The organism is Rhizobium sp. Leaf384 (genome assembly GCF_001424065.1).
GTDB lineage: Bacteria > Pseudomonadota > Alphaproteobacteria > Rhizobiales > Rhizobiaceae > Ferranicluibacter.
Window position 1 is genome coordinate 1 of record NZ_LMQE01000006.1, and the last position, 57671, is coordinate 57671.

General features: G+C 61.8%; 49 protein-coding genes (1 of these 49 running past the window's edge). 18 read left to right on the forward strand and 31 right to left on the reverse strand.

Annotated elements, in window-relative coordinates:
* Window positions 1-353 precede the first annotated feature (353 nt).
* Entirely contained in the window at window positions 354-2321 is a 1968-nt protein-coding gene (locus ASG25_RS13620; protein ID WP_062474652.1) for a M23 family metallopeptidase, read from the forward strand.
* Window positions 2322-2469: 148 nt separating this feature from the next.
* Here ASG25_RS13620 and ASG25_RS13625 read toward each other — a convergent pair whose 3' ends face one another.
* Both ASG25_RS13625 and ASG25_RS13630 read right to left on the reverse strand, forming a co-directional pair.
* Window positions 2470-3558: a methylenetetrahydrofolate reductase gene (locus ASG25_RS13625; protein WP_062474655.1), complete on the reverse strand. Its 1089-nt coding sequence runs from the start codon at window positions 3556-3558 to the stop codon at window positions 2470-2472.
* Window positions 3555-4172 carry a methylenetetrahydrofolate reductase C-terminal domain-containing protein gene (locus ASG25_RS13630; RefSeq protein ID WP_156379711.1) on the reverse strand — a complete coding sequence of 206 codons (618 nt, stop codon included), beginning with the start codon at window positions 4170-4172 and terminating at the stop codon, window positions 3555-3557. The genes ASG25_RS13625 and ASG25_RS13630 overlap by 4 nt, the downstream gene beginning before the upstream one ends.
* Before the next feature lie 57 nt (window positions 4173-4229).
* Here ASG25_RS13630 and ASG25_RS23250 point away from each other — a divergent pair, with 57 nt between their 5' ends.
* On the forward strand, window positions 4230-4439 hold the full coding sequence (locus ASG25_RS23250; protein WP_062474656.1) for a hypothetical protein: 210 nt from the start codon (window positions 4230-4232) through the stop codon (window positions 4437-4439).
* On the opposite strand, the gene ASG25_RS13640 is transcribed toward ASG25_RS23250, so the two are convergent.
* The 8 genes from ASG25_RS13640 to ASG25_RS13675 form a co-directional block, all read right to left on the reverse strand.
* Complete coding sequence (locus tag ASG25_RS13640) at window positions 4385-5164, reverse strand: formyl transferase (protein WP_062474659.1); 780 nt, start codon at window positions 5162-5164, stop codon at window positions 4385-4387. The genes ASG25_RS23250 and ASG25_RS13640 overlap by 55 nt on opposite strands.
* Window positions 5165-5316: 152 nt before the next feature.
* Window positions 5317-7923: an ATP-dependent chaperone ClpB gene (gene clpB / locus ASG25_RS13645; RefSeq protein WP_062474661.1), complete on the reverse strand. Its 2607-nt coding sequence runs from the start codon at window positions 7921-7923 to the stop codon at window positions 5317-5319.
* A 184-nt stretch (window positions 7924-8107) separates the two neighbouring features.
* The gene (locus ASG25_RS23480; RefSeq protein ID WP_244479410.1) at window positions 8108-9622 is read right to left on the reverse strand and encodes an NUDIX hydrolase; all 1515 of its coding nucleotides are present in this window, start codon (window positions 9620-9622) and stop codon (window positions 8108-8110) included.
* A 700-nt stretch (window positions 9623-10322) separates the two neighbouring features.
* Window positions 10323-11225, reverse strand: a complete 903-nt coding sequence (locus ASG25_RS13655) for a DUF4167 domain-containing protein (protein WP_062474663.1) — start codon at window positions 11223-11225, stop codon at window positions 10323-10325.
* Window positions 11226-11633: 408 nt separating this feature from the next.
* Window positions 11634-12509: a peptide chain release factor N(5)-glutamine methyltransferase gene (gene prmC, locus ASG25_RS13660; RefSeq protein ID WP_062474666.1), complete on the reverse strand. Its 876-nt coding sequence runs from the start codon at window positions 12507-12509 to the stop codon at window positions 11634-11636.
* Between the two features lie 3 nt (window positions 12510-12512).
* Window positions 12513-13595, reverse strand: a complete 1083-nt coding sequence (gene prfA / locus ASG25_RS13665) for a peptide chain release factor 1 (RefSeq protein ID WP_062474669.1) — start codon at window positions 13593-13595, stop codon at window positions 12513-12515.
* A 101-nt stretch (window positions 13596-13696) separates the two neighbouring features.
* Entirely contained in the window at window positions 13697-15961 is a 2265-nt protein-coding gene (ptsP, locus tag ASG25_RS13670; RefSeq protein ID WP_062474672.1) for a phosphoenolpyruvate--protein phosphotransferase, read from the reverse strand.
* A 69-nt stretch (window positions 15962-16030) separates the two neighbouring features.
* Window positions 16031-17284, reverse strand: a complete 1254-nt coding sequence (locus ASG25_RS13675) for an aspartate kinase (RefSeq protein WP_062474675.1) — start codon at window positions 17282-17284, stop codon at window positions 16031-16033.
* A 231-nt stretch (window positions 17285-17515) separates the two neighbouring features.
* Here ASG25_RS13675 and ubiG point away from each other — a divergent pair, with 231 nt between their 5' ends.
* On the forward strand, window positions 17516-18265 hold the full coding sequence (ubiG, locus tag ASG25_RS13680; RefSeq protein WP_062474676.1) for a bifunctional 2-polyprenyl-6-hydroxyphenol methylase/3-demethylubiquinol 3-O-methyltransferase UbiG: 750 nt from the start codon (window positions 17516-17518) through the stop codon (window positions 18263-18265).
* 50 nt (window positions 18266-18315) lie between these two features.
* Here ubiG and ASG25_RS13685 read toward each other — a convergent pair whose 3' ends face one another.
* The 4 genes from ASG25_RS13685 to ASG25_RS13700 form a co-directional block, all read right to left on the reverse strand.
* A complete protein-coding gene (locus ASG25_RS13685) occupies window positions 18316-18744 on the reverse strand; it encodes a DUF1178 family protein (protein WP_062474679.1) in 429 nt (142 codons plus the stop codon).
* On the reverse strand, window positions 18741-19601 hold the full coding sequence (locus tag ASG25_RS13690) for a carbon-nitrogen hydrolase family protein (RefSeq protein ID WP_062474682.1): 861 nt from the start codon (window positions 19599-19601) through the stop codon (window positions 18741-18743). The genes ASG25_RS13685 and ASG25_RS13690 overlap by 4 nt, the downstream gene beginning before the upstream one ends.
* A 13-nt stretch (window positions 19602-19614) precedes the next feature.
* Window positions 19615-19872, reverse strand: a complete 258-nt coding sequence (grxC, locus tag ASG25_RS13695) for a glutaredoxin 3 (RefSeq protein WP_062475712.1) — start codon at window positions 19870-19872, stop codon at window positions 19615-19617.
* A 110-nt stretch (window positions 19873-19982) separates the two neighbouring features.
* Window positions 19983-20849: a ComF family protein gene (locus tag ASG25_RS13700; RefSeq protein WP_082475608.1), complete on the reverse strand. Its 867-nt coding sequence runs from the start codon at window positions 20847-20849 to the stop codon at window positions 19983-19985.
* A gap of 101 nt (window positions 20850-20950) precedes the next feature.
* Here ASG25_RS13700 and ASG25_RS13705 point away from each other — a divergent pair, with 101 nt between their 5' ends.
* Entirely contained in the window at window positions 20951-21823 is an 873-nt protein-coding gene (locus ASG25_RS13705) for a methyltransferase domain-containing protein (protein ID WP_062474685.1), read from the forward strand.
* 103 nt (window positions 21824-21926) lie between these two features.
* Here the strand turns inward: ASG25_RS13705 and ASG25_RS22315 are convergent, their stop codons facing one another.
* The 6 genes from ASG25_RS22315 to ASG25_RS13730 form a co-directional block, all read right to left on the reverse strand.
* A complete protein-coding gene (locus ASG25_RS22315) occupies window positions 21927-22097 on the reverse strand; it encodes a Flp family type IVb pilin (protein WP_200942804.1) in 171 nt (56 codons plus the stop codon).
* Window positions 22098-22122: 25 nt separating this feature from the next.
* Window positions 22123-22443, reverse strand: a complete 321-nt coding sequence (locus tag ASG25_RS13710; RefSeq protein ID WP_062474688.1) for a hypothetical protein — start codon at window positions 22441-22443, stop codon at window positions 22123-22125.
* Between the two features lie 258 nt (window positions 22444-22701).
* Window positions 22702-23118 (reverse strand): 8-oxo-dGTP diphosphatase MutT, encoded by a 417-nt coding sequence (mutT, locus tag ASG25_RS13715; RefSeq protein WP_062474691.1) that lies wholly within the window; start codon window positions 23116-23118, stop codon window positions 22702-22704.
* A gap of 2 nt (window positions 23119-23120) precedes the next feature.
* Entirely contained in the window at window positions 23121-23897 is a 777-nt protein-coding gene (locus tag ASG25_RS13720; RefSeq protein WP_062474694.1) for a GNAT family N-acetyltransferase, read from the reverse strand.
* Window positions 23898-23937: 40 nt separating this feature from the next.
* The gene (gene argJ / locus ASG25_RS13725; RefSeq protein ID WP_062474698.1) at window positions 23938-25179 is read right to left on the reverse strand and encodes a bifunctional glutamate N-acetyltransferase/amino-acid acetyltransferase ArgJ; all 1242 of its coding nucleotides are present in this window, start codon (window positions 25177-25179) and stop codon (window positions 23938-23940) included.
* 204 nt (window positions 25180-25383) lie between these two features.
* Window positions 25384-26277, reverse strand: coding sequence for a peptidylprolyl isomerase (locus tag ASG25_RS13730; RefSeq protein ID WP_062474702.1), 894 nt, complete (start codon window positions 26275-26277; stop codon window positions 25384-25386).
* A gap of 270 nt (window positions 26278-26547) precedes the next feature.
* Here ASG25_RS13730 and secA point away from each other — a divergent pair, with 270 nt between their 5' ends.
* The 4 genes from secA to ASG25_RS13750 all read left to right on the forward strand — a co-directional run bounded on the left by secA (window position 26548) and on the right by ASG25_RS13750 (window position 32941).
* On the forward strand, window positions 26548-29268 hold the full coding sequence (gene secA / locus ASG25_RS13735; protein ID WP_062474705.1) for a preprotein translocase subunit SecA: 2721 nt from the start codon (window positions 26548-26550) through the stop codon (window positions 29266-29268).
* 185 nt (window positions 29269-29453) lie between these two features.
* The gene (locus ASG25_RS13740; RefSeq protein ID WP_062474709.1) at window positions 29454-30098 is read left to right on the forward strand and encodes a LysE family translocator; all 645 of its coding nucleotides are present in this window, start codon (window positions 29454-29456) and stop codon (window positions 30096-30098) included.
* Window positions 30099-30197: 99 nt separating this feature from the next.
* The gene (locus ASG25_RS13745; protein WP_062474712.1) at window positions 30198-31664 is read left to right on the forward strand and encodes a lipopolysaccharide biosynthesis protein; all 1467 of its coding nucleotides are present in this window, start codon (window positions 30198-30200) and stop codon (window positions 31662-31664) included.
* On the forward strand, window positions 31661-32941 hold the full coding sequence (locus ASG25_RS13750) for a GNAT family N-acetyltransferase (protein WP_062474715.1): 1281 nt from the start codon (window positions 31661-31663) through the stop codon (window positions 32939-32941). Before ASG25_RS13745 ends, ASG25_RS13750 begins: the two co-directional genes overlap by 4 nt.
* A gap of 105 nt (window positions 32942-33046) precedes the next feature.
* Here the strand turns inward: ASG25_RS13750 and ASG25_RS13755 are convergent, their stop codons facing one another.
* The 4 genes from ASG25_RS13755 to ASG25_RS13770 all read right to left on the reverse strand — a co-directional run bounded on the left by ASG25_RS13755 (window position 33047) and on the right by ASG25_RS13770 (window position 38156).
* The gene (locus tag ASG25_RS13755) at window positions 33047-34699 is read right to left on the reverse strand and encodes an AMP-binding protein (RefSeq protein WP_062474718.1); all 1653 of its coding nucleotides are present in this window, start codon (window positions 34697-34699) and stop codon (window positions 33047-33049) included.
* Window positions 34700-34847: 148 nt separating this feature from the next.
* Window positions 34848-35087 (reverse strand): hypothetical protein, encoded by a 240-nt coding sequence (locus tag ASG25_RS13760; protein WP_062474721.1) that lies wholly within the window; start codon window positions 35085-35087, stop codon window positions 34848-34850.
* 623 nt (window positions 35088-35710) lie between these two features.
* Window positions 35711-35899 carry a hypothetical protein gene (locus tag ASG25_RS13765; RefSeq protein ID WP_156379713.1) on the reverse strand — a complete coding sequence of 63 codons (189 nt, stop codon included), beginning with the start codon at window positions 35897-35899 and terminating at the stop codon, window positions 35711-35713.
* A 121-nt stretch (window positions 35900-36020) separates the two neighbouring features.
* Window positions 36021-38156: a peptidase G2 autoproteolytic cleavage domain-containing protein gene (locus ASG25_RS13770; protein ID WP_162242195.1), complete on the reverse strand. Its 2136-nt coding sequence runs from the start codon at window positions 38154-38156 to the stop codon at window positions 36021-36023.
* A 1712-nt stretch (window positions 38157-39868) separates the two neighbouring features.
* On the opposite strand from ASG25_RS13770, the gene ASG25_RS13775 reads away from it, so the two are divergent.
* The 3 genes from ASG25_RS13775 (at window position 39869) to ASG25_RS13785 (ending at window position 45800) form a co-directional block, all read left to right on the forward strand.
* On the forward strand, window positions 39869-43291 hold the full coding sequence (locus tag ASG25_RS13775; protein WP_062474726.1) for an HAD family hydrolase: 3423 nt from the start codon (window positions 39869-39871) through the stop codon (window positions 43289-43291).
* Window positions 43292-43724: 433 nt separating this feature from the next.
* Window positions 43725-44495, forward strand: coding sequence for an ABC transporter permease (locus ASG25_RS13780; protein WP_244479411.1), 771 nt, complete (start codon window positions 43725-43727; stop codon window positions 44493-44495).
* 516 nt (window positions 44496-45011) lie between these two features.
* Window positions 45012-45800 (forward strand): hypothetical protein, encoded by a 789-nt coding sequence (locus ASG25_RS13785; RefSeq protein ID WP_156379714.1) that lies wholly within the window; start codon window positions 45012-45014, stop codon window positions 45798-45800.
* On the opposite strand, the gene ASG25_RS13790 is transcribed toward ASG25_RS13785, so the two are convergent.
* Window positions 45793-46434, reverse strand: a complete 642-nt coding sequence (locus tag ASG25_RS13790) for a GDSL-type esterase/lipase family protein (protein WP_062474735.1) — start codon at window positions 46432-46434, stop codon at window positions 45793-45795. The genes ASG25_RS13785 and ASG25_RS13790 overlap by 8 nt on opposite strands.
* 438 nt (window positions 46435-46872) lie before the next feature.
* Between ASG25_RS13790 and kdsA the strand changes: the two genes are divergently transcribed.
* Together kdsA and ASG25_RS13800 are read left to right on the forward strand one after the other, a co-directional pair.
* Window positions 46873-47718, forward strand: a complete 846-nt coding sequence (gene kdsA, locus ASG25_RS13795; protein ID WP_062474738.1) for a 3-deoxy-8-phosphooctulonate synthase — start codon at window positions 46873-46875, stop codon at window positions 47716-47718.
* Window positions 47719-47771: 53 nt separating this feature from the next.
* Window positions 47772-48767: a KpsF/GutQ family sugar-phosphate isomerase gene (locus ASG25_RS13800; RefSeq protein ID WP_062474740.1), complete on the forward strand. Its 996-nt coding sequence runs from the start codon at window positions 47772-47774 to the stop codon at window positions 48765-48767.
* A gap of 313 nt (window positions 48768-49080) precedes the next feature.
* Here the strand turns inward: ASG25_RS13800 and ASG25_RS13805 are convergent, their stop codons facing one another.
* Window positions 49081-51114, reverse strand: coding sequence for a tail fiber domain-containing protein (locus ASG25_RS13805; protein WP_156381760.1), 2034 nt, complete (start codon window positions 51112-51114; stop codon window positions 49081-49083).
* Between the two features lie 474 nt (window positions 51115-51588).
* Complete coding sequence (locus ASG25_RS13810) at window positions 51589-51951, reverse strand: hypothetical protein (protein WP_062474746.1); 363 nt, start codon at window positions 51949-51951, stop codon at window positions 51589-51591.
* Window positions 51952-52121: 170 nt separating this feature from the next.
* On the opposite strand from ASG25_RS13810, the gene ASG25_RS13815 reads away from it, so the two are divergent.
* From ASG25_RS13815 to ASG25_RS13825, 3 genes are all read left to right on the forward strand, one after another.
* Window positions 52122-52589 (forward strand): hypothetical protein, encoded by a 468-nt coding sequence (locus tag ASG25_RS13815; RefSeq protein WP_062474749.1) that lies wholly within the window; start codon window positions 52122-52124, stop codon window positions 52587-52589.
* Window positions 52590-52692: 103 nt separating this feature from the next.
* Window positions 52693-52950 carry a hypothetical protein gene (locus tag ASG25_RS13820; protein ID WP_062474752.1) on the forward strand — a complete coding sequence of 86 codons (258 nt, stop codon included), beginning with the start codon at window positions 52693-52695 and terminating at the stop codon, window positions 52948-52950.
* A 27-nt stretch (window positions 52951-52977) separates the two neighbouring features.
* Window positions 52978-53166, forward strand: a complete 189-nt coding sequence (locus ASG25_RS13825; RefSeq protein WP_062474755.1) for a hypothetical protein — start codon at window positions 52978-52980, stop codon at window positions 53164-53166.
* 4 nt (window positions 53167-53170) lie between these two features.
* Here the strand turns inward: ASG25_RS13825 and ASG25_RS13830 are convergent, their stop codons facing one another.
* The 4 genes from ASG25_RS13830 to ASG25_RS13845 form a co-directional block, all read right to left on the reverse strand.
* Entirely contained in the window at window positions 53171-53422 is a 252-nt protein-coding gene (locus ASG25_RS13830) for a DUF982 domain-containing protein (RefSeq protein WP_162242196.1), read from the reverse strand.
* A 69-nt stretch (window positions 53423-53491) separates the two neighbouring features.
* Window positions 53492-53719: a hypothetical protein gene (locus ASG25_RS13835; protein WP_062474761.1), complete on the reverse strand. Its 228-nt coding sequence runs from the start codon at window positions 53717-53719 to the stop codon at window positions 53492-53494.
* Between the two features lie 823 nt (window positions 53720-54542).
* The gene (locus ASG25_RS13840; protein WP_062474764.1) at window positions 54543-55184 is read right to left on the reverse strand and encodes an OmpA family protein; all 642 of its coding nucleotides are present in this window, start codon (window positions 55182-55184) and stop codon (window positions 54543-54545) included.
* A complete protein-coding gene (locus ASG25_RS13845; protein ID WP_156379716.1) occupies window positions 55181-55552 on the reverse strand; it encodes a hypothetical protein in 372 nt (123 codons plus the stop codon). Before ASG25_RS13845 ends, ASG25_RS13840 begins: the two co-directional genes overlap by 4 nt.
* 905 nt (window positions 55553-56457) lie before the next feature.
* On the opposite strand from ASG25_RS13845, the gene ASG25_RS13850 reads away from it, so the two are divergent.
* Window positions 56458-56643: a helix-turn-helix domain-containing protein gene (locus ASG25_RS13850; protein ID WP_062474772.1), complete on the forward strand. Its 186-nt coding sequence runs from the start codon at window positions 56458-56460 to the stop codon at window positions 56641-56643.
* A gap of 256 nt (window positions 56644-56899) precedes the next feature.
* Window positions 56900-57671: the 5' portion of a DUF5906 domain-containing protein gene (locus tag ASG25_RS22810; RefSeq protein ID WP_156466903.1), read on the forward strand. It continues 1265 nt past the right edge of the window; the window shows 772 of its 2037 coding nt (coding positions 1-772); it begins with the start codon at window positions 56900-56902; its stop codon lies beyond the right edge, outside the window.

The following is a 57671-nucleotide window of genomic DNA, read 5'->3' on the forward strand; positions in this document are numbered from 1 at the left end:
GTCAAGAAACTTCAGAGCGAGTTCGTCGGTCGCCAGCAGCGCCGCCGCCCTCGTTGGTAGGCGGGTTATAGGGCTACCCCCGCCCGTTCGTCAACAGGGTTTCTGAAAAAAATGACAGTTTTCTGACAAGTCCCGGTGCGGCAAGGGCTGGAGCCCCCTCCCCTCCCCAGGCACCCTGAGGAAAGATGCCGTCATTTAGGGGTCGCCCTCAGTTTTACACATTCACGGTGTCTGAAAGCATGACATGCGCCGTGTCCGATTTGACTCGAGGACGCGAAAGATGCACATCTTCGGACAATATACGCAGCCTATAATAAGAACCGGCGCGTTCAACAGGGACCCGATCAGCTGGCATGATCACGGACAAATCCATGATGCGGTCGCTGGGCAACGAGCCGCCCATACTGGCCGACGGCCGCAGGGCACCCGACCGCCGAGAAATCTCGCTCCGCTGGCTCTCCGGCACCTTCCTGACCGGGATCACCTCCAGCCTGCTGATGGGCGTCGCGCTTTTTGCTGCGCTCGACGGACGCCAGCAGCTCGCCATCCCGGCGGAAGCCTTTGCATCCGCCGATCCGGGTCTGCGCGCCGGGCAACCGGCGACGGTGGCCAAGCGCGGCGGCCGGATCCTTTCCCCCGTGATCGTTGCCAAGCCCTCCGACCGCACGATCCTCGAGGTCTCCACGATGATCCATGACGGCGAGAAGGAAGTGGTGCGCCGCCAGCCTTTCGCGCATGTGAAGATGACGCTTGCCGCCAACCATCAGGCCTCGGAGTCCTATCCGTCGTTCGATCCGCTTGCGGTCTTTTCCAATGACGACGCGGCCTCCGCCCCTCCCCCGGTGCGCACCGGCACCATCTACGGCTCGGACGTCGAGTCCGAGGTCGCGCTGAAGACCGTCGACTTTCCCCTGAAGGGATCGACATTGAAGTTCGGGCCTTCGATGACGCTCGACGAGGTGGAAGAGAATGTCCGCTCCAACGGTGCGGCGCTCACCGAAGGCAATACCCAGCTCGCCTCCCTCTTCTACGTGGATCCGCGACGCTTCGCGTCGGATGCTTCTGACCTCGACCTGATCCAGGGTCTCTCCGCCCGTGTGGTCGAGGAGAACATGACGGTCACCCCCTTCGAGACGATCAACGACAAGAGTGCCGAATTTGCCGACGACGTCATTCCGGTCCGTCGCGAAGCCGACATGGCGAGCGTGCTGAGCGGCGCAGGCTATTCCAAGGCACAGGCGACCGATATCGCCGCCGTTCTGAAGACCGCGCTGAATTCCGACGTCTTTCATGAGGGCGACGTCGTTCGGATCGGGATCATCCAGAAGGGCGAGAACGAGGAAGCGCGCGTCATGCGCGCGAGCGTCTACGCCAAGGGCGGCGCACATGTGCTGACCATGGCGCTCGACGATCACGGCAGCTTCGTGCGCGGCGAGGAACCGCCGCAGCTGTCGGCCGTCTACACCGCCTTTGACGACAACGGCACGCCCACCATCTCGGCCGGACGTGACCTGCCCCGCGTCTATGACGGCGTCTACCGGGCCGCGCTCTCCTACGGCATGAATCAGACCATGGTCTCGCAGCTGGTGAAGCTTCTGGCCAGCAATGTCGATTTCCAGGCGCAGCTGAAACCAACCGACAGCCTGGAAGCCTTCTTCTCGGTTGCGGACGAGAGCGGGCGGGCAACGGACACGTCCGAGCTGCTCTATGTCAACGCGAAATTCGGCGATGCGCAGACGCGCTTCTATCGCTTCCAGGATCCCGACGACAATTCCGTCGACTACTACAACGAGATGGGCAAGAGCATCCGCCAGTTCCTGCTGCGCAATCCGGTTCCCAACGGCACCTTCCGGTCGGGCTTCGGCATGCGGCGCCATCCGATCCTCGGCTTTTCGCGCATGCACACCGGCGTGGACTGGGCCGCACCTCGGGGAACGCCGATCATCGCGGCGGGCAACGGCGTCGTGGAGAAGGCCGGTTGGGACAGCGGCGGTTACGGCAACCAGACGCTGATCCGCCATGCAAACGGCTATGTCTCGTCCTACAACCACCAGAGCGCCATCGCCAAGAACGTCAAGCCGGGCGCCCGCGTCTCGCAGGGGCAGGTCATCGGCTGGATCGGGACGACCGGCCTGTCGACAGGCCCGCACCTGCACTATGAGCTGATCGTCAACGGAAACCGCGTCGATCCGCTCCGCATCCGCCTTCCCGGCGGCAAGTCGCTGGACGGTCCTGCGCTCACCCAGTTCGAGGTCGAGCGCCACCGCATCGACGAACTGCTGGCCAAGGACAATGGCAGCGAGGTCGCCGCCACCCAGTGACGGCGATCCACGCGCCGCGATCGGGTAGACCGGAGCGCCGCGCTGAGCGACGCGGCAACCGGAGACCGGCCGTGAGGCCAGACGTGCCGCAGGCACGACTTGCGGCAGGCAACACTTGCAGTAGGCAACACTTGCCGCAGGGCGATCCTCAATGCGGCCGCTTCGCAGCCGTTTCGGCAAGGCTTTCCTGATCCTGCATCTCTCCGGCCCTTGCTGCATCCAGCCGTTCGGCAACACCCGCATCGGCCGGATCCTGCTCCCGCCGCCAGGGCCTGCGGCCCTTGAGAACACCGGATTCGTGGACGATCTCGGCCACATACTCTTCCTGGCGGTAGGCCATCACATGGATGCCGGAGACGCCCTTGATCTCCTTCACCTCGTTGATGATGTCGATGCAGATCTGCTTGCCTTCCTTCTTCTGGTCGGACGCGCCTTCCAGCCGGGCGATGATGGCATCGGGAATATGCACGCCGGGCACGTTCGACCGGATCCAGCGTGCGGTCCGGGCCGAGGCCATCGGACCGACGCCGACGAGGATATGGCAGTGCTCGTGCAGGCCGAGATCGCGCACCTTGTCCATGTAGGCGCGGAACATCGGCACGTCGAAGCAATACTGGCTCTGCACGAACTGGGCGCCGGCCTCGATCTTCTTGGCGAGCCGGTAGGGACGGAAATCATAAGGCGGCGCGAAGGGATTGATGGCGGCGCCGAGAAAGACGCGGGGCGGCGCTGTGAGCTTGCGGCCGGAGAGGAACTTTGCGTGATCCCGCATGATCCGCACCGTTTCCAGCAGCGACATGCAGTCGAGATCGAAGACAGGCTTTGCACCCGGCTGGTCGCCGGCCTGAACGCCGTCGCCCGTCAGGCACAGGATGTTTGCGACGCCCATGGCCGCCGCTCCCAGCACGTCGCCCTGGATTGCGATCCGGTTGCGGTCGCGGCAGGAAATCTGCATGATCGGAGCGTAGCCCATGCGGGTCAGAAGCGCGCAGATGCCGACCGAGGACATGTGGCAATTGGCGCCCGACGCGTCGACGGCGTTGATCCCGTCGACCCAGCCCTCGAACACCGCGGCCCGGGCATAGACCTCTTCCGGATCCGCGCTGTCAGGCGGGTTCAACTCGGCCGTGACCGCGAATTCGCCGCGCCGAAGCACCTGCTCCAGGCGCCCGCGCGAGGAATGTCCGGGCAGGAGATCGCCGGGGGAAGCGGGCGGGTTTCCCGTTCGTCCGCTCATGCCGGCCGTCCCGCGGATCCGGCCGTGGTGTCACGGGCCTCGGCGGCCGCCGCCGTCACACGCAGCCAGGAGGATGTCTCGCGCAACGACTGGTTCACTGGCGGCTGCACGGCAAGGATGGCATCGCCCTTGTCCATCTGCCGCGAACCTTCCCAGGCCTTCACCCAGACGCAGGGCATATCCGGCTCCACTTCGCAATTGCCGTTGGCGCGCACGCCGCCGCAGGGTCCGTTGCGCAGTTGCTTCGGACAGTTCATCGGGCAGGACATGCCGGTGGAGGACAGGATGCACTGTCCGCACATGCGACAATCGAACAGCAGCCCCTTCACCCCGCGCTCGACCACGGTAACCGGCGCTTCGGCCCTGGCATAGCCGATCGCCCGCCAGAGCGGATGCAGCGCCAGAAAAAGCGCGGCGAAGCGGTGATAGACCCACTCCAGAAGGCGGGCGTGGCGCACGGACCAAAGGCGAATCGCAAAACTGCGCTGCCCTCGCCGGTTCGGGGAAACGCCGGCCGGCGTGTAGGCGCCGGTGGTGGCCTTGCGGGCGGCCTGCGCATTGCCCTTGATGGGATGGGGAGCCGGCGCCAGATCGGAGGGCGTGGGTTTCGTCATGGCACGTCTCTCTGTTCCACGTCTCTCGGTTCAGCATCTCTCGGTTCAGCGCTGTCGATGTCCGCGCGGGGCGTCATCGGCCGCGCCGCAGCCTTTGCCGAACGCTTCATCGTCAACGGTCTCGCATCGCCGGAATGTGCGCGGTTTTTCCGGATTGGGCGCATCCTTGCACGACACACCCCCGAGGCGAAAGCGACGTTCGGCGCACCGGACTACCAGATGCCGCGCGTCACGCCGTTCCAGACCCAGGTCCACACCGGCGGGTGATACCATTGGCGGGACGGAGCAGATACGGCAACCGGCCGAAGCGCTCCGGTCAGGGCATCTTCGACGGCCTGGAGGACGATGCCGGTCGACGCCGCCGTCTGCAGCAGGGGATAGGTGTGCATCGTATCGGCCTTTGCGGGCGTCATACGGGTCTGGTAGAGGATGCCGCCGGTATCCACCCCCGCATCGACAAGATGCACGGTCGCGCCGAAGTTTGCCTCGTCCCGGTTCACCCGGGCCCAATACCCGCCCATCAGGCCCCGGTACTGCGGATTGATGCCGGCATGAAAATTGATGACCGGACAGGTGATCGCGGCCAGGGTGGCCGCCGAAAGCATGCGGCACGAGACGAGAAGCACGGCGTCGGGCGAAACCTGCGTCAATGCCGCCAAGGCTTCCGCCGTGTTGACGGAGGGGATGGAAACTCTCTGCACATCGGCATTTGGCGCGTCGGAAACACCATAGGTCTCCAGGATCTGTCGGGCGCGACGCTCGGTCCAGCGCTTGCCCACCTTCGATGCCACCATCGTCATGAGTTGCCCCAGAGCGACCGGCCATCCCAGTTTTCGCGCGCGTCTTCTGACAAAGACGGATTTCGACTCCGCTGGCTCCTGGAGAACGACGACCTCTGAAAACCGGCCGGCAAGGGCATTGATCAGGATTTGCGGATTGCGCCCGCCCGCCGTGACCACGACCACCCGGCCATCTCGCTTCGCCTCCGACATGGGACCGTCCTTCTCCTGCAGACGCTCTTTGTCGCCGATCCCGCTTACCGGGGGATTAAGGACAGGAAAGCGAAGGCACGCCGGCATGGAAAAGGCCTCCCCGGTGTCCCGGGAAGGCCTGTGTCCGTTGATCCGACCAAAGACGTTCCGGATCAGGCAGCGGCGCGGTCGTCGCTGGCGCCGCGCAGCTTGAAGTTCAGCCGGTCGGAGCCTTCTAGGACCTTGACGACGGATCCGTCCGGAATATCGCCGGCGAGAATCCGCTCGGCCAGTGGATCCTGGACGTAGCGCTGGATCGTTCGCTTCAACGGGCGCGCGCCATAGACGGGATCGTAACCGCGCTCGGCCAGCCAGTGCCGGGCGTCGCCGTCCAGCTCCAGCGTGATCTTGCGATCGGCCAGCAAGGTTTTCAGGCGCTCCAGCTGGATGTCGACGATCGCACCCATCTCGCCGCGCTTCAGGCGGTGGAAGAGGATGATCTCATCGACGCGGTTGAGGAACTCCGGCCGGAAGGCCGAGCGAACCACGCCCATCACCTGCTCGCGCACGCTGTCGGTATCCTCGCCTTCGGCAAGCCCGGTCAGATATTCCGCTCCGAGATTCGATGTCATGATGATCATCGTGTTGCGGAAATCCACGGTTCGGCCCTGCCCGTCGGTCAGGCGCCCGTCGTCCAGCACCTGCAGAAGCACGTTGAACACGTCGGGATGCGCCTTTTCGATCTCGTCGAACAGCACGACCTGATAGGGCTTCCGGCGCACCGATTCCGTCAGCGAACCGCCTTCCTCGTAGCCGACATAGCCCGGAGGTGCACCGATCAGCCGGGCAACGGAGTGCTTCTCCATATATTCCGACATGTCCATGCGCACGAGCGCCGTGTCATCATCGAACAGAAAACGCGCCAGCGCCTTAGTCAGCTCCGTCTTGCCCACCCCGGTCGGGCCGAGGAAGATGAACGAGCCGATCGGCCGGTTCGGATCCTGCAGTCCGGCACGCGAGCGACGCACGGCACGCGACACCGCCTGGACGGCATCGCCCTGCCCCACGACCCATTGCGCAAGCTCGTCCTCCATCCGCAGCAGCTTTTCGCGCTCGCCTTCCAGCATCTTGTCAACCGGAATGCCGGTCCAGCGGGACACGATGTGCGCGATATTGTCCGGCGTCACCACCTCCTGAACCATGGAGGCGGCGGAACCGTCCTGCGCTTCGGAGTCCTGAAGCTCCTTTTCGAGCTTCGGGATGACGCCATAGGCAAGCTCGCCGGCCCGTTGGAACTCGCCCTTGCGCTGGGCAATGGCCAGTTCATTGCGGGCTTCGTCCAGCTGCCGCTTCAGATCGGCGGCAAGACCCAGCTTCGACTTCTCCGACTGCCAGCGCGCCGTCAGCGCATCGGCCTGCTCTTCGAGACCCGTCAGGTCCAGCTCGAGCTTCTCCAGCCGGTCCTTGGAGGCGCGGTCGGTTTCCTTCTTCAGGGCCTCCCGCTCGATCTTCAGCTGCATGATGCGACGGTCGAGCTCGTCCAGTTCCTCCGGCTTGCTATCGACCTGCATCCGCAGTCGCGACGCGGCCTCGTCCATCAGGTCGATGGCCTTGTCGGGCAGGAACCTGTCGGTGATGTAGCGATTGGACAGCGTCGCGGCCGCGACAAGGGCCGCATCCGAAATCCGGACCTTGTGGTGCTGCTCGTACTTTTCCTTCAGCCCGCGCAGGATCGAGATCGTATCCTCGACATCCGGCTCGTTGACCATGACCGGCTGGAACCGGCGGGCCAGCGCCGCATCCTTCTCCACATGCTTGCGGTACTCGTCGAGCGTGGTCGCACCGACGCAGTGCAGCTCTCCGCGGGCAAGGGCCGGCTTCAGAAGGTTGGAAGCGTCCATGGCACCATCGGCCTTCCCGGCACCGACCAGCGTGTGCATCTCGTCGATGAACAGGATGATTTCGCCCGCATCCGCCTGGACTTCCGAGAGAATGGCCTTCAGCCGCTCTTCGAACTCGCCGCGAAACTTGGCACCGGCGATCAGCGCGCCCATGTCGAGCGCCATCAGCCGCTTGTCCTTGAGGCTTTCCGGCACGTCGCCATTGACGATGCGCAAGGCGAGACCTTCGGCGATCGCGGTCTTGCCGACCCCGGGTTCGCCGATCAGCACCGGGTTGTTCTTCGTCCGACGCGACAGCACCTGGATCGTGCGACGAATTTCGTCGTCGCGCCCGATGACGGGATCGAGCTTGCCGTCCCGCGCATCCGCCGTCAGGTCGCGCGCATATTTCTTCAGAGCGTCGAAACCCGCTTCGGCATTGGCGCTGTCCGCGGTGCGGCCCTTGCGGATATCGTTGATCGCCTGGTTCAGCCGCGCAGCCGTAACGCCGGCCTTGGACAGCGTCTGCGCGGTAGACGCGGAGGCTTCCACGGCCAGCGCCAGCAACAGGCGTTCGACGGTGACGAAACTGTCGCCGGCCTTTTTCGACGCCTCTTCGGCGGTCGTGAAGACCTTTGCCAGCGGCTGCGAAAGCGAGACGCCGCCATTGCCGCCCGAGACCTTGGGCAGCTTGCCAAGCGCCGCATCATTGGCGAGCTTCGCGTCCTTCGCACGGCCGCCGGCACGCTCGATCAACGAGGCCGCCATGCCCTGGTCGTCATCGAGCAGCACTTTCAGAACATGCTCGGGCGTGAACTGGGGATGCCCGGCCGAAAGCGCATAGGTCTGCGCCGACTGCAGGAAACCACGCACGCGTTCGGAATATTTTTCGATATCCATCGTCTACCTCCTTGGGACCGGAACGCCCATGCGGCACGCCCCGGCGGTTGGGATCAGGCTCCCGAAATCGGCAAGCCCGGTATCGCGACGAAGAGGCCGCGGGTTGCAGCGTCGTGTCGCTTCGAAGAAAGATATGGGAGGCATTTTTGCCGAATTAAAGAGCAGATTTCGCGTTGCCTCTGCTTTATCGCGCGATTGTTTCCTGCGGCGCGAAAGCGTCCAGAAGTGCGGGGTCAACGATCCAGCCTTCCAGGGAATCGGCCTCGATCGGGATGCCGTAGCCCCTGTCTTTCTGCCCATAGGCCCAGCCTGCCCGAACCGCGCACAACAGCGCGTCCAACGCATCCGCCGTCGGATCATCGGCAAGCGAACGCGGTGCTTCGATGCGAAGGCCCGTGCGGGACAGATCGCCTGCGGGGTCGCAGAGGCGGTCGAAGAGATCGAGACGAGCCGCGAGAAGTTCCGGCGTCTGCAGGCTGCGCGCGTCGTTCTTATAGGATCGTCGCCCGATCAACCGCCGCGCCATCACGCCGGGATAGGCCTCGACCACGACACGGGCCGGGTCGCCCGCCCGCAGCAGCGGTAGATGCACATCGGACGCAAGCAGCCGGCGGGCGCCCTCGTAGAACATGAGACCGACCGGCACGCCATGCAGCTTTTGCGGGCTGATGCCGCCGGTCGTGCGATCGATGAACCGCTGATGTTCCTTGTCACCCGCGGCACGCGGCAGACGATACGCCGTCAACGTCTCGTAGAAGGCTGCTCGCGAGAGCCCCGAGATATGACCGACATAGGCCTCCCAGCTGAGAGGCCAGCCGATCGTCTCGATGAATTTTCGCGATTGCCCGAAAGGAAAGTCGAGACCGGCAATCCAGGGCCCCGACGCGGACAGGAACGCGGTGAAGCCTTCGAAATTCGCCCAGCGATGCAGCGCCACGAACCGCAGCGTCTCGTCGTCCAGAACGCATTCCGCACAGGTTATCGGCTTCCGCCCGGACGGCGCAGAGGTGAAATCGATGCCGAAGACGCGCATTCCCTCACCAGCTGCCACGATCTGGCGCTCGCTGCCCGTGGCAGGCCGGGCGAGCGGCGGCGTGGGCAGGGTCTCGGCACGGGACGCGGACCGTGTCTCCGGTAACAGCGACGCGGGCAGCACCGTCATCGCCTGGAGGATGGCTGCAACATGCATCGACTGGCCGATCAGACCGGAAGCCAGACCGGCGAGCACGGTCTCGATCGGCAGAAGTTCGACCGACATGCCGTCTTCGTCCGGGTCAAGCTGCTGGTCGCCGACGCGCACGACGTTGTGGGCGAGGAAAGCATGCACCCGGTTCGTCTGCGTGGAAGGATTGGCATAGAGCGAACTCAGCGGTTCCATCCGCTCACAACCATATCCGGTTTCCTCCAGAAGTTCCCGCCGCGCCGCCGCTTCCGGATCGGCATCCTCTGGCTTCATGCTGCCGGCCGGGGCTTCCAGCAGGGCCTTCCCCACAGCATGCCGATACTGGCGGACCAGGACCAGCTGCCGATCCGCGGTGATCGCCACGACCGCCACCCAATCGGGATAGGTCAGGACATAATATGGATCGACGCGAAGCCCGGTCGAGGTTTCGCAGGCCTCCGCACGGAGGTCGATCTGCCGGTCGCGGATCAAAGATCGCGAATGCAGGATTTTCCAGCTCTCGTCATTCCCAGCCATCGTCACCCCCAAGACACCACACGCCGACACGGGCGCGGAAGCGCCCCTACCCCATTCACGCCGGCGCGGCGGCTTTTCGAGCCGATTGCATCCTATTTGTAAGAATTGACAAACGCCCTGAAATCCCGAACGCCGGAGAGAGCCAGATCTCCAGCACGCCGACACCGCGGAACCCTGTCCATGCCACACACGCGCCCGCCAGCCTTCCCGGCAACCCTGCTCTCGACCCTTGCCGGAACGTTGGCGCTTCTGATCCTCATCGGGGGACCAGCATCGGCCGCTGGAAACACGCCCTGCAGTGGACGGAAAGGCGGGATCGAGCGCTGTCTTGGCGAACGTTTCCTCTGCCGAGACGGTTCGATCAGCGCCAGCAGGAAATCGTGCTCCGCGACCGTCGGCCTTCTCGACATCCTGCCGAAGCCCCCTGCGGCCGCCGGTGCGACAGGTTGTGACTGCCGGGACGGCAACGTTTGCACGGGCCCACGCGGCGGAAGGTTCTGCCTCTCCGACACCGGCACGAAAAGCTACCTCAGAAAATAGAAGACGACAGACGGCAAGCTCCCGGGTTGCGTCTCGAAAGCCTCTAGACACGGAAGCGGGACGACCGCGCGACGCCCGCTCGGCCGTATGCCCGAACAGCGACCATGAAAAAGGGCGACGTTGCCGCCGCCCTGTTTGACTACGATGATCGTGCGACCACTTATTCGGAGTCGGCCAGAACCGGTGCTTCCGGCTGCTCGCCGGCGACACCCTCTTCCGCAGACCCTTCGGTGCGACGCGGACGACGGGGGCGCGGGGCGGCGCGGCGGCGCGGGGCACGGCCTGCGGATGCTTCCTCTTCGATGACCACCTCAGCGGGCGTGCCTTCGATCTCCGGCTGCGGGCCGGTTCCATCAATGACGGTTTCCGGCGCAGCGGCAACGGGGTGCTGGGCAGCGACCGGACGTTCGCCACGGGGCTGACGCTCCGGACGGGGTGCGCGCTCGGTGCGTTCCGCCCGCTCAGGGCGCTCGGCCTGCTCGGGACGTTCGGCCTGCTCTGCGCGTTCGCTGCGCTCCTGGCGTTCCGGCTGGACAGGACGGTCGTTGCGATCCGACCGCTGTTCCGGACGGTCCGCGCGCTCGGTGCGCTGCTGCTGCGGCTGCTGCTGACGGGGCTGTTCACGCCGGGGCGTCGGCTGCTGGATCATGGCGGGCTGATCGTCGTAGCCCTGGTCCTGATCGTCATCCATCATGCCGTCACGGTCGTTTCCGTCCATGTCGTTGCCATCATAGGACGAACGATCGTCGCGCTGGAAGCGCTCCTGCATCTGCGCCTGTGCGGCGGCAATGATGCGATTGTAGTGCTCGGCATGCTGCAGGTAGTTTTCGGCGATGACACGGTCGCCGGAGCTCTGGGCATCCCGTGCAAGCGTCGTGTACTTCTCGGCGATGTGCTGCGCGGTGCCGCGAATCTTCACGTCTGGGCCGGAACTGTCATAGGTCCGGGTGAGCGGGTTCTGCCCCTTCCGGTTATGATTGTTGTTGCCGCCGCCGCCATTGTTATTGTTGTTATTGTTGTTGTTACGCCCACGGCCGCGCTTGTTCTGCTGTCCTGGCCTCATCCTATCGTCACCCGAAATCTCTTGATCATGATGGTTCATATGGCGTCCGGCCTCATGGCTCCGGCCATCGTGGTAAACACCTTCCGTCAACTCCCGACATCAGGGGAATGAGAGCAAGAAGGCACGCCGCGACCCAGCAGCCTGAAAAGGCATCTTGCTGGTTGGCGTCAAATTAACAGGTACCCGCACCAGGCACTGTCGACCCAAGCTCTTGTGTCAGAAGAGCATTCCCTGCGGAGAGGTCTGACCGGAACGAATCCTGAAATCCTTGACCGTCTGCTCAGTGCGTGGCGGCAACCTAGCCGTCTTCCCTGCCAATTCCAAGCCTTTTCTTTGCATATGCGAAAAGAACAGCGCGTTGTAGAGAGAGTAAACGCTGGCTTTCCCACAGGTTTGCAGGCCGATGCGTCATCGATGGCCAACATCGGCACGGCGGAAGACGAGCACGCGGTCGTTACCGCCAAGGTCGCGCAGGAAATGCGTTCGCGCGAAACCTTCCGCCTCGAAGATGCGGGTGACACTGTCCTTCTGATCGAAGCCGATTTCCAGCCCCACCACGCCCTCATCTTCCAGAACCGTGGCCACTTGACCGGCAATGATCCGGTAGGCGTCCAGCCCGTCGGCCCCGCCATCGAGCGCCAGCAGCGGATCGAACAGCCGGACCTCGGGATCCAGCCCGCCAATGACGTCGGACCGGATATAGGGAGGATTGGAGACCACGATGTCATAGCGCCCGTCGACGCCCGCGAACCAGTCGCTCTCGACGGTCCGGAAGCGGTCGGACAGACCGTGCGCCTCGGCATTGGCGGCCGCCGTCGAAAGCGCGTCGGCCGAGAGATCGACGCCGACACCGGTCGCCTGCTCGACGTCGTTCAGGAGCGCCAGGCAGATGGCCCCCGTTCCCGTACCGAGATCGAGAATGCGGCATGTCCCGAGCCGCGCCACCGATGCGCGCACATGGGGCAGCATCGCCTCGACCAGCGTTTCCGTATCCGGCCGCGGCTCCAGCGTTTGCGGCGAGAGCGCCAGGGTCAAGCCGTAGAAATCCCGCGCACCCAGGATACGGTGCAGCGGTTCGCGTGCGAGCCTGCGCGCGATGGCCGAACGAACGGCAACGACCTTGTCCGCCGCCACGACATCCCCGCCGCGGCTCACCAGCTCCGTCGGCGTTAGGCCCAGCAGGCCGCGGATGAGAAGACGGGCTTCCTGGGCCGGATCGTCGAAATCCGCCTGCCGCAGCGCCGTCCGGATCTCGGCGGCAAGACTGTCGATCGTCGCGGTCACCGGTCAGCCTTGCTGATCGCCGAGACGGGCGAGCTGATCGGCCTGGTAGTCAGCGAGCAACGCATCCACGACTTCGTCGATCTCGCCCATCATCATCCGGTCGATCTTGTAGAGCGTGAGGTTGATGCGGTGGTCCGTCACCCGACCTTGCGGAAAATTATAGGTGCGGATGCGCTCGGACCGGTCGCCCGAGCCGACCTGGCTCTTGCGGGAGGCCGAGCGCTCGCTGTCCGCCTTCTGCCGTTCCATGTCGTAAAGACGCGACCGCAGGACCTGCATCGCCTTCGCCCGGTTCTGGTGCTGCGATTTCTCCGAACTCGTGACCACGATGCCGGAGGGCATGTGGGTGATGCGCACCGCGCTGTCGGTCGTGTTGACGTGCTGGCCGCCGGCGCCCGACGAGCGCATCGTATCGATGCGGATGTCCTCGGCGCGGATGTCGATGTCGATGTCCTCGGCCTCGGGCAGCACGGCAACGGTGGCCGCCGAGGTATGGATTCGCCCTTGCGTTTCGGTGTCCGGCACCCGCTGCACGCGATGCACGCCCGACTCGAACTTCAGCTTCGAGAAGACGCCGCGCCCCGTGACGGTGGCGATGATTTCCTTGAACCCCCCGGCATCGCCGTCGCTGGCGCTCAGCACTTCGACCTTCCAGCCCTTGTCGCTCGCGTAGCGCTCGTACATCCGGAAGAGATCGCCGGCAAAGAGCGCTGCCTCCGAGCCACCGGTGCCCGCGCGAATCTCGAGGATCGCGCTCTTCTCGTCGGCGGCATCCTTCGGCAACAGCAGGATCTGCATTTCGCCTTCCAGCGCCTCCAGCCGGGCCTCGATCTCGGGCTTTTCCATGTCCGCGAGATCGCGCATGTCGCGGTCGGTCGTCTTGTCGGACAAAAGCGTTTCGATGTCGGCAAGCTCCGCACGCGCCTTTTCATACTGGCGGATCTTGGCGACGACAGGCTGAAGCTCGGAATATTCGGACGCAAGCTTGACATAGACGTCCGCTGCCGGACCGGCCGACATGCGTGCCTCGATCTCGCCGAACCGCCGCTCCAGCTCTCGCATCTTCTCGACAGGTAATGTGGCCAATGCTTACTCCAGGCCGCTCTGCGGCAAATTTCAAATGTCAGAAAGAAGGACCCTCTCCGGCCGGGCAGAGAGGGTCTTCCGCGTCCCGGGTCCGAGCCCTACTAGACCGGAATATCGTTTTCCGCCGCGAAGGCTTTCAGAAGCTCCCGCGGGGTGCGCGTTTCCTTGGTGTCGTCCAGAAGCGCGTTCAGTTCGGGCGAAAGACGCGCCAGATCAGTCGCCATCAACATCGCCTTGACGGGTCCGACGGCCGTGGGGGACATGGACAGTGAACGGAAGCCGATGGCCAGCAAAGCCAGGGCCGAAAGCGGCTTCGACGCCATCTCGCCGCACAGCGTGACGGACGTGGCGTTGCGCTCGCCCGCACGCACGATATCGCGCAGCATGCGCAGGAACGGGCGGCTCAGCACGTCGAAGCGATCGGAGACGCGCGAATTGCCGCGATCCACGGCCATCGTGAACTGGAACAGGTCGTTGGACCCGACGGAGACGAAGTCGACCTCGCTCATCAGTTCGTCCAGCTGGTAGAGCAGCGCCGGCACTTCCAGCATGGCACCGAACTGCAGCTTGCGGGGCAGTTGCTCGCCGACCTTCGACTGGCGCTGGATTTCCTTCTGCAGCAGCTCGCGCACCGCCTTCAGCTCGAAAACCTCCGTCACCATCGGCAACATGATGCGCAATTCCTGTCCGGCCGAAGCCCGCAGCATCGCGCGCAGCTGCGTGCGCAGCAGGCCGGGACGGTCGAGCGACAGGCGGATCGCCCGCCAGCCCAGCGCCGGGTTTTCCTCTTCCGCAGCCCGGAAATACGGAACCACCTTGTCGCCGCCGATATCGAGCGTGCGGAACGTCACCGGCTTGCCGGCGGCCTGTTTGAGGACGTTGCGATAGAACGCCTCCTGCTCTTCCATGCGCGGCATGGTCGAGGCGATCATGAACTGAAGCTCGGTGCGGAAAAGACCGATGCCCTCGGCGCCCGATTCGTCGAGCTGCGGCAGATCGACCATCAGTCCGGCATTCATCTGCAGCCGGATCCGACTGCCATCCTTCGTCACCGGCTCGACGCCGCGAAGCGCACGGAACTGCTCCTGCCGGCGCGCGCGCAGGCGCACCTTCTCCTCATAGGCGCGCTGGAGATCGGCCATGGGGCGCAGATGCACCTTGGCATCGTCGCCGTCGATGATCATCGCATCGCCGTTTTCCGCGAGCGCCACGGCACCGGCCGCCTGGCCGACGACCGGGATGCCCATGGCCCGCGCGACGATGACGACATGGCTTGTCACCGCGCCGTCTTCGAGCACCAGTCCGCGAATGTTTTCACGCGGATAATCGAGGAGCTCGGCAGCCCCCATGGCCCGCGCGACGACCACGGCGTCGACCGGAAAATCCTTGTCCGACACGCGCGCGCCGTAGCCCGTCAGCTGCCGCAGCAGCCGGTTCGCCAGATCGTCGAAATCGTGCATGCGTTCGCGCAGATAAGGGTCCGTCAGGCGCATCATCCGCGCCTTCGTCTCGCTCTGCACGCGCTCGACCGCGGCTTCCGCCGTCAGCCCGTTGCGGATGGCCTCTTCGAGCTTGCGCACCCAGCCGCGGTCATGGGCAAACATCCGATAGGCTTCGAGCACCGCACGATGCTCGCCCTCCATCGAGACGTCGCGCCGCGACAGCATGTCGTCGATCGAGATCCGCAGCGACCCCAAGGCTTCCCCGAGTCGCGAAAGCTCCTTGTCGGTATCGTCGTTCAGGAGATTGGTGACGACGATCCGTGGTTCGTGGAGAACGACATAGCCGAGGCCGACGCCCTCGTTGAACCCGGAGCCCTCGATCGTCACGGGACGCGACAGGTCCAGCTCGAGGCCCGGGCGTGTGATCTTCTTCAGCTCGCCGGTGGCGACCATTTCGGCCAGAACCATGGCCGTTGTCTCGAGCGCTTCGACCTCGTCGTCGCGATAGGTGCGGCTCGCTTTGTTCTGAACAACGAGAACGCCGAGCGACCGCCCGGTGCGCAGGATCGGTACGCCGAGGAACGAATGATAGACCTCTTCGCCCGTTTCCGGCAGGTAGGTGAAGGCGGGATGCGACTGGGCGTCGGACAGGTTGAGCGGACGCGCGCTGGCCGCGATCGTGCCGACGAGGCCCTGCCCCATCTGCAGTTGCGCCAGGTGCACGGCGTCCTTGTTCAGACCCTCGGTGGCGTAGAGTTCGAGAACGCCGTCGGAGCGCAGTACATAGACGGAGCAGACTTCTGCAACCATGTTCTGCGCGATCTGGCGCACGATCCGGTCAAGCCGCTCCTGCGGCTCGAGCGGCTCCGCCATCAGTTCGCGCAGCCGCTTGAGAAGAACGCGTGGACCGGACAGGTCTCTCATCGCGCAACGTCTCCCCGATCAAAGAGTGGAGGTGCAGACACCTCGGGCGGCAGCCTTCGGCCGCTTCGCTTAATTCTTATCCAGCCCGTAGACGGAATGCAAAGTCCGAACAGCCAATTCGGCATACGCACCGTCGATCAGGATGGAAATTTTGATTTCCGAGGTGGTGATCGCCTTGATGTTGATGCCTTTTTCAGCAAGCGCGCGGAAAGCCGACGCCGCAACGCCGGCATGGCTGCGCATCCCGATGCCGATCACCGACACCTTGGCGAGACCCGATTCGTTCTGGACCGCATCGAAACCGATCCTGGTCTTCTCCGCGTCGAGAACGCGCAGCGCCTTGTCGACATCGCCGGACGGCACGGTGAAGGTCATGTCAGTCTTCGATCCGTCCTCGGAGATGTTCTGGACGATCATATCGACATTGATGTGTGCTTCGGCCAGCGGCCCGAAGATCGCGGCGGAAACACCCGGGCGATCGTTCAGACGCCGCAGCGAAATTTGCGCCTCATCCTTGGCATAGGCGATGCCGGTTACGACTTCCTGTTCCACGATCTCTTCCTCATCACAAATCAGCGTTCCCGGCGGGTTCAAAAGATCGCCCATGCCGGGCGCGTCGGGGTCCTCGAAACTGGAGCGCACGAAGGTGCGGACCTTGTGCACCATGGCAAGTTCGACCGAGCGCACCTGCAGGACCTTGGCGCCGAGCGATGCCATTTCCAGCATTTCCTCGAACGCGATCTTCTTCAGGCGGCGCGCCTTCGGCACGATGCGCGGGTCGGTGGTGTAGACGCCGTCCACGTCGGTATAGATGTCGCACCGATCGGCCTTGACGGCAGCGGCGATGGCAACCGCGCTCGTGTCGGAGCCGCCGCGACCGAGCGTGGCAATCCGGTTGTCGGGGCCGAGCCCCTGGAAGCCGGCGATGACGGCCACCTGGCCTTCGCCGAAGCGGCGGATAAGGTCGGACCCGTCAATATCCAGGATGCGGGCCGCGCCATGGGCGTTGTCCGTCCGGATGGGGATCTGCCAGCCCTGCCAGGACCGGGCGTTGATGCCGATATGCTGCAAAGCGATGGCGAGCAGCCCGGAGGTCACCTGTTCCCCGGAGGCGACGACGGCGTCATATTCGCGGGCATCGTGCATGGGAGAGGCGTCGCGCGTCCAGCCGACCAGTTCGTTGGTCTTGCCCGACATGGCGGATACAACGACAGCGACCTCATGGCCGGCATCGACCTCGCGCTTCACATGGCGGGCGACGACCCGGATGCGATCCATGTCTGCGACGGAGGTCCCGCCGAATTTCATCACGATGCGTGCCATCTGCCTCTACCGGTACCAGAGATTGCGCGCGCCGCGCGCCTGCTGAAGTTGGCGGCTTCCTTAGCGAAGTTGCCGGAAACGCGCAATGGCCGGGAGAACCGGCGGGATCCCACGGCCCGCGGGTGGGCCTGGCGCCTTGCCGCAGGGAGCGCGGTCGTGTCGCAGCCCTTGACAAGTGCGGAGTGCCGGACGACTTCACGGGAGACCCCTGAAATTCCCGGAGACGACATCATGACAGACGCGGCCCGCACGACCATCGACCAGTCCGAAGTCGATCGATTCTCGGCACTGGCGGCAGAGTGGTGGAACCCGCACGGCAAGTTCAAGCCTTTGCACAAGTTCAATCCTGTCCGCCTTTCCTACATTCGCGATCGGGCGGCCGAAACCTTCGGTCGCGACCTGAAGGTGCCGCGGCCGCTGGAAGGCCTGCGGCTTCTGGATATCGGCTGCGGCGGCGGGCTACTCTCCGAGCCGATGGCGCGGATGGGGGCGGATGTCGTCGGTGCCGATGCCTCGGAGAAGAACATCCGCATCGCCCAGACACACGCTGCCGGGAGCGGCGTTTCCGTGGATTACCGAGCGGTGACCGCCGAGGCACTGGCAGAGGCCGGGGAAACGTTCGATATCGTCCTCAATATGGAGGTCGTCGAGCATGTGTCGGATGTCGATTTCTTCCTGACCACCTGCGCTTCTATGGTTCGCCCGGGGGGCATGATGGTGATTGCCACGATCAACCGCACGATGAAGGCCGCCGCCCTGGCCATCTTCGCCGCCGAGAACGTGCTGCGATGGCTGCCGCGCGGCACGCATCAATACGAGAAGCTGGTCCGGCCGGAAGAGATCGAAAAGCCGCTTTCAGCCTCCGGGATGACGATCACGGAGCGCACCGGCGTCTTCTTCAGCCCCTTCACCAACCAGTGGAACCTCTCGCGCGACATGGATGTCAATTACATGCTGATCGCCAAGCGCCCCCGCGACTGATCAGGCGGCCGTGGCCCGCCAACGCGATGACGCCGTCCTTCGTCGCGCCGTCAGTTGACATCGTCGGGCAGGATCGGGAGCGGCGCAACGTCGATGCCCTCCTCGATCAGCGCTCGCGCCTCGTCGAGCGTTGCGCGGCCGATCAGGCCGCGGGCGTCCGCTTCACCATAATGGATGCGGCGCGCTTCCTCGGGAAACTTCTCGCCGACGTCCTCGGCATTGGCACGGATGGTCGAGACCATCTCGCGGATCTTGGACACAGCGGCCTGCTGTGCCTGGTCCATCATCAAGCCGCGCTGCGTGTCCTTGCGCCGCCCGGTCGAGAGCGCCGGCGCCATCAGAGCGCGATGGACCGCGGCGGTCCCGCAGACGGGACAAGCGACCAGCCCGCTCTCGGACTGGGCATCGAAGTCGCCACTCGATCCGAACCAGCCTTCGAAGCCATGGCCCGCATCGCAGGTCAGCGCATAGCGGATCACGCGGCCACGCCTCCGCTCGTCGGGGCGCCCTCTGCGGCTGCGAGCGAGAAGTCGCGCGCATTCTTGAGATTGGGGATCTTTCCACGGGCGCCGGCCACGGCGGCCATGTCGAGATCGGCCGTGATGACGGCCGCACCGCCCGGCCCCGCTTCGGCAAGGATTCGGCCCCAGGGATCGACGATCATCGTGTGTCCGAAGGTTTCACGCCCGTCCTCGTGCACCCCGCCCTGTGCCGCGGCAATCAGGAAGAACCCGTTCTCGATCGCCCGCGCCCGCAGCAGGATCACCCAGTGCGCCTCTCCGGTCTGGCGGGTGAAGGCGGCGGGAAGCGTCATGATCTCGGCCCCCGCGACCGCCTGCCGGCGAAACAGCTCAGGGAACCGGACGTCGTAGCAGATCGCAAAGCCCAGCCGGCCGAACGGAAGATCGGCAAGTCGCGCGGTTTCGCCCGGCGTATAGGCCGAACTTTCGCGCCAGCTTTCGCCATTGTCGAGGTCCACGTCGAACATGTGGATCTTGTCGTAGTGACAGATCTTTGCGCCATCCGGCCCGAACAGAAATCCGCGATTGGCGATCTTGCCGTCGGACAGACCGATCGCGGTCGAACCGATATGCAGGTGAATGCCGAGCTCGGCAGACAGGCGGCGCGCCGTCTGCACGATCACGTCGTCGTCCTCCCCGCGCAATGCGGCCCGCAGGGCCGTGCGGTCGCGCTGCAGGGCACCGGTCATTTCCGGCGTCTGGACATAGAGGGCGCCCTGTGCCGCTGCGTCGCGCACAAGTTCCGCCATTTCGGCAGCGTTCCTTTCGGGCGCGGTGCCGGAGCACATCTGGACGGCGGCGACACGAACGGACATGCGGTGGGGATCCTCAGGCTGCCAGCATCGGGTCGAGCTTGCCGGCCCGGTCGAGCGCGTGCAGATCGTCGCAACCGCCGACATGCCGGCCGTTGATGAAGATCTGCGGGAACGTGGAGCCGCCATTCGACTTGGCGATCATCTCCTGGCGGAGATCGGGAGAATAGGTCGCATCATGCTCCTCGAACGAGACGCCCTTGCTGGACAGAAGCTTCTTGGCGGCCGAGCAATAGCCACAGGCCTGACGGGTATAGATTACGACGGAAGCCATGAGCGACACCTGATTTCGGAATGTTTCCGCACCAGCACGACGCTGATGCCCTGCCTTGTTCGACATGTCCGGACGGAACCGGCATGGTCCCGCCGCCTGTCTTCGTCCGGTCATATAAGCACGGTCACGGCTCTTGCAAAGGTCAAAACCGTTACCTCGCTCGCCCCCGCGCGCTTCAGGGCCCGCGTTGCCGCCTCGACGGTCGCCCCCGTGGTGTAGACGTCGTCGACAAGCACGATCCGTCGGCCGAAGACGAGCGGCTGGCCCGCTTCCGTCACCCGAAAGGCGCCTTTCACATTATCCCGACGCTGCGTGGCACCCAGGCCCACCTGCTTGGCCGTCCGTCGCTGCCGCACCAGGGCCTCCGACAGCATCGGCCGGCCGGAGAGACGGGCAAGCGCCCGCGCCAGTTCCGCCGACTGGTTGTAGCGGCGCGACCAGAGCCTGTATCTGTGAAGCGGCACCGGCACGATCGCCTCTGCCGCCTCGACGGCCCCCTCCCCGGCCCGCAGCATCCATGCCGCCATCATCGGCGCGAGATCCGTCCGATCTGTGTATTTCAGCGCATGCACGAGGTCGCGGGCAATTCCGTCGTGAATGGCGACGGACCGCAGGCGTGTGAACGGTGGCGGATGGGCGATGGCGTCGGCGGAGAGGATGCCATGGCCGAGGTCATGGGAAAACGGAACGCCGAGCACCTCGCAGAACGGTCTCTCGATCAGCCGCAGGCTGGCCCAGCAGGACGGGCAGACGGCGGCATGCGCCTGGACGAAGCGACCGCAGCCGCGACAGACCGGCGGATAAAGAAAATCGGCCACATGCCGCCCGACGGCGAGAGACCGTGCGACAAGGGTCGAGCGAAAGCGCTCAAAGCGGCCACGCGGCCGTTCCCCGGCGTCCCCGCCGCCGCCCGAGGGGTCCGCGCGCGCTGCTGGAGCACCGGCCGCAGTCGGCAAGGGCTGCCAGTCACCGTCCATCTCCGGATGCGTCCTTCCACGCGCTCGACCGTTAGAAGATGCCGCCCGCTCTTGCACAGTCGCGCACCGGCGATGATATAGGCCGAGGTAAGGAGATTATCGTGGATATCGTTTTTGACCAGCCTCTTGTCGAAGCTCGGCGCCTGCGCGCGCTCAAGGCAGGCGACGAGAAGGCGCAATTCCTGCTCGACATCGTTGGCGAGGATCTTGCCGAACGGCTGGCGGTCGTGGAGCGCCGCTTCGAGACGGCCGTTGAACTGCACGGCTACACCGGCCGGACCGCCCGCGCCTTGATGGCCACCGGCAAGATCGGCAAGCTGACCCGGGTCGAGACGGACGCCGCGTTCGGCGGACCGGACGAGGTGATCGTCGCGCCGCTCGAGACGGTGCCGGTCCCACCCTCCAGCGCCAATCTCGTGGTCTCGCCCCTCTCCCTGCATCTGACGAACGATACGCCCGGCGTGTTTATACAGATTCGGCGGGCGCTGGCGCCGGACGGGCTTTTCCTGGCGGCCATTCCCGGCAACGGAACGCTGCAGGAGCTGCGGGAGGTTCTGCTGGCGGCCGAAAGCGAGATCACGGGCGGCGCCAGCCCGCGCGTCGTGCCCTTTGCCGACGTGCGCGACATCGGTGGCCTGTTGCAGCGCGCAGGCTTTGCCCTACCCGTGACGGATACGGAGACCTACACGGTCCGCTATGCCTCGCTGTTTGCACTGATGAAGGACCTGAGGGCGATGGGCATGACCAACACGCTCGTCGCCCGCAGCCGCAGGCCACTGTCCCGCGCCGTGTTCCTGCGGGCGGCAGAGCTGTATGCCGAACGGTTCGCCGATCCGGACGGGCGGATCCGTGCAACCTTTTCGGTTATCTATCTCTCGGGCTGGGCACCGCATGAAAGCCAGCAGAAGCCGCTGGCGCCGGGCTCGGCGAAGATGCGGCTGGCGGATGCCCTGAAGGTGGACGAGAAGCCCTAAGGGGCAACGACAGCGGATGGCGGCCGGACCGGCAGCGCCTGCGACATCGGGCGCAACGCCTCTCAAAAGGCTCCGGCCGGGAAGCCTTGGTCGACGGATCGCGTCACGGTGTCGTGAGGGCGTCCTTGACGGTGTTGAAGACGGTCGTTAGCTGCTCGCTCATGGCGCCGAAGCCGCCGATAATAGCAACCGCGATGATGCTGGCGATGAGACCGTATTCGATCGCGGTCGCGCCGCGGCGGTCGGAGAGAAATCGCTGAAACATGCACGTCACGGACATTCCTCCAAACCGGTCTGAATCAGCATCCGCTCTTGACGCCATCGCCATTGACGATGCAGACGGCGCCCGGCATCTCCTGCAGGACGCTGCGGCGGACCGTATAGCGCTTCGTGCCCTTGTCATCGGGGATAGAGCCCGTCGAAATGGTGTCGTAGTCGATGGGCGCGTTTGCGAGAACCTTGGTCGTGTTCTTGCTGGCCATCATCGGCGTCAGAATCAACGTCAACGCAATGACGGCCGTTCCGAACAGCAAAGCGAGGTTGAGCACGCCGGTACGCCGGTACTCGCCCTTCGTCAGGTCCTTGTCCTGAACCGTTCTCCAGAAATCATCGTCCACCATGGCCTGCCTCTTGCCTTTCCGACGCGGCGGAATGCTCCGTTTTCCATCCTCGATCGCCGCGCGCCGGTCCCGTCCTCCCGAAGGGCGGCGCGACTCGGCATCACGTGCTGGCCATTGTGCCCGTGGGAGATAAACGTTCCATTAACGCACAGGCAGGAGGATACCGGAAATGCCTTTGCTTCAGCGGATTTAGGAAGAAGTTGGAAAGGTTTTCGGGATACGGCGACGGGAGGGTAGACGACAGGGCAGACGGCCCGGCTAGAGAAGATCCATCAGATAGGGGATCAGAGGCTCGTCTGCCGGTGGCATGGGATACTCGCGAAGCGCCTTCGCCCGCACCCATTTCAGCGCCTGTCCTTCCCGTCCCTGCGGCACGCCCTCGTATCGGCGGCAGACATAGAGCGGCATCAGCAGGTGAAAGTCCGCGTAGGCGTGGCTGGCGAAGGTGAGCGGTGCGAGACAGGCCACCTTGGTGCGGATGCCGAGTTCCTCGTTGAGCTCGCGGATCAGCGTCTCCTCCGGCGTCTCTCCGGCCTCGACCTTGCCGCCCGGAAACTCCCAGAGGCCCGCCATGGATTTGCCCTCCGGCCGCTGTGCCAAAAGGATGCGGCCATCGCCATCGATGAGGGCGCAGGCCGCCACAAGCAGCAGCCGACGGGGTGGGTTTGCATCCATGGTCATTCCTCGGGCGGCGTTCGATAGACATATCGATAGGCCTCGGCAAAGCCGAGCCCGCGATAGAGCGCCAGGGCCGGTCCGTTGCCGGCCTCGACCGCAAGCCAGGCCTGGCGTGCCCCCTTCAACCGCGCCCAGCGGAGGCTCGCGCCGACGATGTCGCGGCCGATGCCTTCGCCCCGCCGGTCCGGCCGGACGGCGACCAGCAGCAGGCCGGCAAGATCGTAATCCTGCACGGCCAGCGTGACGGCCGTCGGACCTTGCCCGATCTCCTCGAACAGGAACAATCCGCACTCCGCCCGGATCGCCTCGATCACCGATGTCAGAGATGCCTTGCTTTCCGGGGGATCGCCGGCAATGGCGATACGCGCCTCCACGAAGCGGGCGACATCCCGCAGAGGCACATGGCCGAGCTCGTCGCTGGCCGGATGCGGTGGAATATCCGCCGTCATGACGATCGTCTCGGACAGGCGCGTCCACCCTTCGGCATCGAGATGGGTGGCAAGGGCGCACGGCGTCAGCGGTGTCTGGCGCACCGTCGGCACCAGACCCGCGTCGCGAAACTGGCGCGCCGCTCGTTCGAGCCGGCCGGCCATGTCGCGCCCGTCATGCGGATCGAGCGGATTGATCGAGTTCAGCCGCCGGGAGCCGTGTCCGGGCGTCGTGCGCACCAGCCAGCTGCCGTCATAATGCACCGTCGCTGCCGGCCAGGCCCGAAAGCCGATCGCCTCCAGCCGCCGCACCAGCGGCAATTTCTCTCGTGTCGTGTCTTCCAGCATCGGCATGTCCGGTCGGCAGTCTCGGAGCCCGGCTTCGCGCTCAGCTCCGGTAGTCGCCATTGATCTCGACGTATTCCTTGGTCAGGTCGCAGGTATAGACCGTCGCGGTGCCCGTGCCGAGCCCGATCTCCACCTTGATGGCGATGTCCTGCTCCTTCATGACGGCCGTTGCGGCCGCTTCCGAATAGGCCGGGTCGCGCTCGCCGTCGACGGCGACGCGGATATCGCCGAACCAGATGGCAAGACGGTCGCGATCCGCCTTCTCGCCCGCCTTGCCGACAGCCATGACGATCCGGCCCCAATTGGCATCCTCGCCCGCGACCGCGGTCTTCACGAGCGGCGAGTTGGCGATCGACAGGCCGATCCGTTTGGCGGCGGCGTCGCTCTCGGCGCCCTCCACCGTGATGGCCACCATCTTGCGCGCGCCCTCCCCGTCCCGCACCACCTGAAGGGCGAGATCGAACAGCACGGCATTGAGCGCCGCACGGAAATCCTCGAGCGCCGCGTCGGATGCATCTTCGATGCGCGCCTGACCCTCTGCCGCCGCGGCACCCGTTGCAAACAGCATCAGCGTATCCGACGTCGAGGTATCGCTGTCGACGGTCACCGAGTTGAAGGACGGACCGACGCCCTGCGACAAGAGGGCCTGCAGGGCCTGCGGTGCGATGTCCGCGTCGGTGACGACGAAGGACAGCATCGTCGCCATGTCGGGCGCGATCATGCCGGCGCCCTTGGCGATCCCGTTGATGGTCACCGTCACGCCGCCGAGGGTGGCCGAACGGGTCGCGACCTTCGGATAGGTATCCGTGGTCATGATCGCCTTGGCGGCCTCCAACCAGAAGTCTTCCCGGCCGCGCGCATGCATGTCGCCGAGCACGCCGGCAAACTTGGTGGCGTCCAGCGGCTCGCCGATCACGCCGGTGGAGGCCAGAAACACCTCGTCCGTCGAGCAGCCGACCGCCTCGGCCGCCGATCGGGCAGTCAATTCCGTCGCGGAACGACCCTTGCCCCCCGTAAAGGCGTTGGCATTGCCGGAATTGACGACGACCGCGCGGGCGACGCCGCCCGGCAGGTTCTGCCGGCAGAAATCCACGGCGGCGGACGGGCAGAGCGAGCGCGTGAAAACGCCGGCGACCGCGGCCGGCGCATCGAACACCATCATCAGGACGTCCGTCCGGTTCCTGTACTTGATGCCGGCTTCGGCCGTCGCCATGCGGACGCCGCGCACCGGCGGCATGTCGGCAAAGGTTTTCGGGGCAAGCGGGGAAACGGAAGCGGACATGGAGGAACCTTCGCGGAAAGGGCTGGCGGGATCGGCGACAGTGACGGAACGGTGATCGAGCCGTCAAACGAAAATCCCGAAGGATCGCCTTCGGGATTTCACTCATGATGGACGGTTGTCACAGACGCGTGACACCGGAGGATGGAAGCGTCGGTCGCCGGCCTCTGCGGCCGACGCAGACCGGACGATCCAGCCGTCAGCCGCCTAGTTGGCGCCTTCGACGGCGTCGCCTTCGGCAGCGCCCGCTTCGTCGGCCTTGTTGGCCTCATCATAGGCCTTCTTCAACGCGGGGTCGCTGATGTCGACGCCGGCATCCTTCTTGGCATCGGCGAGCAGCGCCAGATACTTGTCGCGCATGACGAGCTGCTTGACCTGCGGCTCGACCTGGTCGAGCGGCGGCGGCGGCTGCAGGCGCTTGTCTTCGAGAAGAATGACGTGATAGCCGAACTGCGACTTGACCGGAGTCTTGGTGTAGGCACCCTTCTCCAGCGCGAACGCGGCTTCGGAGAATTCCGGCACCATGCGCTCCTTGGTGAAGTAGCCGAGGTCGCCGCCATCGTCCTTGTTCGGATCGGTGGACTTTTCCTTGGCGAGCGTGGCGAAATCCTTGCCCGCATCGAGGTCCTTGATGATTGCCTTGGCTTCATCCTCGGTCTTGACCAGGATGTGACGGGCCTTCACCTCTTCCTGTGGCTTGATCGCTGCGATTTCCTTCTCGTAGCGCGCCTTGACCTCGTCGGCCGAAACGGCGTCGACGACATGCTTCTTGAAATACGCGTTGTGAAGCTCGCGGTCCGTCAGATAGGCGAGACGCTTCTTGAAGTCTTCGCTGTTCTGCACGCCTTCGGCTTCGGCGTCCTTGGCGAGAAGCTTCACGTCGACAAGCCCCGAAAGCGCTGCGGCGCGCTTCTGCTCGTCGGGCAGCTGGGCCAGCTGCGGATCGAGCGAGGCCATCGCGAGATCGAGCTCGGACTGATGGATCTCGGCGGTCCCGACCTTGGCGACGACCGGATCGGCGGCATCCTGGGCAAAAACGGGCCCATGGATCGCGATCACGGCGCCAAGCGCCACGGCAGCGAGCAATCTGGATTTCAACATTCCGTAAACCTTTCCCGATGGGGTACCGGATCCGCCCTTCGCGGCCGGGTCGCCGACCTCACAAACACCAGAATGTGGCCGTTGTGTAGCCTTGCAAAACCGGCATTTTCAGCGAAACGTCGGCCTGCAACTCCCGTTGACATCATTCGACCCCCCTCTTATCTGTCACGCAACCTCGCGTCCAGAACAAGATCCGGGCGTTTTGGCGCAGTCGACGGGAAATCACACCCCACGCGCAGAACGCCGACGTCACATGAAAGGACCATCTTCATGGTCAGTCTCGGCGGCATCGCCCGCAAACTCTTCGGGTCCTCCAACGATCGTCGCGTCAAGGGCTACAACACCCGTGTTGCCGCGATCAACGCGCTCGAGCCTGAAATGAAGGCTTTGAGCGATGAAGCCCTTGCGGCCAAGACCGTCGAGTTCCGCCAGCAGCTGGCCGCCGGAAAGACGCTGGACGACCTTCTGGTCCCCGCGTTCGCCGTGGCCCGGGAGGCCGCCCGCCGCGTGCTCGGCCTTCGCCCCTTCGACGTCCAGCTTATCGGCGGCATGATCCTGCACGAGAAGTCGATCGCCGAAATGAAGACCGGTGAAGGCAAGACGCTGGTCGCGACGCTTCCCGTCTATCTCAATGCGCTTGCCGGCAAGGGCGTGCATGTCGTTACCGTCAACGACTATCTCGCCAGCCGCGACTCGGCCACCATGGCGCGCATCTACGGCTTCCTCGGCCTCACCACCGGCGTCATCGTCCATGGGCTGACGGACGACCAGCGCAAGGCCGCCTATGGCTGCGACATCACCTACGCGACCAACAACGAACTCGGCTTCGACTATCTGCGCGACAACATGAAGTACGAGCGGGTCCAGATGGTCCAGCGCGGACACTTCTTCGCCATCGTCGACGAGGTGGACTCCATCCTGGTCGACGAAGCCCGCACGCCGCTGATCATTTCCGGACCGCTCGACGACCGCTCCGAGCTCTACACGACGATCGACGCCTTCATTCCGATGCTGGACGAGGCCGACTACGAGATCGATGAAAAGCAGCGCTCGGCCAACTTCTCCGAAGACGGCACCGAAAAGCTCGAGAACCTGCTGCGCCAGGCCGGCCTGCTGAAAGGCGAGACGCTCTACGACGTCGAGAACGTCGCGATCGTCCACCACGTCAACAATGCGCTGAAGGCACACAAGCTTTTCCAGCGCGACAAGGATTACATCGTTCGCGGCGACGAGATCGTCATCATCGACGAGTTCACCGGTCGCATGATGCCGGGCCGCCGCTATTCCGAAGGCCAGCACCAGGCGCTGGAAGCCAAGGAAAAGGTGACGATCCAGCCCGAGAACCAGACGCTCGCCTCGATCACCTTCCAGAACTATTTCCGCATGTACGAGAAGCTCGGCGGGATGACCGGCACGGCCTCGACGGAAGCGGAAGAGTTCGGCAACATCTACGGCCTTGAAGTCGTGGAAGTGCCGACCAACCTGCCGATCCAGCGTATCGACGATCATGACGAGGTCTACCGGACCACGGAAGAAAAGTTCAAGGCGATCGTCGAGGAGATCCGGCAGGCGCGCGAGCGCAACCAGCCCGTTCTCGTCGGCACCACCTCGATCGAAAAGTCGGAACTGCTCGCCGCTCTCCTGAAGCGCGAGGGCTTTACCAACTTCCAGGTGCTGAATGCCCGCTATCACGAGCAGGAAGCCTACATCGTCTCCCAGGCAGGCGTCCCCGGCGCGGTGACGATCGCCACCAACATGGCGGGCCGCGGCACCGACATCCAGCTCGGCGGCAATCTCGACATGCGCATCGAGGCCGAGCTCCACGACGTGGAGCCGGGTCCGGAGCGCGACCAGCGCGAAGCCGCCATCAAGGCAGAGGTCCAGGAACTCAAGCAGCAGGCGCTTGCCGCCGGCGGCCTCTATGTTCTGGCGACGGAACGCCATGAAAGCCGCCGCATCGACAACCAGCTGCGTGGCCGCTCCGGCCGTCAGGGCGACCCCGGCCGTTCGAAGTTCTACCTGTCGCTGCAGGACGACCTGATGCGGATCTTCGGCTCCGAGCGCATGGATTCCATGCTGCAGAAGCTCGGGCTGAAGGAAGGCGAGGCGATCGTCCATCCCTGGATCAACAAGGCGCTGGAACGCGCGCAGAAGAAGGTCGAGGCGCGCAACTTCGACACGCGCAAGAACCTGTTGAAGTACGACGACGTGCTGAACGACCAGCGCAAGGTCATCTTCGAGCAGCGCATCGAGATGATGGACAGCGAGGACGTCTCGGAAACCGTGGCCGACATGCGCCACGAGGTCATCGAGGATATCGTCGCCAAGCGCATTCCGGAAAAGGCCTATGCCGAACAGTGGGATGTCGAGGGGCTGAACAACGACGTCCTCGAAACACTCAACCTCGACCTGCCGATCGCCGCTTGGGCGGCGGAGGAAGGCATCGACGAGAACGACATCCGCGAGCGCATTCTCGCTGCGGCCGACCAGGCCAATGCCGAACGCGCCGAGCGATTCGGGCCCGAGATCATGCGCTACGTCGAGCGCTCCGTCGTGCTGCAGACGCTCGATCACCTATGGCGCGAGCATATCGTCAACCTCGATCACCTGCGCTCGGTCATCGGCTTCCGCGGCTACGCTCAGCGCGATCCGCTTCAGGAGTACAAGGGCGAGGCGTTCGAGCTGTTCCAGGCGCTCCTGACCAATCTGCGCCAGGGCGTCACGGCGCAACTGATGCGCGTCGAACTGGTGCGCGACGCCGCCCAGGCGCCGCAGCCCGAGCCGCCGGAAATGTTCGGCCATCACATTGACGCCCAGACCGGCGAGGACGAGTTCACCACCGACCGCAACCTCGCCACGGTCGCGCCCGAAGACCGCGACCCGACCAACCCGGCCACCTGGGGCCGTGTCTCCCGCAACGAGGTCTGCCCCTGCGGTTCCGGGAAAAAGTACAAGCACTGCCACGGCGCCTTCGAGGCCACCGAGGCCTGAGAAACAAGCTCCGTCGACCGACAACCACGACACCACGTTCCGACAAGGGGCGTGGTGTCGTCGTTTGGACGCAGCGTGCACGCGCGTCTCACCGGTCAGAATGACCCCAGAACCTCTTTGCCTGCGGATGGTCGCATGCCATTGTCCCCGCGCACCTGTTTCGAAGCGCGTGAAGGGACCACGTCATGACATCGCTAGATCTCTTCCTTCCCTTCCTGGTCACCACGGGCCTCTTTGCCTTCCTTCCCGGCCCGGCCATGCTCTATGTCGCGGCCCGCACGGTTGCCGCCAATCGGCGTGCCGGGCTGATGGCGACGCTCGGCATCCATCTCGGCGGCTATGTCCACGTGGCCGCCGCCGCCGCCGGGCTGTCGGTGCTCTTCCAGGCGGTGCCGGCGGCCTATATGGTCGTCAAGCTCGCCGGTGCCGCGTATCTCGTCTACCTCGGCATCGCCATGGTGCGGACGCCGACGCGCAAACCAGGCGACAACGGGATCCCGGCACTCGGTGCCGCGATTACATCCGCCCGCCGGGCTTTCCTGCAGAGCATGATGGTCGAGGTTCTCAATCCGAAGACGGCGATCTTCTTCCTCGCCTTCCTGCCGCAATTCGTCGACCCCGCCGCCACCGTTCCGATCGCGCTCCAGTTCGCCGTGCTGGGGACCATCGTCAACATGATGTTTTCGCTCGCGGATATCGTCTGCGTCCTGCTTGCCGATGCCGTTCTCGCGCGTTTGCGCACCTCAGGGCGGGCAGAGCGCCTGATGCAGAAGATCGGCGGAACGGTCCTTGTCGGTCTCGGCGTTCACGTGGCCTTGGGCCGGGCCTAATCCTGACGTCCGGGCGCGTGTCCCAACGGAATGTTAACGCAGATGCGGCATCCTCCAGCCGTGTCGTATGGCGTCCAGGTCAGGTAGCGTTTCGTGTTTATGGCAGCGTGTCAAACGGCAGAGCGTCTTCTGCCGCCGGGTCTCAAAGACCGGCTCCTGCCGCTGATGCGCCGGCTGGAGCCGTTGCTCACCAGCGATGATCCGAAACATCGTGCCCAGCGCATGGCGCTTGTCGCCTTTGCCATCCGCGTCGTCAGCGCCGGCATCGCCTTTCTGTCCCAGATCGTCATGGCGCGCCTGATGGGCGAGTTCGAATACGGCATTTTCGTCTTCGTCTGGGTTCTCGTGGTCCTGTTCGGAAACCTGTCCTGCCTCGGCTTCCACACCGCGATCATCCGCTTCGTCCCGCAATATCACGCCGTGAACGCCATCGATGAAATCCGCGGCATGATGACGACGGTCCGGATCTTCGCGCTTCTCTCGGCGACGGCGCTCGCGCTTGTCGGCATCGGCGGGCTCGTTCTCTTCGGGGACGTCGTCAACGGCTACTATCTCGTGCCGCTCTATCTTGGTGTCTTCGCTTTGCCCATGATCGCCCTCGGCGATGTCATGGACGGGACATCGCGGGCCCATAGCTGGGCCGTCTCGGCCCTCAGCCCCACCTATATCGTCCGGCCGGTGCTCATCCTTGCCTTCATGGTGGTTGCGGTTCGCCTCGGCGAGGCCTCCACCGCACAGACGGCCATGATCGCCGCCATGGCCGCCACCTATGTCGCCACCGTCGGGCAGTTCTTCATTCTGACCTGGCGGCTGAAGCGGCGCTATCAGACGGGCCCGCTGCGGATCGAGTTCCGCACCTGGCTGCGCGTTGCCCTGCCGATCTTCCTCATCGAGGGCTTCGGGTTCATGCTGACGAATTCCGACGTCGTGCTGGTCGGCATCGCGCTCGATCCGGAAAGCGTGGCAATCTACTTTGCCGCCGCCAAGACCATGGCGCTCGTCCACTTCGTGCTGTTTGCCGTCAAGGCCGCAGCCGCGCCCCGCTTCTCCGCCGCCATGGGCCAGCCGGATCGGCAGCAGCTGTCGGTGATTGCCATCGAGAGTGCCCGATGGTGCTTCTGGCCGTCGCTCTTCGTCGGCGGCGGCGTCCTTGTCTCGGGCGGCTTCCTGCTGTCGCTGTTCGGTCCTGCCTTCGTGTCGGGCTATCCGCTGATGGCGATCCTCTTCGCCGGCATCATGGCCAAGGCGTTCGTCGGTCCGGCGGAGGCCCTGCTGACGATGGGAGGCCAGCAGTCGCTCTGCGTCAAGCTCTACGCCGCGGCCCTTGCGGCCAACATCGCGCTCAATGTCAGCCTCATCCCGATCTTCGGTCTGACGGGGGCTGCCCTGGCAACGGCCGGCGCCATGGTGGTCGAGGCCGGTTTGCTCCACCTTGCCGTACGCCATACCTTCGGCATCAGGCTGTTTGCCTTTGCCGACCCCCATTCCAGACCCGTCAGGACCGATCGTCTCGATGCCGTCGCGGCAAAGGCGAGACCGATGGATGCAGAGGCCAGCCGACCATGAGCGCCACGCCCCAGTTTCCGACAGACGCCAACAGCCGCCCCTCCCGGGTTCCGCAGCGCGATCCCGTCGGCCATGCCGAAATCCATGCCGAGACGCTGGTGCCGACCGGGCGACCGGGCCGCGAATTCTGCGTCTATCCCGCCCGAGCCGGCTACGACCTGCAGGAGGAACTCGACTTTCTGTCGCATCGGGCGATCGAACCGAACGTGTTCTTCTCCGGCCGCTTCATTGCACCGGCCATGCCCCGCCTGGAAGATCGCGTCGTGCGGCTGGCGATCCTTCGTGACCGCAGCGAAACCCGCAGCCGGCTGCGCTTCCTGATGCCGTTTTCGGTGGAGAAGCCCGGCTTTGCCATCGGCACGCCGATCATCCGCGCCTGGTCCAACCCGTTTGGACCGCTCGGCACGCCGCTTCTCGACACGGAGGAGGCCGCCGAAACGCTCGACAACCTGTTCGACGCGTTGGCCAATCCGGATGCGGGCCTGCCGCCGATCCTGGTGCTGCCCGACATCCGCCTGAAGGGACCGCTCGCCAGCCTCGCCCGCGCGGTTGCCATCAGCCGGAACCTGCCGCTGACGGTCACCGACACGTTCAGCCGGCCGATCCTCCAAAGCGCGCTCGACGGCGAGACCTATCTGCGCGCCTCGATCAGCCCGGCGCATTTCCGCGAGTTGCGACGCCAGTGGACGCTCCTGTCGCGCCTCGGCACGGTGACCCATGCCGTCGCGCGCCAGCCGGAAGAGATCCGCCTGCGCATGGAGGAATTTCTCGCCCTCGAAGCGTCCGGCTGGAAGGGGCGCCAGCGCACGGCGATCGTCATGGACCGCTACCGCGCAGCGTTCGCCCGCGAGGCGATCACCAACCTGGCCGAAGCCGATGCCGTTCGCATCCACACGATCGACCTCGACGGCGTCGCGATCGCCTCGATGGTGGTCTTCATGATGGGCGGCGAGGCCTACACCTGGAAAACCGGCTATGACGAGACCTATGCCCGATACTCCCCCGGCAAGCTGCTTTTGAGCGAGCTGACGGAATGGCATCTCGATGACCCCAATATTACGAAATCCGACAGCTGCGCGGTCCCCGATCATCCGATCATGAGCCGGTTCTGGGAAGAGCGCGAGGAGATGGGCACGCTCGTCATTGGCCTGCGCGCCAATCGCGACCGTGACGTGCGCCAGGTTGCCACGCAGCTCCACCTTTACCGCAACACCCGCAACATGGCCCGGCTGCTGCGCGAGAAGATGCGCGCGCTGGCGCCGCGGGGTTTCCGCTAAGGCATGTCGCCCGAACGTGTGCAGCGGCTTCGGGAAACGAGATACATCAAAACATAACTTTAAAGCGCATCGCCCGAAGAAGGAGAGCCCGCCGGAAGCCCGTCCTTACATCCGAGCTTCGGCATCGCGCAGCAGGCGGCGCAGGATCTTGCCGGACGTCGTCAGCGGCAAGGAATCGACGAAAGCCACCTCGCGCGGATATTCGTGCATCGACAGCCGCGTCTTCACCCAATCGGACAGGGCGGCGGCGAGAGAATCCGAGGCCGCATACCCCTCTGCCAGAACGACATAGGCCTTGACGATTTCGGTGCGCACCGGATCCGGCTTGCCGATGACGGCGGCCATGCGGACGGCGGGGTGGCCGGCCAGACAATCCTCGACCTCGCTGGGCCCGATGCGGAAACCGGACGAGGTGATGACGTCGTCATCGCGACCGAAGAAACGGATATAGCCGTCCGCATCCATCACGGCCTGATCGCCCGTCGTCATCCAGTCGCCGATGAACTTGGCCTGCGTCGCTGCCGGATTGCCCCAGTATCCGAGAAACATCACCGGATCCGGCCGTCGCACGGCAACCTGGCCCACCTGCCCGCGCGGCAGGACCGTCCCGGCCTGATCGATGATGTCGACCACGTGACCGGGCGCCGCCTTGCCCATGGATCCCGCCTTCAGCACGCCATAGGCCGCACTGGAGGAAATCACGATGTTGCACTCCGTCTGTCCGTAGAACTCGGAGATCGCGACGCCGAGCGCTTGCGACGCCTGCTCGAAGGTCTCGCGACCCAGCGCTTCCCCGGCGGCCCCGACCGTCCGAAGCTCGAAATCATACTGTGTCCTGGGATGCGCCACTGCCGTCATCAGCCGCAGCGCCGTCGGCGGGATGAACGCATTGCGCACCTTCATCTCCGACAGGATCCGGAACGCCATGTGCGGATCGAACTTTTGCGCCGGAGACGACACGACGGGAACGCCGAGCAGGAGCGACGGCAACAGCGCATTCAGCAGCCCGCCGGCCCAGGCCCAATCGGCCGGCGTCCACATGCGGTCGCCGGCCTGGGGCAGGCCGGCATGGTGAAACTGGAAGCCGGGAATATGTCCGAGCAGCACGCGATGCCCGTGCAGCGCGCCCTTCGGTGGCCCCGTGGTGCCGGATGTATAGATCATCAGGGCCGGATCGTCCGGCCCGGTCTCGGCCGCAACGAAACCGCTTGCCTCCGTGGCCGTAAGCGCATCGAAGGAGACCGTTGCGCCCGCCTCGGCCGCGCCCTCGCCGCCATCCGTGCAGACGATCAGGCGCAGATCGGGCACGCGCGCCCGGATATCCGAGAGGCGCGCGACGCCGGAACGATCGGTGATGACACTGCAGGCGCCGGCATCCCGCAGCCGGTATTCCAGCGCCTCGACGCCGAAGAGAAGGGCAAGCGGCAGCGCGATGCCTCCGAGCTTGTAGATCGCCGCATGCGCGATCGCCGCCGCGAACCCCTGGGGCAGCAGGATGGCGACGCGATCGCCCGGCTGGACCCCGCGCGCGAGCAGACCGGCCGCCAGGGCTGAAGACTGCGCCGCGAACGCGCCATAGGTCAGCGTCTGATGCTGTCCGTCCGGCTGGAAATGCTGCAGACAGAAGCGCTCCGGCGCCCGCGCCGCCCAGGCATCGCTGACGGCGACGCCGATATTGAACAGGCGCGGGATCTTCCAGGCGAAATCCCGGATCAGGGCGTCATAAGAGGTATCGGGGATGGACGAGGTGGGACGCATGAACCGCCGAGCGAGATGGAGACCGAGATGGCGGCCGCCCCGACCCTATCATCCCCCTGCTCGGCAGATCAATCGAGGGCGACACGATCGCCCGCACGGATCCCGACCGAAGGACGCCCGCCCGCCCGACTACCCTGCCCGCCCGAGCTCATCCGAAATGCGCCAGGTCGTTGCCGCTCAGCCCATGAAGGGCGTGAAAGAGGGCATCCTGCGTGCGGTAACCGCTCTCGAACAGCGAGATCGCGGCGCTGGCCGCACTGACGCCGGCCTGCGTCCGCAACCCGATCCGCCGCTCGGCGCACCACGCAAAGACCGCACTCGCCACGACATCGACCTCACGTCGCTTTGGAACGCGGATCGTCGAAACTGCCAAAGAAGCCTGTGCCAAGGAAGCATCTCCCGTTCTGTAAGTGATGGCTTCAGAATGGCACGCACCGTCCTCTTTCGGCAAACGGCATGCGCCGGCCCGGTTAAGAAGCCACAGCACCTGTTCCAGGCTGAAACACGCCTCCCTGCGAAGACCGCGAAAATTCGGGGCAGCGGTCCTGCCGCACGCCGACGGCCGGGCCATACCCACCCCGTCCGGGCCGGTCCTCCCCCCGCACCGCTGCGCCATCTCCCACGCACCAGCCGGAATTCCTCTCGGGAAACCGCCTGTAAAATGCCGTTCTCGCAAAAAGCCGGCAAAGCAATTGCCAAAGCGCGCCCAATCTTTACCAAGCCTTCAGGATTGGCATGCGATTGTCATGGCACGCGCGGTTTGTAGAGCGTCCGCGCACCCTTCTCCCCCCGATCATCCCTCGATCACCCGCCAGGAAACCGTTTCGGCTTCCCCTCGTGCCCTTTGGGCTGATGTGTTGATCTCGACTGAGGCCCTTGCGCTCGCGACACGCGACCGTCACGCGTCTGCACGCGTTTGCACGCATCTGATGGAGGCCGCCGTCGAACCTCCGCCCCGGGTATCCTGTCGACCCACGTCAGCTGATGTAGGTTCGCCGCCAGTCGCGCCGCCTAGACCAGCGAACTGCCGCGCTGCGACCGCTCGTCCCGGTTCAGAGCGTCCGCGATATCCCGCGCATCCTGCTTCTCGAGCCCGGTCAGATCCCGCCCGTCCGACGCCGCCGGCAGCCCGGTCATCTCGTCAACGACGGTCCAAAACCCGCTCCGCTCCTGCCGCACCCCATACCGCGTCTCGACCATGTTGTGGCTCTCCGGTCCTGCTGGCGAGGAAATGAGGTGTCGGGGGCGAAGATCAAGGGGGGAGGCCCGAGGCGCGGCGGGATCGGGTTGTTTGCGACATCGACAGATTTTTATTGAGAGGCTAAACACGCAGTCCAAGCGCAATCGCATACCCTTTCCCACGATCGAACGGCGTCATAATCTCCATGCAACGAAAGCCCGTAGGCCGTGTCGACTTACCTCCAATGCCGGGCGCAACAGGCTCGATGTAATCGTTCGGCTGAACATCGGCCGTAACATGCATGAACGCTTCGCCTTGAAGGAGCATCGGAGTCCATTGCTCACGGCGCTGAGAGCGGGGTACCTGGTCGAGCAAAGGGTTGTAATCCGGGTTCTCAACAGGCACGGTGATCAAGGGTTGAGGGACGGGGTTCGGGATCTTGACCGGCTGACGTGGATTCGGCACGGTAGGTTCGCTTACGGCGTAACGAAGCAGGCTGCCGTCGCCACCGCGTTTCGCATTGCCCTTGTCGTCAACGACATCGTCAAAAACGGGATGGGCCGGATTGGGTATGATTGACGGCCAGTCGGGGTCCGGCACGAGTGCCTGCCAATCGGGATCCGGTATCTGTTGCGTTAACATCTCTCCGTGGTCATTCGTGAGATAGCGGCCCGCCCAAGTAAACCCTGTATCGCCCAACAGGATGGCATAGGTTCGCGTGTGAACTGAAAAGAACACATCGCCGGCGTTCGCCAAGCGCACTTTGCGACCATCCAACGTCACCAGAGCTCCAACCTCAATAGACACGCCCGGCTCAGCGTTTTCAAACATCTTGGCAATGTCCGTGAAGACTTTGTTTTGCGTCAGGGTGCCAGAGATCTCAACATTCCCACTGTCAAAATAAAGATGTATCTTGCGGTTACTCGCGCTTGCGGCACCCCGTGCTTCACTCCCCCCTGCTAGGGATAGCGCCACATTGTTTATGACCCGGCGGCCCATCGCGACGGCTTGATCTGCTTTCGCCTGACAGAAGCTTGCTGCCATGACGAGACTGAACGCACCTGCCGAGACACCGCCAGATGATGCCAGTGTGACGGCTCCCACATTATTCGACGTGTTCTCTTGCCCGGAATAGTTCCCGCCGCATGAGGCCTGCACAGAACTTCCACCTTTACCACTTTGTCCGACATTGACACCGAACGAAGCCGCTTTACCGACCACCGAACGCTGTGAGAACAAATTTCCGCTGTTATCGCCGGCAGCGGCACAGCCATTGGCAGTTCCGATATTGCCGCTCTGGTTGCCGGAGGCTTCCATGTAGTAAACGTCGACGTCGTCGCTATACCCGGAGCCGCTGACGAAGTTTGTAAACCCGGTAAGCGTTCCTTTCTTGTTAAAGACCGGCCTTGCTGTGGCCATGGTTGTCGGTGCGGTCTTCCGATCTGAAAAGACTAGCGTCCCTCCGGAGCTATAGCCCATACCCCCGGAAATAATCGTCAGAGATGTGTCGTTCAGTAGGCCTCGGACTGGCTTGCATCGAATGTCCAAGCCATGTCCCCCGCCGGCATAGGCATCGACGGAGCCGATATTGAACGTATGTTGGGCGCCCGTATGGCTACGGCGCGTCGCCCCCTGAAATCCGCTCTCGCCCGCATGACGGCTGAAGATGGAGGCGGCAAGAAAGGCGCGAAAACCATGAGAGGCGATCGTCTCTTCCGATGCCGCAACAACGGATTGAGGGATCTGCGCCCCAGACTGACGAGCAGCGAGAATAGCGGACACGTTGCCGGTGGCCCAGGAATATATGCCTAACAAAACACCCGCACGTGACGGCCCCGTCGCCAGAGACCCCTGGGACCAAAGCAGCCCGAACAATTGTCTGGTCGACCGTCCTCCTCTTGAGAGCAGACCAGTAATTGGACTGGCGTAGACACTATTCGACAGGACACCCGTGTCAGCATCCGACGAGATCATCCCATCGTTTTGATCCGCGTCGAAAATAGTCCCGGCAATGGACCACCTGCCGTTTGTATATTTGTTGCGCATAGGCACGACCGAAACAGCATAGGTGAATTCACCCAAGTCAAACTCTTTTCCGGTCACAACATTCTCAAGAGCCGCAAAATTATCATCATCGCTGGTGACGCCATCGCGGAAGAAACTGGCCATCGGATCGAGCAAACTGCGCGCTTGGAGGACAGACGACGTACTTGCAAGTTTACGGCCCGTTTCCCCGAAGACCGCGCTTCCCTCGGCGGCTATGTCAAGGTTGGCCAACGTACCATCCTGAGCCCAGCCCAGAGCTTTTCCAGCCTCCGCTGGGGGAAATCCCTCTTTCTCGCTGGCCGAGGCCGAATCCTGCGCCCGGTAAAGGGGCAGCGCCGAAGAATTCAAGGGGCCCGTTCCGGTACCACCGGCTGTCACCAGTCCCAATTGGATAAAAGATCGCCGATTCATGGAATATCCGTTCGTTCAAAGGAGCAAGCTAGTCCTGACGCATCAAATTGGGCACCTATCTGGCTGCCCACCTTCAGGCCAGCGACCTGACTTAGAGAGCGCGCAGTTGCAACCAATGGCGTTCACACATTTCTCCGCTCGACCGCGACGTCGTTATGACGTCGTTGATATGAGCGCGTCCCACGCAGCGTCTTAAGCAATATGGACTTAACGAAGGCAGCTGCGTTGACGTCGAACGCGATTACACCGCCGGCGCGCATGCGCAAAATGAACAGACAACGTGTCACCGCCAAAATATTGCCGGCGGCATGCCAAACGTGACCAAGCAGCGCATTGACGGTCACAAGAGGCAGAGGCCACGGTGCTGCGGATTTTCCAAATCCAGAATCAGAGAAGCTGATCAATCCTCGTCGACACGCCCTCCGCTGCGAACAACAGCTCACATTGCTTAGACGACTGTCTGGACAAAAAAAGGCCTCTCAGTTAGAGCACCAACATAGGCCTGCCCAATAAGGGTAATGTTCCACGGACTCTACCCTGGCGATTTTGGACGTGCTCGCTTCGACATTCCAAGCTACAAATTGTCTCAGATGCTCCATAAGCAAGGCCGTATCAATGAAAATGTTGGCTTAGCATTGAGAGATGGTTGTGCGTCCACCGGGGCATTGACCGTCATCAAGAGCGAACAGGTCAGTCAAGCTTCGGCCACTGGCTTTAGCGAAACGTTCTCGGTGGCCGGCTGCAAAGCGGCACCAAAGATGGAGGCAGAGGGTTGAGTAAACCGTGCGTGTTTGTCGATGAAGGAGAAGGCAATTGGACCAATCATACGGACATGGATCGTCCGCCATATAGGCTTGAAATGTACGGGCGTGGCAACCAGATCCGACTTGACCCAAGAGCTGACCTTTCAGGGTTTTTCATAAAAGTTAAGGGAAACAACAACATCGTGGCGATTGCGAAGGAATGCGTCCTTCGGGGTCTTGTGTACGTACAAGGTAACAAGTCAAGCTTGAGAGTCGCGTCCCACACAACCGCTGCCGGCGTTCGTTTCAGTGTGGGCGCACGGGCTTCAATTACCGTCGGTCGTGATTGCATGTTTTCCCGCAATATCGAAATCAGATGTTCCGACGAGCATCCAATGTACGATCTTGACTCGCGGGAAGAAATTAACGCTGGCAGAAATGTAGACATTGGCGAGCATGTCTGGATCGGCGAAGGTGTGCGCGTTTTGAAGGGCATGACGATCGCCAGCGGCTCGATCGTCGGGACCGGTTCGATGATAACGCGCCCACTCACAGAGGCGAATGGCGTTTACGTCGGATCTCCCGCTAGACTTGTCCGATCACGGACAGCCTGGAGCCGAACACCGAACAGCATGGACTGGGACCGAGTCGATTTCACCCAGCCTGAATCCCTTGCGGCAGATACATCTGATCTTGGGACATAGCGCGGCTGCCGTTGACAGCGAGCGCACCGAACAGAGACATCGCGCGCGCGATGACGAACATAGATTTTGATATCGGAGAGAATATATGCACGTGCTGATATGGAGCCAGCCTTGGCCAACTCAGGGAGGCGACCTTTTCTTCGGTCTTAACGCCTTTACGAAAACGCTACTGGAGCAAGCAAGTGCTTTGATTGCTCAGAAGTGCAAGGTGACGATTGCATTTCCAGACGCATTTTCGGATCACGTTGATCGGCTCAAAGGTTCGTGCGACCTTATTCCGCTGAATACGATTGATGTCATTCGTGTAATAGGAAGCTGGGCCGATCCCTCCGTTGGACTCTATGTAGACGGACAAGATTCCGCAATTTGCAGTCGTTTGACAACTTATCTTGCCGACAAGCTCCCTAAAGACGTAGACTGTGTTCTTCTATGGGAGACGCCGTCACCTTACTTGCGTAATCTGTATCCCGACGCATTGATCGTCAGTCAGATGCCGGGCGCATTCGCGCGGGCGCCCTATCCCCATACCATTACATTCGATACAGTGGGGCTTTATCGACAGAGCACCATGTTCCAACATGCGGATCATATCGTTTCATCCGCACCAATTGCGCCAGCTCTTTCGTCGTTCCGCGACACAACGATGCGGATCTTCAATCGGTTCCCGGTTCCATTCGCGGAAACGCTCCAGTCGGAAGGTCGCCAGTTTTCGCTTTTACCCCTTCAGATTTCCGCACATTACGCCTTCAAGGCTGACACGGGCTTTTACTCCCAAGCCGAGTTTTGCATGAAGGCTCTGACGGAGATGGATCCGTCAAAAACGGTGATGGTCACTCAGTACGTTTCCAACATGTACCGAGATATGGTCATGACACAGGAGTTCACCGAGTTTCTTGTCAAAAAACACCCCAACCTGGTGTTCGATCCCGAAACCGGATCCATTCCGTCGGTCAGTCAGCATCTTCTACAGAGCGCGTCCGAGGTTGCCGTCGCAACGTCCGGGCTCGCGCTTCAAGCAATGATATGGCACACGCCCCTGAAGGTGATCGGGGAAACACACCTGGCTCCATTCGATCAGTCCAAGGTCAGTCAAGACATCCAGCGCGATCGGATACTCTCTTTCGCACTGATGAGGAACCAACCACTCGCGAGCAAGCTCCTTGACGGGAAGTTTCTCGTCTCACTACTCGAAGAATTGGCTGGTCGTCGGGCACGGCCTATAGAGGATCGGTTTCCGTCGTTTACTGACATAGATCCCCATTACGATGAGATACTCTTGTCGAGCTTTAGAGAGAAGATCGTGGAGCGCGACTACGCGAGAGCAGGGCTTGCTTCAGCAACCCCTTCAAAGGCGTCTCAGTTTGCTGATCTTCTCAAGACCCAGTCGCCTCAACTCGTGTCTTTCGATCTCTTCGATACGCTTGTCATCCGCGGCTTTGAAGCGCCGGCGGACCTGTATCGTCTCCTCGAACTGGAGGTGGATCGCCGTCGGCTTGAACCGATCTTCGACTTTGCTGCTAAGCGTCTCGCTGCCGAACTTGCGGCGAGAACGGAGGCGCAAGGGGAAGAAATATCGCTTCAGGATATTTATGACCAGTTCGCTCTGGCACTCGGCGTCCCTGCGAGCAGCTTAGCACCCTATCTTGAAGCCGAAATCGAGATCGAGGTTCGCGCCTGCCGGGTTCGGCCTATCGGGCAGAGGATGTTTCAGGCCGCCAAAGCGGCCAACATCCCGGTCATTGTCACAAGCGATATGTACCTGCCGCGCCATTGCATCGATTCTATCCTTGATCGTACCGGCTATGATCCAGACCAAATCTATCTCTCGAGCGAAATCGGGATGACAAAAAAATCGGGATCGTTGTTTGATTATATCGCCGCCGAGCGCAGCATATCACCGGTCCGTATGGTGCACGTTGGCGACAACATCAACACCGACGTTCGTCCGGCCGAGTCGAGGAAGATCACCGCATTTCATGTACCGAAATCATCGGATTACATATCAAAGCATCCTCAGTTGCTGGCTGCCTTCGGACGGCGCGTCCCGATGACGGGCCTCGGCCGAAGCGTGACCGCAGGCGCGATCGCCCATAAGCTTTTCGACGACCCGAAGAAAGCCACGTTTGAAAGCGTCTCGCGTGGCGACCCTTGGCTACTTGGCTATACTGTCGTTGGGCCACTCGTTGCCGCGATGGCGACATGGATACGCCGATCCTCGATCGAGATGGAGTTGGAGACACTCCATTTTCTGTCAAGGGAAGGAAAAATCTTGAAAGATGCGTTCGACCGCGTCGCCAGCGTTGCCCCTACTCGGGCAAAGTCGAACTACTTGTTCGGTTCTCGGCGAGCAATTCGCGTCGCGCAACTCTCCTCCTTCGAAGATATCATCGAGCTTGCAAATCAGACGATCGATAACACGGCTTCACTCAGTTCACTGCTAACGGGTCGTTTCGGGCTGGAAAGTTCGGCAATTACAAGCGATGATCTTGCTGAAACCGGCTACAAAAATCTCCAAGCGGTCATTGGTCGAAGCGCTGCGGAGAAAGCAAAGCTGAGACAGCTCCTAAAAAGGCTTGAGCCGAAGATCCTGTCCATTGCGCATAGCGAGGGGACGATTTATCGCGAGTATTTGAAGGCAAGCGGACTTTACAGCGACGAACGGTTTGCCGTGGTCGACGTAGGCTGGCATGCCAATATGCAGGGCAGCTTAGGGCAGATGCTCGGCAAACCTATAACAGGCCTGTACTTTGCCAGTCTGGAAGCCTCCACACGCTGGAAGAGAGCCGGCCACACGATCCGAGCTTTTATGGGAGAAGACGTCATCGCGACGGACCGCGACCCAATCCTCTCAAACCGCCTGATGCTGGAGAACATTCTTTGTGACGTAACGCCTACGATCGAGCGCGTCCGCCAGTCATCTTCCGGGTCTTTCGAACCGGTTTATGTCGGGGAAACATCTCCTGATCGTCTCAAGTTGATAGGCGCGATCCAGCGTGGCGCGCTCTCCTTTGTTGACGACATCTGCCGCACACTCGGCCCAAACATTGCAGAGGTCAACTTCGGCCCGGACATCGCGACCGCTCTTATGGCGGATTTCCTGTCTTCACCGTCAGCCGACGATGCAGCACTGTTTCTCGGCGCACAGCTTGAGGATGCGTTCAGCGGAGCAGCGACCCGGCATTTTATCTCACCGACCAAGGATGTTTCAGCATCCTATTGGAAGGCAGGATACGCGGCGGTCAAGGCTCGGACCAAAACTGCACCAAGTGCAGCGACCCCCGTCGTGGCGAAGGCGGTTTCCCGTGCAAAGATGGAAATTCTTCCGATAAAGAGAGAACCGTCTGGGCTGCAGAAGAGTTTGATGCCGATCGTTCGTCCTTTGGTCGCGAAAATCGGAAACGAAAAGGACCTAAGGAAGTTCAACGCAGATCCGGAAGGCTTTTTCGCCGACCTGCGCAACCCTTGGTACCGCGGAGTGGGAGCCGTTCTTTTTCCGCCGAGAAAATGAGCAAAACGCTTTAACTCAACAGGATGGGAGCCCGGTCGGTTTGGCAAAATGGCCGCACCTCCTTTCTGGCTGGTGAAGATCAGATCGACACTGATTATGGCGACTGGCTCCATATTGAGCCATGCGCCGTAATTGACCGCGAAAATGAAGGCAGATGCGGCAAGATCGGTAGAGGTGAATTGCACGGATAGCGTCAGGGCTCGTGGATCCGTCACGGCTCAGGCTCTGAGTGTGAAACGACGCCTGTCGCGTCTAACAATCATTGCCTAATCCCTCGGTACCCGCGACGGTCGTGAAAGGCGTGATGCTATCGAGATCGGCAACGCGTGAAATGCTTGCAGTCTTCTGGCATCTTGATATCGACCAGATTTAAAGGTTATGTCCGGCTCTGCGTCTGGAGTTTATGGACGGCCGTAACGGAAGAGCTCGCTCGTTGAATATTGCAGAATCACACTACAGAGTTGTAGCAGCCCTCGTGATCCGAGAGATGTCGACCAGATTTGGTAGCAAACCTGGCGGCTATGCCTGGGCTGTTCTCGATCCCGTCGCGCACATCACGTTCATGTCATTCATTTTCATGGGAATTGCGCGAAAACCGCCGCTTGGCACCAGTTTCATTCTGTTCTTCGCGACCGGATATCTGGGATATCAGTTCTACCAATCAGCAGCCGGTTATATAACTGGCGCTGTTGCAAGCAATCGCGCTCTTCTTGCTTATCCCAATGTCGCGCCGATCGATACCGTTATCGCACGGCACATTCTTCAGCTCGGCACTAATGTTGTGGTCAGTTTCGCTGTCCTGTTGCCAATACTTGCAGCTCTCAATCACCCCGTCCAAATCAATTGGGGGCCGCTCGTCGAGAGCGTGCTCGCTGGAAGCATGCTCGCGTTAGGGATTGCTTTCGCAAATGTCGTCTGGTTTCAAAAATACCCCCTATACGAAAAAGTATTCGGTATTTTAAGTCGCCCTCTCTTCATGTTGTCAGCTGTCTTTTACCTACCGGACTCTCTTCCCGCTCAGATGAGAGATATCATTCTTATTAATCCGGTGGCGCATGTGATCATGTCTTTTCGGAAGGGTTTTTACCCAGAGTATCGCGCAATTGGATACGATCCATTTTATTTGTTCATGTGCGCTTCTATAGCATTATTTCTGGGCTTGATGGTCTTCACCTCTTCGCGAGAAGTTTTGAGAGGCCGTTGAATTCAGGGGATGATCGCGTAGCTTGGAAGACATCTTTCCATGTGAACTTTAATTATGACAGCGAGACAGTGCTATGCTCGGACAGGGATCACTTGCAATGCCGTATACGCAACTTCTAGACCGACTTAAAGCTGCGCGCGCTCCAGAGCGGACGCTGGATCTCGCAATCGCTATGCTTCTTGGATATCGTCGAGAAGTTGTCGAAGATAAAGGCGATAAGACGGTGAACTGGTACGCGCCCACGGGAGGAACAGCGGAAAGAATTCCATTGTTCACATCGTCAGTGGACGACGCCCGAGAGCTCGCGAACGCGCTGTTTCCAGGTCATGTTGCGGGGTGCAGCTGGGAATCGGGGATGGCGAGCGCAAAAATCGATGATGGTCCATACATCGAAGCACCGTCGCCGGCGCTTGCCCTCTGCATAGCGGTCATTACGATGGCACAGGCAGCCGGCATACGTCCCGGTCTGCAAGCCCGATAACTTTGCCTGAAAGCTCCCGTCTAAGGACTTACATTTTGCGTGAAAGCCTCCCGCCCGCGAACTACAAAATAAGCGGCACTGGTACGAACACGACTGTAAAAATTGCAGACACGGCCGTTCTACCACCGTCAGGTCTTGATATTACGACATCAGGCGACAGTAACACCCTGTTAATCGGCAAGAATACCGATATCCGCGGCATGTCGATGCAATTTTACGGCAGCGGAAACAAGGTAATTATAGAAAGAGGCGCGAGGATAAAGGGAGTTTTTATCTGTAAAGGCGACAATAATACTATTCATATAGGTCATCACGTTGAGTTTGTTGGCGCATTTGTCCAGGCAGAGTACAACACGGAGATCGTTGTTGGAGCATGGGGCATCTATTCTACAGGCCTTGTTATACGGTCCGGTGACTCACACTCAGTGGTCGACATCAAAAGCCTCAAACGCATCAATCAGCCCAAATCCATTCACATAGCAGACCGTGTCTGGGCTGGTTATAACGTCAGCATCATGAAGGGCGTTGAGATACAACACGACACAATCATCGGAGCTAGCTCCGTGGTTACGAAATCGCCCGGCGAGGGTCGATGTATTATTGCAGGCACACCGGCAAAGGTCGTCAAAAGAGGTGTTTTCTGGGAGAAGAGGTCCCTTGGCGACAATGTCGCTGAAAGCTTCTGGGACGCCTCGCTTAAGTTTCGAGACATTGATCGGGCAGTCTATATGAACGACATTAGGGAACCCGCACAGCGAGACTGGAAAACAGTCGCACTGTGGGGTGCCGTCATCATTTCACTGGCATTGCACCTTCTCAGATGATCTCTTGAAGAGCATCGCTGAAGAGCTCATACCCCTTATCGCCGAAATGCAATTTATCAATGTAAAGATCGAAATCATCTGGAGAAGCATTATATCTCTCCATGATAGACGCATGAATCCTGACCAATTCGAAGCCACGTTGATGGGAAATTTGACCTAAATTCTTATTGAGATAAATAATATCGTCAGATCTATATTTCATTTCATCGCCGCGTGGCGGTATTTCCGAAAGAAACAAAGCCGCTTTCGGCACAGATGTCTTTAAAGAATCTATTAAGGCCAGAAGCCGACACAATATTGTTTCCGGCTTCACATCGGTTTTGAGATTGTTTGTTCCTGCAATTACGATGATGCGCTCTGGCGCTAGATCTTTGATGTTGTGCACATCCAGACGCCACAGAATGTTCTCGACACGGTCACCGGGCACCCCTAGATTGATAAATGATTGACCAAACCGTTCTTGCTGCAGTGTCTTCGGCCAGAATTTCGCGAGTGAGTCGCCGACAAGCAGTGTCCCACCTTTAAATTTTTTCAGGAACTCTGCTTGCTTTCGCGTCTGTTGTTCCCAGACTTCATCTCTTGAAGACCGCTCGAACAACGGGGGGAAGGCCTCTGTTTGGGAGTGATCATTCATCTCTTTGTCCTGTAACGCAGCAAGTCTGCAGGAATAGAGCAACGGCGCTCGCGTCGCAACGATCACTGCGCGACCATTCATGATATCGTGGACGTACTGCTCTCGCTGCGATCAAATCCTTAAAAGATATGTCCAAGCTTCAGTTTTGCGCCGCCGTCGGCTTCATGGCGAAGACAACACCTCTTCTGGGCATGCATCTTTCAAGAACCGTGGGCCGCTATAATCATCGCGCGGGGCATCCCGAAACCCACCCCCCGACCACATTCCCGCATGACAAATCAGTCAGCTATCACAAACATTGTTTCTTGCACGTCACCTTGATAGGAATGCAACATTCGGTCGCCGGGAGCACGGAGCCTCCTGACGGATGCCGATACGCCGGGTTTTCCGGACAGTTTTCCGGGACGCACATTCCGTTTGATTTCAAGGAAGAACGACATGGCCGTCGCCCCCCATTCTGAAGTGTCCGTCGGCGAAGGTACGCACAGAGTGACCTTTTCCAACACCGGCAGGCTGTCCCTGATCGCCGGTCCCTGCCAGATGGAGAGCCGCGACCATGCGTTCATGATCGCCGGCACCTTGGTTGAGCTCTGCAGCAAGCTCGGTCTCGGCCTCGTCTACAAGTCCTCCTTCGACAAGGCGAACCGCACGTCGATGTCCGGCAAGCGCGGCATCGGTCTCGACAAGGCGATGGAAATCTTCGCCGACCTCAAGGCGGAATATGGCTTCCCCGTCTTGACCGACATTCACACCGAAGAGCACTGCGCACGCGTCGCCCCGACCGTCGATATCCTGCAGATCCCGGCTTTCCTGTCGCGTCAGACGGACCTGCTCGTGGCCGCCGCCAAGACAGGCCGGGCGATCAACGTCAAGAAGGGCCAGTTTCTGGCGCCCTGGGACATGAAGAACGTTCAGAGCAAGTTTCTCGAGAGCGGGAACCCGAACGTGCTCTTGTGCGAACGCGGTGCCTCGTTCGGCTACAACACGCTCGTCTCCGACATGCGATCGCTGCCGATCATGGCGTCGCTCGGTTCGCCTGTCGTGTTCGACGCGACGCACTCGGTCCAGCAGCCCGGCGGGCAAGGCGGATCGTCGGGTGGGCAGCGCGAGTTCGTGGAAACGCTGGCGCGCGCCGCCGTGGCCGTCGGCGTGGCCGGCGTGTTCATTGAGACGCACGAAGACCCCGACAACGCGCCGTCCGATGGACCGAACATGGTGCACCTGAAGGACATGCCGCAGCTTCTCGAAAAGCTGCTCGCCTTCGACGCCATTGCCAAAGCATAGACGCAATTGGGTCCCATGGACCTTCGACACGAAGATATGGAAGGAGTCGCGGCATGATCAAACGCGCTTTGCAACTTGTTGAACACGATGTGATTGATTCTGCACTGCGAACGCTTTCCTTTGGGAAGCAGGGGCTGGACGCGCTCGAAGCCGCCATGGCCAATGGCCTGGGCGATGCCTTCCGCAAGGCAGCGGCGCTGATCGGCGAAAGCGACGGTCGGGTCATCATCACCGGCATCGGCAAAAGCGGGCATATCGGCAGCAAGATTGCCGCCAGCCTCGCATCGACGGGCACGCCGTCCTTCTTCGTGCACCCGGTCGAAGCCAATCACGGTGATCTCGGCATGATCACGCCGGCCGATGTCGTGCTGGCGCTGTCCTGGAGCGGAGAGACGGCCGAGCTTCAAGGGATCGTGTCCTTTACGCGTCGCTTTTCCGTGCCGCTGATCGCGCTGACATCCGGGGAACACTCGGCCCTTGCGCGCGGCGCCGATATCGTGCTGCTTCTGCCGAAGGCGACGGAAGCCTGCCCGCACGGACTGGCGCCGACGACCTCGACGCTGATGCAGCTCGCCATGGGCGATGCCCTTGCCGTCGCGCTGCTCGAAGCGCGGGGCTTTTCGGCAACCGACTTCCGCGTCTACCATCCAGGCGGCAAGCTCGGCGCCATGCTCTCGCATGTCAGCGACCTCATGCACACGGGCGACCATCTGCCGCTCGTGGCGAAAGGCTGCTCCATGCCGGATGCGATCCACGAGCTGTCGGCCAAGCGGTTCGGCTGCGTCGGCGTGGTGGACGACGACGGCCGTCTCTGCGGCGTCATGACGGATGGCGATATCGCCCGCCACCTCGATGGCCGCCTCGGGTTGATGACGATCGACGAGGTCATGACCCACAACCCGAAGACGGTGGGAAAAGGCACGCTGGCGACCGCTGCCATGGCGATCCTGAGCAAGCACGGCATCGCGGCCCTGCTGGTGGTGGACGACGACAGAAGGCCGATCGGGATCGTCCATTTCCACGATCTCCTGCGCGCCGGCGTGGCCTGAAGCCTCTCTGGGGGCGGTCCATTGTCACCAGGGTCGACGCAGCAGGCGTTGCACCCCGGTGCATACTCCGCCTTGCCTGCTCCGACCGTCGTCACGACCGTTGGAGAAAGAAACACGCGCTTGCGGCAGAGTTGGCGATCCGCGCCATGCCGCGGCCGTGCGGGAGCGGCCTTGGTCGCCATGCGAAAGCGCGGCGTTGATGTGCGCTGACCTCGGCGCCCATGCCCGTGCCCGTGCCCGTGATCAGGACGAGGACTGGGCGCGTCCAAGCCCTAGAGACCCTGGTCCCGTTTCCCCATGGCGTGCGGCGGCCTCACCGTTCCTCCAATGCCCGCACTTGCCGGTCCAGCCGCTTGACGATTTCGAGCAGAGCGGAGAAGGCGCGTTCATACTTGAAACCCTCGACGGCACCGCCCGGACCCCGGATCACCAGAGGCTCAAGGCCAAGTGCGGCGGCTTGATCCGCAATCGAACCCATATGATCGGTTTCAGGATCATCGCCCTCGCAGAGGCTTTTGTAGAGCTTGCCGTCGAGCAGGAGCATCGCATCGAGCATCTCGTCCGGGATCGGCCTGACATCCGTTTTGTACTTGAGCGCAGAAGTCGAGCGTCGCAGACGCCCATCGCTGTCCACCATCACGTTTGCGGCGTTCGCCGTTGTGCCGGCGTAGACAGGAGGCGACGCAAGGCTACCTCCGTCATAGGAAAGGAAGGTGACGTTGCTCCGCTGGAACGTCACGGTGCCTTCGCCCCAGCGCTGGTCGTAGGCCGTTCCCCAGACGGTCTCGTTGTCGGCCATCCATCCCCAGGTGGTGATGGCATCGCCAACCATATTCTGGAGGCTTATCCGACCGTCGGCCCGCCATGAGCGAAGGGTCAGGCCCGACATGCCCGTCTCGCCATCCGAGAGGAAGTCGAACCCGTTGTGATAGCCGGGGCCTTGGAAGGAAATCCGGCGTCCCTTGTCACCACGCGGGATCCAGGCTCGCGGCAGCACGTCGCCCGTGTCGTCGGGTATATCCGCGCTGATATTGCAAAAGAACTCGCCCTCGAACCGCAGCAGATCGCCTCGGTGCGGAGTCGTCTGGGCGCTGGTGCGGATGCGACCGCGCCTTTGCGCCTTGGGCACGCCTTGTGATGTCTGGTACGACAACCATGCCGCACTCGTTTCTGCAAAATTGCGGCCACCCGCCACGTCGAGATTGGACCAGGACCCGATGTCGAACATCCAGATGCTGGCGCAATCGAAGCGGCAGCTTTCGAACGACAGGCCTTGCGCGCCGCCCAGCCCGGGGATGGCATAGTTCAGGCGGATCAGGGCACCATCTGCTTCCCGATAGGCAAGGGTCTCGCCGCTGCTGTCGTTGTAGAACTCGCAGGCACGAAATTTCGTGTCGGAGATGCCGTTTGCGGCATAGGCGGCGTTCGGACCGCTCTCGACCACCAAGGCACATGCCCCTTCGAACCGGCAGACGTCCCAGAGATTGTTCGTCAGCCCATAGTCGTAGAGCGTCGCGTAGTCGGACGTGAACCATGCGGGAAGGTGAGCCAGCGTCATCATCCGCGGATTCGATCGCCCCCATGTGGCGTCCAGACGGCACGCCGCTTTTCGCCATGCGCCGCGCACGTCGAGGCCCGAATAGAAACCCCGGGACACGCCGCACAAAAGCAGGCCGACATCCCAGGAATCGGCATCGCGGCCCGTCTGAAGCGTGATGTCGATCACGCCGCCATTCTCGCCGAGTTCGGCGATAAGGGGGCGCAGAAGGACGTCCGTTCCATCGCCGCTCTCATCGGTCCAAAGCCGCGGTGTGCCGGGCCCCGATGTGTGAAACACGGTTCCGGTCAGCGGATGGGCGACCCCGGCGGTTGTGTCTCCGTACTTGCGCAAGACGTTGTGCCGAACAGTGCCTCTCAGCCGGACAGAGGACGGGCGATACAGGGTATCGTCGACAAAGAAGAAGCCGGCCGCATGGACATCTCCTCCGCCCTTCGAATACTTGAAATCGATCGCGTTCTGGATTGCCGCCCGGTTGATGGCCGCATCCGCGGGCGAGGCCGAGCCCCTGGCCCCGAACATGCGAACATCGATGTTCAGCGCGTTGGCGTACGACCACCAACCGCCATCTGCCGTCTGCCTGTGCCATGCCCTGACCGGACTTGGAGGCGAAGGCAGCCGGTACATCCTGAAGCTGTCGCAATCGTCGTCAAGATAGTAGCCATGCAGGTCTACAACGGCGATGATCGACGGTATGAACGCGGCGACGAATTGCGCCATCGTGTTGAACGGCAGTATGCCCAGCCCAGACGGGAGGTTCCCATCCTTCCCGGCGATCATCGGGTTCAACCCGGCGCCGCCTGCATGCGTTGCGGCTGCTGTCCCCGCGGTGAGAGCCGACACTCCAAACAGCAGATGTCTGCGCGTTCCGTCCAAAGCAGGCTTTCCCTCGTTTCGCGATCCGAACGCGATTTCGTTTCCCACAGCATGTTTGCTGGAGGCCGCATCGAGCGTACACGGGGCTACGGTAGAGGAAATCTTGGCGAAAGTGGACCCGGAGCCATCGGGACAGGGAACAAGCCCCGGCGTCGTCGGCGCTTGTTCCGACGTGCAGATCTCCGGAGAGGACTTTTTGTCCGCCCGGTACCGAGGCCATGTCTTGAGCAGGGCATCAACCTGTCGGTAACGGTCGCGGAGGATCGTCTCAGCGGGACGTATGCGTTCCGCGAACTAAAACTTAGGACCGAGCACGTCAGTGCTGCCGTTGCAACGCGGCGCGACCTCCAGCACCTCGCGCGTCATGATCTCCGACGGGAAGACAGATCAAGCATCGCTGCCCAGCTCAAGCGCCTTCACGACAAGGTCCGGTTCCCGTGGGGCTTCTACAGGCGACGGGTCAGAAATGCCGGCGCTGTGGCCAGCCAAAAGCCGGGTATAGGAACGCTCGGCGGCCTCCGCGGCTGCAATATGCGAATGGGCCTGTCCGGCGTTCTGATCGGCCTCGAGGCCTTCATGGTTCGTGGTCAACTCCCAGTGCCAGCCCTCGTCGAGACTAATGTCGGACACGGCAAGGTAGATACGCGCAACGGCTTTGTTTCCGTCGAGGCCTGTGAAGTCACCATGGCTGGTCGGGTTCGCCTTACGCCATTCCAGCGGGACGACAAAGGTGGGGCTGCTCTTGTTCATGGGATCGAAACTTGTGTCGTTCCCCGTTGTTCCCAGGAACACGTCGGACGGTGAACTTCGGATGAAGGGCAAACAAGTGCCTTTCCGACCTATCAATCGGACCCGCACGCGTTACCTAGCATGTTCGGACGTCGGTCGTCGTCTGGCACCCTGGCATGGATGGAGGATGCATGTTCCTGCGCACAGTCGATTGGCCGAGAGCCGTCGCGATGGTGGCCGATATCGCCAAAGGAACCGCGTCGGTCACGCTCCGGACGTATTCGCGAAAAGATGACAAGGCTGACGCTGCGGTCAACATCTATGGCTGGGCCTTTCACCAGATCCAGGCGTTCGGCGAGTCCGAGAAACGGGCAACCCGACTTGTGGATACGCAACAGCTCACCCAGGCCCTCCTGGGGATAGCGACGCCGGACGCAGAGTCTTTCACCTATGAGGTGGAGAGCGGCCGGGACTACGCTGTTGAAGCGCAATCGATCGTCAAGGCATTTGGCGATGTTGCCGTAACGGTGGTGTCGGCGGACGTCGGCAAGGTGTCGATTACCTGGTTCACCGTTGTGGTTCGACTGAACAGCGACCTCATTCACTGGAAGATGCAGTATCACGAGCGAGATATCCGGCTCTCGAGCCCCCGCCCATAGGCGGTGACGGTGTGTGCTCCCGCACTTGTTGAAGCCGGAGACCCGCCAAGGCGGCGGAACTCGCACCCGTCCCCGCAGTTGTCGTTGGTGAAGGAGCAAGACCATGACCAATGAGAACGAAGAACGGGCCAACAATGCAGGCCTCGATAGCAGAAATGTGACCGAGCCATCGGCGCTCGATGTTGAGCGGCAACCTCAGCCCGACAAGGCACCGGAGACGGACTCAAATCTCAACACTGCCCCGCCTGTGAGGATGGGGCGCGGATCTGAAGCGGCAGAGAAGCCGACGGAAGCGGATACAGCCGATAATCCGATCCATCATACAGGCCATCTCCCAGCACCGGTGACGAGCAACCGATAAGCAATTCATCTTCGGAGGATTGTAACAATGACGGATCACAAGACGACACATGGCGTCGATCTGCAGGAGCCCACCGGTACGCCGGAACAAAGGGCTTCCAAGGAGCAGGAGCCGCCTGTCCGAGAGTCCAGTGAACAATATTCGAAAGACGTCACGGACCGCAGTCTGATGCCGATCGGCTCCACATTCAAGAAAGGGAAGCCGACCGTGCCCTGACGGGTCAGCATGACACGATCTTGATATCCGCCTCCCGAGCCGCCTGCAGAAATTGCAGGCGGCTTTGTTCCGGCTGTGCAGCATCTTGCAACACGGATTTGCATGTACTGACGGCTCTCTCGTAAAAGACACCGTTCCGCAGAGGCCATTCGTTGCGAAGGACCTTTGCTGCCTCTTTTGCGCTTGTCACAATGCGATAATGCCCATGCCCATACATCTCAAGCGTAACAGGCTGGTCCCAAATCTTCGTGTCCATGGTGTCCTCCATCCATAGAACCTGATGGTTGGCCGTGTGGTTCCCCATCAAACGAATGACACTGATCGCTTATCGAAGCTCAACCCACAAGAGTGTCCATTCCTCTCCCGGTGCCCGATGCCGATAGATCCCTTGACCCTCAAACTGCATGATCTTCGTTATTGAGATGATGTCCGCCGCGGTATGGGCCGCGGGCAGCGAGGCCTGCTCCAGAACGGCCTCTAGCTGCTCCAGCGACGTCGTTCCCTCAAGAGCAGCGCCCGCCGCTCTCTCAATCTTCCAGGCGTACTGGTTCATCTCGTCACCATCTTATCTGCGCAAAGCGTCTTGGATCGTGACCGATGCCGGCACTGCGCTGGCTTCGTTCGTCATTCCGATGATCCTGATGTTCCTCGTTCGCCTCGACGGCAGGCCGTCGCTGGCGATGAAGAAGATCAGGTCGAGCGCTTCTGCCCGTCATTCTCCAAGGTTGGCCCATTCCGTCCCTCTGGGATCAGGAACAGCTCATCTGCGCGTTGCATGTTGAGAGAATACCGAGCCGCAGCGGAAGCTTTGCAGACGGCAGCATTCGCAAGCTTGGAGCGTTCTCTGTGTCCTCTCGTCCCATGATGCGGAGCCAAACAGGGCAGGTGCGCGGAGGTTTCGGTACGGGATGGGACCAAAGGCGTGTGGCTGTCTTTAACTGGAAGCATCGAACCGGAGCAGAACACCGATTGAGCGCGCGAAGATGCTCGGAGCGGGTGCGCCGTCCTCGGCCCTTGATAACCTGCGCCGCCCGAAGCCTTCGTGCCTCAACGCCTGCGCACGGTGCATGGCATGCGGATCTCAGCGATGTTCGCCCGCTCTCTTCACCGCGGAACTGGACCCCATCCGCGACGACGGTATCGATCTATATGGAAAGTGGCGAACGAGAGCGCACAGCTTCCGGCTGTTCCCGAAGGTGGGTACGGCTGCAATCGAAAGCCGATGCGGCCTGTCGCAAAAAGAGCTTTAAAAGGCTTTGGAGAGGGCAACAGATCCTTAAAGGATCAGAACTCCATGTCCCGCAACCTGTCTCGCTGCGGGGCTCTACCGTCGCGCAAGCGAGCTTTCGTGACGTCATTCCCGTTTCGCGCCGAGATCACTCCGCTGGTCGAACCAGAATTTCCACACGACGGTTCTTTTGACGCCCTTCGGGGTCATCCTTTCCTTGCGGTGTTTCATTCGGCGCTACGGGATCGGCTTCACCACGTCCTTCGGTCGTGATCAATGCGGTCTGGAAGTTTTGCTTGCGGACAAGGAAGTCCTTGACCGCTTCGGCCCGCCGGACAGAGAGCTTCAGATTGTAGCTGTCGCTTCCCTTGCTGTCGGTATAGCCATCCACCAGAAACAGCGCCTTCGTGAATCGCTGGCGGACATCGTCCGACATCGCTTCCAAAGCCTGTGTCGCCTTCGAACGCAGTGTTGCCTTGTCGAAATCGAAGAGGATGTCGGCTGACAGGGTGTAGCGAACGCCGCCTTCAACCTCCTTGACCTCTAAGCCCTTCACGACCGGCGGGGGCGGAGCAGCGGGCTTTGGGCCGAGCGCCAATTCGTCGTCCGTCATAGGGGGCGACGCGAACGCAATCCCAGGGGAGGCAAAGCCAATTCCGGGCGATGAGAAACTGATGCTGGGCGACGACGCCGAAAACCCCGGCGGAACTGTCGCTGGTGCGCTTTGCGCCATCGCGCCGCTCACCGCCGCCAGGAGAACGCCCGTTGCGATCGCGAGGTGGCCAATCATTTGACCGGTACATCCATGATCGGCACGGTCGAGCCAAATCGCACGGCGAACGGGCCGGGACTGGTCGCAGGCGGTGCAAACCAGGCCCAGGCCTTGAATGTCTCGCCGGGATTGAGCGGTGCTTCCGGCGGCTGCGTGCAGAGGCACTCGCTGGCGACGCCGATCTTGAAGCTCACCTTATTCGGGAAGTCGTAGAGCGTAATCTCGTTCAGACCATAGGCAGCACGGCCGATACCAATTTCCGCGATGTTGACCGCCGCATTGCTGTTATTGATGACCTCGTAATCAAGCTGCACGATGTCCTGGCCCGGCACGCGCTTGAGGTCGACAATCCGGGCACTTACCCCCGACTGAAGCTCGACCGTCATCGGAGCGCTCTGCGCGAACGCTGCCGAAGTAAAAACAAGCGACAGACCCGTCAGAAGCAGTATGGCTGAACGGCTCGGCATGGTTCTCCCTCCCTATCGAACAGGCCACAGACTACAACTTTGCCCTTATCTCACAAGATCCACGATCGTTTTTCCGAACGGTGCCGATCCCTGCCTGGGACCGCAATAACCATCCCCGAGGCAATCGATGGAGACCCGGATTGCGAGGACGACGAATGCGAACCGAGCCGCTCGATCAAACACGGCGGGCGGCGCAAAGCGGACTGAGACAAGGCATCAATCGCTAAGGGTTTTTATTGGTGAGACTAATCTCTCTGGTGCCCATGCCGAATTCGAATATATTTCATAATAAACTGATTTTATTATTAAAAAAATTTCTCAATCCCAACAAATACCCCCAATAATACCCCCAACCATCAAGGCTACTACCCACCCAGCTCTCGTCAGATGGCAAAATTGACCACGACGATCGGTGCGACCGCGAACCTATGGGGGGATCACTTCTCGCCGCAGATCCTAAGTCGGTGTTCAACGCATCAAATAATTGCTCATACTAATTTAGCTAGCATTCAGGGACGTTTTTCCTGGGAGTGGTCTTTGTCCCAACAGGTATTTACAGAGCACCATTGGCACCATATCAACTATAAGGGTACCAGGATTTTCCCGTAATTTCAGCGCTTTATGGCTCAAATAGGGTCAGACAAACCCTGGGAAATTTTCTAAAAACCGGACCGATATCATTGCATGGTAATGGCATACCGAAAATTCAACTACACAACTTTAATCATTATGATGAATTCTGCATCACTCGGATACATTGCAGAAATATAGCCCATTCCTATCTGTCCCCTGTCGTCACTATACAGCACAGAGGACCATCTTCCATGAACGTCGCTCCGATCACATACACAATTGCCAATGCCACCAAGGCAACTGGTCTTTCCCGCTCTACGCTCTACAATCTCATGAAGGACAAACGGCTCCCTTACATCAAGGTCGGCAAGCGCACTCTCCTGAAAACTTCTGACATTGAAGCCCTGCTTGAGAGCGGCCGGGAGGTTCGCCATTGAACTTCCTCGAAATGCTCCACCGGCACAGCCCGGCGGACAGCCTTATTTCCATCAGCCGTAAAGTTGGTGATGCATTCCCCCCCCCTGGCTTTTACACGATGAAACAGCTGCCCGAAGCCGATGCTTTCATGCGAAAGCGGCGCACAGTCACGAAGTTTACTACACCGTCGCCACACTGAGCAGGCACCCTCCTAATGGCAAACGTGGCGATGGTAGCTATATTGGCCATGTCTCCGCATTCGTCTTTGATTTCGACGTGCTGAACCCCAACAACCTCAAAGCTCACGCCGAAACGGCAATTCCGCAGAGCTTTGATGAGCTTCAGGCTTTTATGGATGACATTGGTCTTCCGCCGCCAAGCGCTCTCGTTCATTCGGGCAACGGCCTCCATGCGTATTGGTTTCTGGATAGCCCTATGCCAGCACATGAAGCCCAGACCGCCCATCGCCGTTTCCAGCGTGCAATTATCGAGCTTGCCAGGAAAAAGAAGCGGTGGAAGCTCGACAATACCGCCGACCTCGCCCGTGTGCTGCGGTACCCTGGCACTTGGAATCGGAAGAGGAGCATAGCTGCCCCGGTTCAACTTGTTAGCGCCGATGGAAACCTCCGCTACTGCGCTGCAGAACTGGATGAATGGGTCACCAAAACGCACCCGCGTGCCGCAGCCCTCGACGCTGCCATCGTAGCCAACAATTTGAAGACCACTGATCACAATGACCGTCGCAAGGTCGCTGATTTCGATAACATCAAAACCAACTGTGCTCTCGTCGCCGATTGGGCTGCTCGCATGATGGATGGCGCACATCTGCCGGAGCCCGAATGGCACCATTTCCTTAGCATTGCCGGCGCTTGCGAGGATGGCGAGACCATCGCCCGCGACCTGTCTGTGATCGATAATCGTTTCAACGAAGCCGAATTTGCCGCCTACATGGCACGCCGCTCGCCGCCACACAAATGCGAGACCATCCAGTCGACATGCGGCACTGAGAAATGCGCCGACTGCCCGTTGATGGATCAGGATCGCTCGC

Coding starts and splice junctions, on each gene's coding strand:
- ASG25_RS13700 (WP_082475608.1), bottom strand. CDS start 20,849: ATGGACGGTGACTGGCAGCCCTTGCCGACTGCGGCCGGTGCTCCAGCA.
- ASG25_RS13765 (WP_156379713.1), bottom strand. CDS start 35,899: ATGGTCGAGACGCGGTATGGGGTGCGGCAGGAGCGGAGCGGGTTTTGG.
- kdsA (WP_062474738.1), top strand. CDS start 46,873: ATGGCCGTCGCCCCCCATTCTGAAGTGTCCGTCGGCGAAGGTACGCAC.
- ASG25_RS13810 (WP_062474746.1), bottom strand. CDS start 51,951: ATGAACAAGAGCAGCCCCACCTTTGTCGTCCCGCTGGAATGGCGTAAG.
- ASG25_RS13800 (WP_062474740.1), top strand. CDS start 47,772: ATGATCAAACGCGCTTTGCAACTTGTTGAACACGATGTGATTGATTCT.
- ASG25_RS13845 (WP_156379716.1), bottom strand. CDS start 55,552: ATGACGGTCGAGCTTCAGTCGGGGGTAAGTGCCCGGATTGTCGACCTC.
- ptsP (WP_062474672.1), bottom strand. CDS start 15,961: ATGAGAGACCTGTCCGGTCCACGCGTTCTTCTCAAGCGGCTGCGCGAA.
- ASG25_RS13730 (WP_062474702.1), bottom strand. CDS start 26,277: ATGTTGAAATCCAGATTGCTCGCTGCCGTGGCGCTTGGCGCCGTGATC.
- ASG25_RS23480 (WP_244479410.1), bottom strand. CDS start 9,622: ATGGCTGGGAATGACGAGAGCTGGAAAATCCTGCATTCGCGATCTTTG.
- ASG25_RS13775 (WP_062474726.1), top strand. CDS start 39,869: ATGCACGTGCTGATATGGAGCCAGCCTTGGCCAACTCAGGGAGGCGAC.
- ASG25_RS13850 (WP_062474772.1), top strand. CDS start 56,458: ATGAACGTCGCTCCGATCACATACACAATTGCCAATGCCACCAAGGCA.
- ASG25_RS13630 (WP_156379711.1), bottom strand. CDS start 4,172: ATGACGAAACCCACGCCCTCCGATCTGGCGCCGGCTCCCCATCCCATC.
- ASG25_RS13655 (WP_062474663.1), bottom strand. CDS start 11,225: ATGAGGCCAGGACAGCAGAACAAGCGCGGCCGTGGGCGTAACAACAAC.
- secA (WP_062474705.1), top strand. CDS start 26,548: ATGGTCAGTCTCGGCGGCATCGCCCGCAAACTCTTCGGGTCCTCCAAC.
- ASG25_RS13815 (WP_062474749.1), top strand. CDS start 52,122: ATGTTCCTGCGCACAGTCGATTGGCCGAGAGCCGTCGCGATGGTGGCC.
- ASG25_RS13720 (WP_062474694.1), bottom strand. CDS start 23,897: ATGCTGGAAGACACGACACGAGAGAAATTGCCGCTGGTGCGGCGGCTG.
- argJ (WP_062474698.1), bottom strand. CDS start 25,179: ATGTCCGCTTCCGTTTCCCCGCTTGCCCCGAAAACCTTTGCCGACATG.
- ASG25_RS13830 (WP_162242196.1), bottom strand. CDS start 53,422: ATGGACACGAAGATTTGGGACCAGCCTGTTACGCTTGAGATGTATGGG.
- clpB (WP_062474661.1), bottom strand. CDS start 7,923: ATGGATATCGAAAAATATTCCGAACGCGTGCGTGGTTTCCTGCAGTCG.
- ASG25_RS13835 (WP_062474761.1), bottom strand. CDS start 53,719: ATGAACCAGTACGCCTGGAAGATTGAGAGAGCGGCGGGCGCTGCTCTT.
- ASG25_RS13620 (WP_062474652.1), top strand. CDS start 354: ATGATCACGGACAAATCCATGATGCGGTCGCTGGGCAACGAGCCGCCC.
- ASG25_RS13755 (WP_062474718.1), bottom strand. CDS start 34,699: ATGCGTCCCACCTCGTCCATCCCCGATACCTCTTATGACGCCCTGATC.
- mutT (WP_062474691.1), bottom strand. CDS start 23,118: ATGGATGCAAACCCACCCCGTCGGCTGCTGCTTGTGGCGGCCTGCGCC.
- ASG25_RS13640 (WP_062474659.1), bottom strand. CDS start 5,164: ATGTCGGAGGCGAAGCGAGATGGCCGGGTGGTCGTGGTCACGGCGGGC.
- ASG25_RS13825 (WP_062474755.1), top strand. CDS start 52,978: ATGACGGATCACAAGACGACACATGGCGTCGATCTGCAGGAGCCCACC.
- ASG25_RS23250 (WP_062474656.1), top strand. CDS start 4,230: ATGTCCGCGCGGGGCGTCATCGGCCGCGCCGCAGCCTTTGCCGAACGC.
- ASG25_RS13840 (WP_062474764.1), bottom strand. CDS start 55,184: ATGATTGGCCACCTCGCGATCGCAACGGGCGTTCTCCTGGCGGCGGTG.
- grxC (WP_062475712.1), bottom strand. CDS start 19,872: ATGGCTTCCGTCGTAATCTATACCCGTCAGGCCTGTGGCTATTGCTCG.
- ASG25_RS13710 (WP_062474688.1), bottom strand. CDS start 22,443: ATGGTGGACGATGATTTCTGGAGAACGGTTCAGGACAAGGACCTGACG.
- ASG25_RS13690 (WP_062474682.1), bottom strand. CDS start 19,601: ATGTCCGTTCGTGTCGCCGCCGTCCAGATGTGCTCCGGCACCGCGCCC.
- ubiG (WP_062474676.1), top strand. CDS start 17,516: ATGACAGACGCGGCCCGCACGACCATCGACCAGTCCGAAGTCGATCGA.
- ASG25_RS13820 (WP_062474752.1), top strand. CDS start 52,693: ATGACCAATGAGAACGAAGAACGGGCCAACAATGCAGGCCTCGATAGC.
- ASG25_RS13745 (WP_062474712.1), top strand. CDS start 30,198: ATGGCAGCGTGTCAAACGGCAGAGCGTCTTCTGCCGCCGGGTCTCAAA.
- ASG25_RS13625 (WP_062474655.1), bottom strand. CDS start 3,558: ATGAGCGGACGAACGGGAAACCCGCCCGCTTCCCCCGGCGATCTCCTG.
- ASG25_RS13750 (WP_062474715.1), top strand. CDS start 31,661: ATGAGCGCCACGCCCCAGTTTCCGACAGACGCCAACAGCCGCCCCTCC.
- ASG25_RS13740 (WP_062474709.1), top strand. CDS start 29,454: ATGACATCGCTAGATCTCTTCCTTCCCTTCCTGGTCACCACGGGCCTC.
- ASG25_RS13675 (WP_062474675.1), bottom strand. CDS start 17,284: ATGGCACGCATCGTGATGAAATTCGGCGGGACCTCCGTCGCAGACATG.
- ASG25_RS13790 (WP_062474735.1), bottom strand. CDS start 46,434: ATGAATGATCACTCCCAAACAGAGGCCTTCCCCCCGTTGTTCGAGCGG.